This window comes from Vulcanisaeta distributa JCM 11216, from assembly GCF_001315985.1.
Taxonomy (GTDB): Archaea; Thermoproteota; Thermoprotei; order Thermoproteales; family Thermocladiaceae; genus Vulcanisaeta; species Vulcanisaeta distributa_E.
This window is the reverse complement of sequence record NZ_BBBI01000018.1, coordinates 1-45,604: the sequence shown is the minus strand read 5'-3', so window position 1 is coordinate 45,604 and position 45,604 is coordinate 1. Positions and strand designations below refer to the sequence as shown.

The window sequence follows — 45,604 nt, the reverse complement described above, 5'->3', positions numbered from 1 at the left end:
CGGCGGAAGTAGTGGTGGGACTGCCAGTGGTTTTCATGGCGTTAATTCCGTGAATAATGAGGTTGTTAAGACCGTGGTAATTAAGATATTCTTACCCTGCTACTGTGGATCCTCATAGCCATAATAATCATACTCCTAATCTTTACATTAATAAGTTCAAGGAGTTCTCTAATGAGAGTTAGATTGCTCAGTGAGGGGGGGAGGGAAAGGAGAGTTGAGAGGAGGCCAAAGGTTAGGACCGAGGTGCCGAGACCAAAGCCGGTGGAGAAGCCGCAGCAGGCGTTGCCGAGGATGGAACTACCCATTAATGGCCTCCCGGTACCCCCCCTAGGGGGGGTTGGGGGGGTGGTGGTAAGTTCATCGACCTCGGTATTGATAAGGATTTACCACTCACCTGGAGGGTTAATGATCCGTTGCCGTTCACGGTAAGTAATGGCGCATACCCTGAGCTGCACCCTGAGGGTGAGGTCGTAGGCAACGCATTGGTATTTCATAGCCCTGGCTGTCACGTGATTAGGGTTAGGGTTGGTAATGATATTGCTGAGTCTCATAAGATACTTATTGTTGAGGATTATGGGCAGGATATCATGAGTGCGTTTAGGGCTAACATGGCAATGCATGGACTTGAGGGCATTGAGAATAAGACACCTAGGGAGGTCTGCATGGAGTTGGCGAGTAGGGGGGGCCTAATGAGTGAGGCGAATTGTGAGTCCTGGGTGAGTCTCAGGGTGTTTGAGGCCGTTAGGTATGGTCATGTGGATATCGATAGGAAATCCTATGAGGACTTCATACGTGGATTAACAAAATTGAGGGATGCATTGGTCATGGGGGGGTGCCCAGCATGAGTCTACGCAGGTTGGGTAGGCACTACGGGGGGGTCAGGATCGGCATTGTAATTGCAGTACTCTTAATAGTCCTTGCCCTGGGTCCATCGATGACTAGCTATGCGCCATCACTATCATTATTTATTAAGTGGTTGATTAACGTAGTATTGTTACCACTCATTATCTACCTAGCCATTAGGTTAACTGGAGAGACTTTAATGACTAGGGCTGGCACGGCATTTAAAGCACTTGGCAGCGCATTAGTTGGTGTAGTGTCGCCAATCGTGCTTGCTTACCTATTCCTGAATGGTACGTTGGGTATAATCTCATACGTAATACACTTCAACAAGCTCCCAAGTATTTTTGCCGCATCATTCGTGATCATCGTTGGCGCCGTGATCATAAACTATGGTAGGGGGGGCTTTGGGGGGGAGCCCATTAAATCATCACTAAGGTACATAGGCTTTGCAGTACTTCTGTATGGAATTGCCTGGCTAATGGCCATAGCCTACGCACCGCTTGGTACACCATTTCTCTACGCATCAATTGGTTCAGCGTTGATGGGCGTGGCGATTCTCATCAGCCTGCACCCATCACTAAAACCCTTAGCTAGTGACTTATCGAGAGTTGCAAGGCCAATTGTGGCACTGCTCTTTGTTGTGGGTCTCATGGCGATGTTTGCACAAATACCGCAGTTAAGACCATACAGTGGTTACCTAACCATGATGTCGATGATCCTATTGGCCATTGTAGTGGTCATCATTGGTTACAGGCTCTATACCGCATTTTCAGGTATTGCGAGAGGATTGCTGAGAGGATCTATGAGCAACACGTTAGGGAATCGCCATTACTCGCTTCCAGTGAGGATGATGTATTCGTAAATGCAATCAATGACTTCATGAAGCGAGGCAGAAAGGAAGAATTGATAGCCTATGCTGCCTACGCCCTCGCCAACTGCGACATGGACTTCATGGAAATTAATAAAGCGCTAAGAGGACTTATGGATTACGAACCACCCCCCCAGTACGTAGGTATTTGGCCCTGGGAAAGGCGTAGTGTTGAGGAGACAGCCACGAAGGACGCTGAGGTAAGGAAACAATTGATTGCAGAACTTATGAAATTAATAACTTCGTGCAAGGCCACGTAAGGACTACACACTCAGGGTCTCGTGAACCTAACCCTCCTCCTCATCGTTACTGGGCCACTCTCATTAAATCTCTCCTCAAGCCATGGGTCGCCATTATCGTGATAACCAAACGATTCCCAATAACCAGGCTCGTTACTATCCATGATTATTAACTCACTAAGGTATTTGGCGCTTTTCCAGCCGTAGCGTGACGGCACGACAAGCCTCAATGGAAAGCCATGTTCCCTAGGCAATATTTTCCCATTCATTGCGTAGGCAATTATCGTTGTTTCCTCAAATAAGGCGTTCAATGGTAAGTTCGTGGTGTAACCATCGATACCGACGGCCATTACGTAGTCACCCCCCCTGGGCCTGGCAATATCCATTAAATACCTCGTTGGTATACCCCTCCACTCCACATTTAGCACGCTCCAACCAGTGACGCAGTGAAAATCAGTGACTAGGTCCACACAGGGTACTTTCGTGACTAATTCTATATACGGTATTTCAAACCCATTCTCAACGAGCCCCCCCGTCACCTTCAATCTATAGCTAATTACGTCAACATTCTCGGGAGGGTCGTAAACATCGTATATCACGAAACGAGGGATAACTCTTTGGTTTGGTGGTAATTCTCGTCTATAAACTAATTTACTGCATGTCCTACTCAATGCGGTCTTAAGGACATCATTAATCGCATTACTCACAGATTAATTGAAATGATTGCCATTAATAAGTCCTAGGTTTAGCTTTCACTGAGAATAACATTTCACTAATTTAATGGAAATACTTAAGTAGTTTAAAATAAGGCTAAGAAATATGGTGTTTTCTAAGAATCCGGTAGATGTTATTAGGGATAGAAAATTTTCGCAGGGTGAGGTTGCAGATTCGCTTAGGCTCGCTATTATGGCTGAACTCGATGCCATAAACCTATACCTGCAATTGTCCAGGCTTATTGATGATGAGAGGGTTAAGAGGGTATTTGAGGACATAGCTAAGGAGGAAAAGACGCACCTTGGTGAGTTTCTCACGTTACTTAAATCCTATGATCCTGAGCAGGTTGAGCAGTTAAAGGCCGGTTCAGCAGAAGTCGGTGAGCTAACGGGCATTAAAGCACCAGTAAATGACCCTAACAATGGTCAGAAGGTGTTAGGCTCGACTAATAATGCCAGTGATCCTCCGCCTGACGTAGTTTCATCATCAAACTTAAGTCCAGAGGAGCTTAGATACGTACAGGGTAGGATTAGGGAGGTTGCCAATGGTGTAAGGAGGTTTAGGAAGTACTTAACCGTTTATGAGGTTGGTCCTGGGCTCGATGCCGTGCCACTCGATGAGGTGATTATCAGTACTCCAATAACTGCGACCAGGTCCGTGATACCACTTAAGGAGTTAAGTGTGAAATTCTCAATTTCGCAAAGGCAGGTAGAGTACGCCAGAGCCAGGGGGGGTGAGGGGGGGGTTTACTCGGTAACCGCTGATCAGGCGGCTATTAGGCTTGGTTATGAGGAGGACTCAACAATACTTAGTGATATTTTGGGTAATCCTAAGGTTAAGTCAATGGGCGTCTCGTCATGGGATATGCCGGGTTCAGCTGTTAATGAAGTATCAAGCGCGGTTAATGCACTGTATAGTAATTATATACCTGAGCCGTACGTATTATTCGTAAGCCCTGGCAGGTATACAAAGCTCTTAATGGTTGTTGAGAAGACGGGTGTCATGGAATTAACGAGGGTTAAATCGCTAGTTAAGGATGTAGTAGTTATTCCCCAGTTAAGGGATGACACAGCATTGCTGCTGTCTACCCATCAGTCGGTCATCGACGTGGCCATGGGCATTGACACAGCATTGAATTACCTAGGCCCTGAGGATGGGGCTCACGGCTTCGTGCTGTGGGAAACACTGGCTATTAGAATTAAGGATCCCAGAGGCGTGATAGTTCTTAGGCAGGGCACTTAAGTTAAAGGTGTAGGGTTAGTAAATGGATAGTTAGAATTAAATACTTGCTACGGTTTCGTCTCCCGTGGGTTTCGTAAACCTATTAATAAATATATTTAACTATATTGGGATAATCGCCTTCGCCGCATCAGGTGCATTCAAGGCATATGAGAAGGATATGGACGTCCTCGGTGGGATCGTACTTGGTTCCTCAGTGGCCCTTGCAGGTGGCATAATTAGGGATGTACTAATTGGTATATTTCCACCGACGAACATCGTTTACATACCCTACCCGGCAACCGCGATAATAGCGTCATTAATAGCATACGTGTTTTACCCGTGTATTTCTAAGTACAAGAATGCCCTCATGTATGCAGATGCCATTGGCCTTGGTACCTTCTCAGCTGTGGGTGCTGAGATAGCTGTTGAGCACGGCCTTAATGTCCTTGGTGTGATACTTATGGCTGCCGTGACGGCCGCAGGCGGCGGCGTTATTAGGGATGTGCTGGCCGGTGAGGTTCCCACGATATTTCGACGGGACATCTACGCAACAGTAGCGATGCTTGGTGGCGTAATATACCTGGTGTTTAAGTCGCTGCTGGGTAGCGAGACTGCGGTTTTAGCCACCGCCGTCATTATAATAATTACTAGGTTCGTAATAATAATGAAAGGCCTTGATAAGGCATATGTAACAATACGCTTATCGACAGGTAATCCATCGGAGAGCATGAGAAGTACTGAGCAGAGGGGGGGGTCAATCCTCGTTCACGTTGATGCTTAATTCACGGGCCGTATTTATTAACTTATTAATACGGCTCCAGGACTTATCCCTAATTATCACCAAATTACCCATAAACTCGACATTTACACCTAACTTACTTATTGACGATTTTAATAATTCATAGGAATCCATGTCCATGACCATGACGTAATTACCCTCCGGATCTTTTCGACGACTTACGTTGAGCCCCCCCCTCACCCTCACCACTGGCGCTCACCCCTACCCCCCCTAAGGTCTTCTCCACGCTCTCTAGTGAGTACCCCCCCATGATCCTCGTTAGGCGTTCAAGTAACTTTTTCTTGAAGGTATCGCTTGTGGCCATTAACCTAAGCAGTGGCATGTAGTATAGAGATACCTCGGAGCTACTGACGTGGAGCTCTGTCCTAAGCCTATTGATTAGGGCATCCCTCATCTGCCTCATTTCCTTAGTCTTAGCCAGCAACCTAATTCTCTCCGGGAATGTTAACCTAACGAACCTAGCGAGGGGAGGCTTATTACGCACCAGCGCTACACCAACAGTCATGAGCTCAAGCATGTATGGCATTAATTCCCACTCCTGTGTCTTTGCAATCCTGCCTTTAACCACGTCAGATAGTGATAGGTTATCGAGGGCCTCACTAACGGCTTCGATGGACTTCGCATACACGGAGGGTATGTTATCCAGCACCCAGGGGGGGTAATAGCTTTCCCAATCAAAGCTTGGTAGGAACGTGACCGACCTGGCATCCTCAAATCTCCTTGCATGGAATACCTTGTCGAGTATCTTGAACATGTCGAATTGATGGGCTCTCTCAGTCACGGTAACATCATCCCTAGTCAGAACCCTCTTACCCTCAGCGGCCGCCTGTAAATCATTTATTGCAGCCCTAACATCACCACCCGACGCAACCGCAATGAGCTTGAGCGCATCCTCCTCACACTTAATACCCTCGGCGTTACATATCCTTCTTAGTATTGTCAATATATCCTCCTCACCAAGGGGGGGCTTTAGTTGAATAACCTCAGCCTCGTCCCTTAACTCCCTGAACTTGGGGGGGTCCCATGGGTTATTCGCAGTCATTATAATGGGCCACGTGGACTCCCTAATCAACTCCACAATAGCTGCTAATCCACCCCTATCTTCCCTAACGTTTAGTCCATCAACCTCATCGAAGAGTATAATCCTACCTTTAAAGCCGAAGAGCGAACCCATCTTCATTGAACTACCAATTACTTGCCTAATCCTCTCGCCAGTCCTAACATCACTTGCATTCAACTCAAGAACCTCGTAACCCCCCCTCTCATTAGCCAGGGCATAGGCAAGCGTTGTCTTACCGATTCCCGGTGGGCCGACGAGCATTACAGCCTTCCTGCTCGGCTTACCCTTCTCCCAGCTATTTATCCAATCAAGTAACGCCTTCTTAGCCTCCTCCTGATTAACGACTTCAGAGAGCCTCCTTGGGCGGTACTTCTCAACCCACGGTATTTTCTTGGACAATTTAATATCACCTCTTTTTAGCAGGTGCTTTGGCTTCCTTACTAGTTCCTAGTCCATACTTCTTGCCGATTAGCATGAGCCTTGCCAGGAACGCCGAGAGCTGTATTTCCTCATCAGAGCCCTCGGTAAGCCTATAATCAATGTCAGCGGCAACCTCGGCGATCTCAACCTTAGCCTCATCAGGGACATTAATAGCACCGCTCATTATTTGCCTTTGTATTACCCTCAGTATTTCAGTTCCTGATACACCGTGTTCGTACATTAAAGTCCTCAGTTTGTCCCTTGCATTAATAAAGTCGCCACTGAAAGCCGTATTAATTAGGTCAACAATGTCCTTAGGCTCTATGTAACCAACAGTCTTGTAAATGACCTCGGGCGTTATTTCCTTAGCCGTAGCCGCTGCGGCTTGTAGTGTGTTTATTGCCTTTCTCATGTCTCCCTGGCTTATGTCCCATACGGCCTCGAGGGCCTCATCAGTAACCTTAACACCCTCCCTCGAAGCAATCTCCCTAAGCCTACCAAGAACGGCATCCCTGGGAAGCGGTGAGAACCTAAACATGGCGCAGCGGGACTGTATTGGGTCGATAATCCTAGACACGTAATTGGCAATGAGTATGAACCTGGTCACGTTAGCGTACATCTCCATCATCCTCCTAAGGGCTTGCTGGGCATCCGATGTCATGTTATCAGCCTCATCAAGAATAATTAACTTATACGGTGCCTTACCCATCGGCGCCGTTCTTGCGAACTCCTTAACTCTCTCCCTGATTGTTGTTATACCCCTCTCGTCACTCGCATTAAGCTCTAGGGTATTCTCACGCCAGGCATCACCATAAAGCTCACGGGCAATGGCAAGAGCCATCGTAGTCTTACCAGTACCAGGAGGACCGTAAAAAAGCATATGGGGGGGCATATTACCCATCTTCAGGAACTGCTTAATCCTCTCCTTAACCTCCTCCTGATCAATAATATCATCAATCCTCGAAGGACGATACTTCTCCACCCAAATTAATTCTGCTATGGACATTACGGTATTAATGAAATAAATTGGTTAAATAAGTATTCCTCCTGGGCAGGTGGGATGATTATTGAGTATTATTGATGGGGGGGAATGCATGTGCTGATTAGTAAAATTAGGCGTTAATTAAAAGGTGAAGAACTATTGAACTCATCACCTGCACTGGCGGCGACCCTCTCCATCTCGTCCTTCTTCCTAATCGCATATGACTTCTGGTCATTCTGCGCGGCCGCGATGATTTCATCGGCCAAGCACTCCTCAATGGGCTTTGGATTATTGAAGGAGCACTGCCTGGCACCCTCGGTTATCCACCTAATGGCAAGGTCAAGCCTCCTCAGTGGCGAGACATCGACTGATACTGGGTATGCGATACCTCCGTAAACAACCCTCGTAATCTCCTCCCTAGGTGCTGCATTCACTATGGCATCCACAAAGACCTGTATTGGGTTCTGCCCAGTCTTCAGGTGTATCATCTCGAAGGCCCTCTTAACAACGTTATAGACCTTATGCTTCTTACCAGCATTTCTACCAGGATGCATTAATTGGTTCATTAACCTCTCGATGGCCGGTATCTTGGCCTTACCAAACTTCCTCTTCTGGTACCTACCGCCAGTGTGTGGTAAGTACATGGGCTTTATGCATAAGTACCTCCTGAGACCTGGGTCTCTGATTACAACATTATCAAAGGGCCACTTACCGAATAACTTGATTGGTTCACCATCAAGGGTCTTTAAATCCCTTGGGCACTCCTCAATTATCGTTACACCACCAACTTGGTAAGTAACGGTTTCCTTGGGCAGTGTAATTCCTTGATCACTACTCATTACGCGGGATAGGAAACGAGGGCCTTTTTAAAGATTTACCACACAACTATATGACTGAGATAACTACAATGGTTCAACCTTTGACTACGCCAATCGGCACGTGCCTCGAAACCCTCTTAGCCATGCCTGTTATCTCAGCGACCTCGGCCACCTTATCAACATTCTTATAAGCCTCGGGTGCCTCTTCAGATATTATCTCACTCTCCGCGGACCTAACAATGATACCCCCCCTACTCTCCAGGCGCCCCCCCTGACCTTATTCGGAGGCAACATCCTAACAGCGGCAGACCTACTCAGTGTCCTACCTGCCCCCCCATGCGGCGCAGTGCCAAAGGTCACTTGGAACGAGGTCGGCAATCCAATCAATACGTAAGATGCAGTGCCCATACTACCAGGTATTAGGACAGGCTGCCCAATATCCCTATACTTAGGCGGTATCTCCGACCTACCTGCTGGGAACGACCTAGTGGCTCCCTTCCTATGCACGAGAACCCTCCTGACATGGCCCTCATCATCAACCACGTGATCCTCGATCTTGGCGATGTTATGGGCAACGTCGTAGACAATCTCGAGACCCAGCTTGTCAGTCCTTACCAAAGACCCTCCTGAAGGCCTCCCTAACCCAATGCGTTATTATCTGCCTATTCGTCCACGCATAGTTAGCCGCGGCTTCATGGCTGCCAAGTAATCCTGGGCCTCCCTAGTGGTGAGGGGCATTGCAGCTAACTCCCTATCCGGCAGGAATAGGTTCCACTGCTTCATCTTATTCTCGGCAATCCTTATGTAGTCAGTGGCGACCTGGTGACCAAGACCCCCCCTACTGCCGGTGTGTATTAGGACCATTACCTGGCCCTCCTGCTCAATACCAAGCCTCTTGGCTAAGTTAGCATCGAATATCTTATTAACAACCTGAACCTCTATGAAGTGATTACCACTGCCGGTCGTACCAAGCTCATCCTTACCCCCTCTCCTTAGCCCTCTGACTAACCTTACTCGAGTCCGCACCCTCATAATGCCCAAACTCCTCAATGAAATTCTTATCATCACCCCCCCAACCATAGCCCTTAGACAACGCCCAATCAACACCCTCATCAAGCACCTTATCCAAGTCACCAAAGGACAACTTAAGAAGCCCAGTCTCACCAACACCAGCGGGGGACTAACTTGAATATGGTGTCGACGAGCTCCCTTAATTTAGGCCTAACGTCCTTTTCTGTTAAATTTGTTCTAAGAAGTCTCACGCCACAATTAATATCATAACCAATTCCTCCGGGGCTTACTACGCCTTGTTCCATGTCCATTGCAGCTACGCCGCCCACCGGGAATCCATAGCCCTGATGAGCATCCGGCAGTGCAATGCTATACTTGTAAATACCGGGTAGCACGCAACGTTGGCCGCCTGCTCCAGCGTCATGTCAGTCTTCATCTTCTCAAGCAGTGTCTCATCAGCAAATATCCTAGCTGGCACCTTCATGCACGGTTTATACCCCCTCGGTATCTCCCACACATAATCACTTACTTCTTCAACGGTGGTACCATGATTAAGTCATAATCATTAATTGGGTTAATAAAACTTCACTCTACATCCAGTTAGGTTAATAGCACATATTTAATGCATAGCCCTTAATAATATGAATCTTCATTACAAATTATAGCTAAAGTTAAAAAATATTTGATAATTTCCAATTAAAAGCCAAAAATTATCTTAGGGACATAATATTAAGAGTGTTAAGTCTCTGCTTAGGAATATTCACCGAGGCAATGAGAAGTGATGACAGGTTCTCCTTACACACAAGGTCCATAGCAAGGTTAGGTCGACCCAAATAATGATGGAGTTCACACAGTCAATAATGATGTCGTTGAGGAGGTTAGAGAGTACGCGAGGTCACTTGGTTAAAGCTCTTTGAGTTGCCATCACCTTACATATGCTATGCCTCATGGCTTAACTCATTCGTAATAATGCCCGATGGGACATTGAGTAAGTGTGCGGTTAGGCTCTACGAGGATATTAATAGAATCGGTAAACTAAACGATGATGGGACCTTAACGATTGATGGTAAACTACTATTATGGGCTAGGGCATCATAAATAATGACTTAAAAACGGCGGCATGCCCAGCATCCAGTAAGGAGAGCTATGACTAAACCATTAAACGACCTATTCAGTAAGTACCGAAGTATCCTAAACATTAGGGATGTCTCTTTACTTATTTACTCCAACGTGATTAATAACATTGTGTATAATGTTTCACAGTTTGTGTTGACAATCTTAGGTTTTTATACCATGAGTGTCTTTGGCGTTGCACTGGTCTACGTGCTTTACGCATTATCGTCAATGGCGCGATTATTTAGTGGCGTAATAATTGACGTATTTGGCCGTGAGAGGAGAGCGTTAGTGATTAATAATGCCTTAATAGCTATGCTTTTCCTAATTGCCTTTCTCATATTGACTATAATGGGGATTAATACCCTGAGTCTTGTGTTAGTACTTATAGTTATTGTTATTGGCATGAGCTTGTATACAATGATGGGGACCATAAGGAGCGCGTTGATTAAGGATTTATTAGGTAATGATAATGAGAAGATAACACTGTATACGTCATTAAACAATACATTGAGGTCAATGATTTCGGTATTTTCAACGGTGGTTTCAGGCTACCTGCTGTTCCTAAGCATTCACATTACTAAATACTTGATCCTATCCTCAGCCATTCTCTCCATAATTGCCTTAGCCCCCCCATTAATTCTCATGGAATACCACGGTAGAGTCACGGCTGGGACCAATGCCCAAGTCATTAGGCGGGGCTTTGTTAGGTTTGGGGAGTTGTTTAAGGGGAATATTGGCTTTAGGGCCATAATCTTAACGGTAACGGTCACCTACCTATTAATAATATCTCTTGACGTACTGAGCTACAGCATATTATCCCTATACTACAACGTGGCCCTACTTGCAGGTATTGATAGTTTGTTCGGTTACGCTGGTGCGACGATAGGTTCCATGCTCACGCCTAGGTTTAGGGTCAGTAGGTTAAGGGTTATTTACGTAATCCTAACTATGGCGTTAATAATCGGTTTAGGCTTCGGTATAATACCCATGTTCATTAGGAGTCTAGTTATTGCAGTACCATTGCTATTCATGGTAAACCTCATCTATAACATATTCATTAATGCATTCTTCACGGCGGTGGGGAGCACACTTATTTCCGTGGTTCCACGTGGTGAGTTTGGGATCGTTTACTCATCCGCGTGGGTATTATTCACGGCATCACAGATAGTGAGTGCCGTTATTTGGGCCTTCATGGGCTCGGTCATTGGTGCGCCAAAGGCCATGATAATCACCATGGCAACAGGCATAATGGCATCCCTCGTATTTAATACGGTTTACGGCAAGGTAAGTCTCAAGGAAGAGAAAGATGGAGTGAAATAAGAACGAGCATAAAACAACGAATGAGCAAAGACTTTGAGGAAACTCAATTAATGCGTGATGACCCTCTAGAGTAGGGCCCATGCCGATATTTAATTAATTCCTTATATTTTATTTATCACCTCATCAACATTTATCTCGGTTGTTTGATTCAGCTTTAGCCATAACTCCTTAATCACTGGCATCTCATCTGAAAGTCTCATTACTGCCCTTGTTATTTGTTGATACGTCCACTTACCATCCTCAACGACTCCTTAGCCTCCGGTAAACCTTCTTTAAGGGCCAAGGCCTTAACCACGTAACTAAATGCCCTCCTTAAATTATTAAGGGGGGATAAGCGTTGCCCTCCGCGACCTTTAACTCAGCCTCAGCACTAAGTATCAAAGCATTGGCATCATCTAAATCACTAATTTTACCTTGCTAGAGTAAGCATGAAACCCATGATGGATAACCAGTCAGATCTTTCATGAACTAGGATGGGTACTAAGCTCAGGTTCATTGAAATGCTCCGTAGTTCGCAAATATTGTTATTCCCAGTTATGTTAGCCAAGACCTTGATTGGGAAATGGCCAGGTACTCAGTGGCGTTTTGCGGATATACAACATATTCCAGCCAGCTGTTAACTCAGCTGCATAGAAGAAGGGTGGTATTGGTGATACGTAATGAATGGTCTCATTAACAAAGGATAAGTCTACAGCTTTGCCTTCCGTAATGAAGAAGGTCCTACCTACGTCTCCGATTCCGGCATTCACGGCGGACATACCACTAACTGAGTAAATCGTCACCACATATGGAAATCCAGTGGATATGAAATTCACGTTTAGTGGTACTGAACAGTCAGCAAGTACTGGGTTAAACCCTGAAATAAACATTAATAGGGAGACCGTAATTAGTATAAATTAAACCAACCTGTTTATGGTGATCCATCATTATTCCTATCTTAGATTATATATCATATTAATTTAATTTTAAGAATTTCCATCATATCTTTGCAATGCTAATAAACCTTCATAAGAGACTGATCATGAAAAAGAATTGGAAAAATGAATAATGTCTTCTTCTGTTAGATTTGTTCTAAGAAGTCCGCGCCGCAATTAAGCATAATTTAAGCAGTACTCAACTCACTTTTTATGAACACCCGAAGTAATAAAAAATCTGAATACTAATATCTAATCAATAATTATGAACTTCAGGGTGAAAACGTTAGTAACAGCTGTAATTGTTGCAACAATTGCTTCGTTACTCATCATTTCACATATGTATATAACTAACAATGCAGCTGGTAATTTAGTAAATGTAAATAAAACCACTAATGTAACTAATAATACGAGTAATACACATAATTTTTCCCGCCCTCCAACCCCCCCGATTCCTAGCTATATTAATTTTGGTAGCCTTGCTTGCTATAATGATGATGTTATCCTACCTAATAATTCAATAGTTGTTCTTCATTATCATGTTCATGGTAACGTTAGTATTAATGATATCGGTATTTACATATCATTCCCAGCTAGCATTATTAATGAGACCTTAAGTGACTCCTCAAAACTGCCAAATTTAAATGATGCAATGATAATCGGCGTTTATGTGAATGGTAGGTTAATCACGCTTCAAGCGACATCATCACCAATCAATAGCTTGAGTTTCGCAGTTAACCAACCCTACATCTATGATAATAAACCATGAACCTATGGCAATACCTCAAAGCCGTGAATAACACGGGCAAGTTCGCCGTCAACACGGTTATCGATATCGGCCTCCCAACGATCAACTTAACAAATGGAGACACAATAACCGTAGTCATCTACTCAGCAGTACCTTATGCACTACCATCGTGTAAGGTGGCTAATGAGGATGCTGAGGTTAAGTTAATGGTAATGAATAATTGGATTGGTCGCTTTGGAGCATCAAACAATGTATTAACAGCTAAGCAATTCTACGTAGAAGGCAGGTACATAACTGAGGAACCATCTATTTATATGATTAACAACGTAACAAGCCCCCCCATAAAGGAACTACCGCAGGTATTAAATCAAGGATTACTAACTAGCGTGAGGCTAATCGTTACCGGATACGCGCCATCATTCTACATGATATTAAACTTACCACCAACAATACCACAAGCAAATAATGCAAGCAATGGGTGATTGCGAATGGCAGACGGGTTAAAAATTACTGTTACATCGGCAATTGCGTTGGTCGTAGTAATACTAATGATTATAGTATTGGTACTTCCTAAGCCGGTAATGGCACAGAGTAATTTCTGCTCACCACCAATTGGTGGTTGTAATTATGAGGTTACAACAAACGGCGTGACGCCTGGCTTTGTTAGTGTGACTGCGGTTATAAATAACACGATGACTGTACAGACCTACACTGGTGAACCCTATATAACGTTGCAGTACAATCCTGGTTATTACATGGCATGCGAGAGCCCATCTGATGGGAGTACCAGGAATTGGGTCCAGGGAGCTGTTGAGTATTACGTGATGAGCGGCTACCCAGGAGGACCTGGAAGCATAGGAATTTTATACTTCACGGTTTGGGCATTCCCATGCGGATCTATTGAGTAGGAATGGAGAAATTACACATATGTGTTAAATGTCCCATGGCCCCCCCTTGCCTCAGGTTATGAGTGGGGGAATTGGATATGAGGTTGGTAGTAATGGCTTAATCAATAAAGTTTGCGAGTCAATGTATGTACCGAGTGGTGGTCAAACCTATTCTTACTGTACAAGTATTCCGTCTCAGTACTCGAATTATTGGTACAACTTCAACGTGGTCTGGGCCGGGGGGCTGGCGGAGGTTCCGTATACTTCAACCCAGGCGGTTCCGGTCAATTCCTCTATATCTCCAACGTGGTTCTATACCAAGGCCCATTGGCTGACAACACAGGCGAAAACTCAAATGTGAGCTATACCCAGATGTATATTTTACCACCAATCTTATGGATCTTATATCAACTATACCAAAACTTTCAAACATAGTCGCAATGATATCGGTAATTAAGTCTTAAAAATATTTTTATCTAACATTTTCATTAGTAAGGCCTTTATGTATAGTGATATCATCTAAAAAATTTGATAACGTAACGGTTTAATTTTCGTGGTTAATGAACCTGCTTCTACAAGTAATAAATTAATTTAAGTGCGGTAATGTTGTGATTGCATATGCCGATTGATTATAGGGCTGTTGGGCTTAAGGTTGGCCTGGAGATACATGTTCAATTGAACACTGGCAGGAAGCTGTTCTGTAATTGCCCGCCAATCGTTAGGAATGATGAGCCCCCCCACTTCAGGGTCGTTAGGAGGTTGAGGCCTAGTATGAGTGAGCTTGGTGAGGTTGATCCGGCGGCCATTTGGGAGTTTAGGAAGCATAGGACCTTCGTTTATGAGGGTTATTACGACACCACGTGTCTCGTGGAGCTTGATGAGGAGCCACCGCATGATCCGGACCCTGAGTCTCTCGAGGTTGCGTTGGCAGTTGCTATGATGTTTAATGCCAAGATATTTGATGAGGTTTACGTGATGAGGAAGACCGTGATTGATGGGTCCAATACCTCGGGTTTCCAGAGGACTATGTTGATTGCTCATGATGGTTTGGCCAAGTTCTTTGATTATAAGGTTCCGATACAGACGATAGCCCTTGAGGAGGATGCGGCTAGGAAGATTGAGGAGAGGGGTGACATGGTTGTTTATAGGCTCGATAGGCTTGGTATACCGCTGATTGAGATATCCACGGGAGTACTCACCTATAATCCTCAGGAGGTTATGGAGGTGGCTTACTACATTGGTCATAGCATTAAGATGACTGGTAAGGCCAAGAGGGGGCTTGGCACGGTTAGGCAGGACGTGAACGTGTCTATCGAGGGTGGCGCTAAGACGGAGATTAAGGGTGTACCAGACTTGAGCCTAATACCTAAGGTTATTGAGTATGAGGTTCAACGTCAATTAAACCTACTGGTTATTCGTGATGAATTGATCAAGAGAGGTGTCAAGGAGGAGTGGTTCGTTAAGGACTTTGTCGACGTTACCGACATATTCTCATCAACGAAATCCAACTTGATTAGGAAAGTCCTTGATGGTGGTGGTAAGGTCATAGCCATAAAGACGCCAGGACTAAGGGGGGGTATACTAGGTAAGGAGGTTCAACCAAATAGGAGGTTTGGCACAGAACTAGCTGATAGGGTCAGGGTTTGGACAAGCCTATCTGGACTTATTCATAGCGATGAATTGCCAGGCTATGGAATAACGGCTGAGGAAGTCTCTAAGGTATCTTCAAGGCTCGGTGTTGATTCCTTCATACTTCTAGCTGGCACTAATGATAAGGACTTAAATGACGCCGTCGATGTCATTATCGATAGGATTAAGGAAGCACTTCATGGAGTTCCCGAAGAGACGAGGGCGGCCAACCCCCCCGATGGGACCACGAAGTTCATGAGACCCAGACCTGGCGCCGCGAGGATGTACCCAGAGACCGATTTAAGACCTATTAGGGTTACGCCTGAGATGATAGAGAAGGCCAAGTTATTAATACCTGAACCCATTGAGTCGAGGGTTAGTAGGTACGTTAGCTATGGCATGAGTAGGGAATTGGCAATGCAAGTCATTAGATCGCCGTATTACGACCTAATTGATTATTTAATTGAGGAGTTTCAGGGGAAGGTTTCGGCAACTTTAATAGCCAATACCCTAGTCAATACGCTTAAGTCTCTTCAAAGGGATGGTGTCGATATATCATTCATAACGGAGGAGCATCTCAAGTCCTTGTTTAATGTGTTGGCTATTAATACGATAACTAAGGAGGCAGTACCCGACATAATTAAGGCTTGGTCTAAGGAACCAAATAAGGATATCAACACCATAATTAAGGAACTTGGCTTATCAAGGATGAGTTACGAGGAGGTCAAGAAGGTCGTTTTTGAGAGGGCTAAGGAATTGAATATTAAAGACAAGGACAAGTTATTGAAGGTATTAATGAAGGATTTAAGGGGGTAAAGCTGATCCGAATGACATACTACGTGCTATTGATGAGTATTTGAAAGGTTAATCCCTCTAAATGGCCCAGGGAATTTGCGATCTTTTTATCGAGTTTCTTAAGGCGTTTATCTGCTCTATTGTTAACTTCACGGATCTATTAACCATGTTGTGAGTTACCACAAGCCTTACTTCATTGGCGTTGTTTATTTTCCTGTCAAGACCATCCTCACGAAACTTTAAATAATGTATACTCCTTGGCTGTACATTAGGACCATAATCCTCGGGATATATTGGTACAGCATTAATTCTTTGTCCATCGATTTCCAGAAAGACCTATTTCTCAATACCCCTATACAGTGGTAGTAAGTTTCGTAATTCATTATCGTTATAGATATACACAAATAGGGTCATGCTTACCTCATTATCGCCAGGTATCATGGGTAAATACGTCCTCACAGCCTCATTTAGTATCTTCTCATCATCAACACCCTCAAGAAATACTGTCTCCTCTATCTGGAACCATACCGTGGCTGCATCTTCGAATAATACCGTGACCCTATCATCTACCTTAACATACCTTGGCAACTTATAATTGCTAATTAAATTGAGTATACCTTCTCTCGAAGACCCACATATTCGCTTGGCAAATAGACTCTGTTGATTATTTTGATTAAATCGCTTGTTGACATTTTAATCAACGCCTCACAACTTACCTAAAGTTTAATACCCTTAGTCCTGTAGTACTTCTCTAAGGCCTCGTTGAATCTATTTGCGTGAAACCTCTCAACCTTAGCCACAGCCTCGAGCCACTCAGCGATTTCATTGAATCCCTCCTCCTAGCTACCTTGCAAAGCCTGGGTACATCTGTGTCCACTCATATGTTTCACCATATATTGAAGCCCTCAACGCATCTTCTATGGTGTTTATCTCGATCTCAGCCACAGGATCAACGCCTAAGAACATTAGGTGGCCGAAGGCATGCCCTGTCTCGGCGTTGGCGGTCTTCTCGAAGACCTCGGCTATGTCATTAAGCCCCCCCAGTTGCCTAGCCATCCTTGCATAGTATAGGTACCTTCTATTTGCCATGGACTCTCCCTGAAAAGCCACCTTTAGGTTTTCATAGGTTTTCGTACCCTTTGGAACTCTCTTTGTGCCCTATATGAACGATTGTTGTTCGCTAATTAATAAATATTTCGGGTTAGAACTTATTTTCAGAAGCAGTCAATTTCAACCTAATTATGAAAGTCTTGGCAATTACCACGAATAATTATATTCAAATCCTTGACCACTATACCCAGCTTACCTACTTCCCGTTCTATCATGGATGTATCGGCATTCACATCTATTATTTGGCCTGTATCCTCGCAGATAACATTGATATGAGGGTCCTTACGTATTTCATACCAAGTCTTACCATCAGCTTCAAAGGACCTTAAAATACCTAGCTTGACGAGGGTATTTAACGTATTGTACACAATGGATATGCTTATGTTGGGCTCCATCTTCCTCAGTTCATCAAGTACCTTATCCATTGTGAAGTGACCGCCACCCATTAATAGTTGTAAAATCGCTACCCTTTGTGGTGTAACCTTAAGTCCCTTATTCCTTAACAGCTTGATCACCTCATCAGTACTACTCATTTCGAGTTAGAACCTTCTTCTGAAATAAAATCCCTATGCCTAACATGAGTTGTTTAAGACGCACACTATATAATCTATATGTTAATAAGCAATATTAATTACCAAGGCGTTAATTGGTTTGATAGGTATGGGTGAGGACAGGGAGGCGTACATAGTTTATTTCAAGAGGACTGCCTTCTCAAGGGTTAAGAGGGAGGATCCAAAGTTCGACGTGTTCTACGACATAAGCGGCCCGACCCTATTCTCAAAATTACTCGTTAAGGCTGTACAGGACCTTGGCATAAAGCCTGAGCAGATTGACCACGTGATCGTTGGCAACGCATTGCAGGGTGGTGATAACTGGAGTATGGGTGGTAGAATACCGGTGTTCCTTGCCAAGTTCCCGGTTACAATACCCGCCATGGCTGTTGACATGCAGTGCGCCTCATCATTCGACGCAATAGGCATAGGCACGATGGAGATATGGACAGGGCAGTCGGACATAGTCTTCGCAGGTGGTTATGAACACATGTCGAGGGTACCTATGTACAATAACCCATACATAGTTCCACACCTTGACCTGGCCACGAATCCTGAGTATGCAATGTACGACATGGCCACCGGTTACGTTATGGGACTAACCGCCGAGAAGTTGGCGGCCCTTAAGAAGATAGGCAGGGAGGAGATGGATAGGTGGTCCTATAGAAGCCACATACTTGCTTCAAAGGCCTATGAGGAGGGATACTTCAAGGATGAGATACTACCAATAGAGGTTGTTAAGGATGGGCAGAAGATTGTGTTGATAGAGACCTTAGTGTTAGGCCAAACACGTCGTTGGAAGCCCTGGCTAAGTTGCCACCAGCCTTTAAGCCGGGTGGCATAATAACGGCTGGCAACTCAGCACCACTTAACTCTGGCGCGTCATTAGTCGTCTTAATGTCGGGTAAGATGGTTAAGGAATTAGGTCTAAAGCCGCTGGCTAGAGTAGTGTCCCTCGGCTGGGCTGCCGTCGACCCATCAATAATGGGTGAGGGCCCGGTACCAGCATCGAGGAAGGCGTTGGCCAAGGCTAAACTTAAGGTTGAGGATATAGATCTCTGGGAGATAAATGAGGCCTTCGCCGTGGTTACGTTAAACGCAATCAAGGAATTAGGTATTGATGAAAATAGGGTGAACCCTAGGGGGGGAGGAGCCATAGCTATTGGGCACCCACTTGGTGCGACAGGTGCCAGGCTAACCGGTACATTGGCTAGACAGTTGCAATTGACTGGTAAGGAGTATGGGCTTGCGACTGCTTGTGTCGGTGGCGGGCAGGGCTATGCAATAATTCTCCAGAGGGCATGAATTAAATTTATAAATAAAGTTTCAGATTTAATCTTTCAAAACAACTCTTTTAAATTTTAATCCCCTAAGTTTAAAAATATTTTACCTGATATTGTATGGCTTAGAATAATAAATACATGAAAGTATTTATTAATGCTATATTATTCTAAGTCATAACCTACTAAAATATAGATATATTTCTATAAATATAATTTTTAACGGATTTTCACAGGCCTTAACAGCTTCTTCTATAACTGCTGGCACTGGTATATAATGGTAGGGTATTACCAGTAATGAATAATTATTTCGTAAGTATTGCTCTGAATGGATTGATACAAAGGGGGGGTGAGGATTAATGCTTGAGGAGTTTGGAAATTAAGCCTTCTTCCCTTTTCGTCTTATCCTTATTTTGGATGAATTGATTAAGTTCCTCCGGTTTAATATTTACGCCATTTCTTAATAATATGTTTACGAGAATATTCATATCGACATTTCCCGTGTTTAGATAATTCTTAATTAGGGTATCGTCATTATTTACCAAGTCATATTGGCTAAGTAGGATTAGGATGATCTCAAGACTGAGACCTTTCCTTGTTGCTTCACTTAGTATATTATCGACTGATTTTGATGTGAAGTAGGTAAGGAGTCTGGTAAGGACTGAGGTGCAGAACTCCCTGAGCGGTTCGGCGCATTTGGAGCTCCATTTCTTTACCAGCTTCTGTTCTTCCTTACCCAGTGCGGTAACCTTTACATTAATAGGTCTTGCCTTAAGCCTTACCTTACTTACTTCATTAACCTTAACCCTCTTATCTATCTTTTTCAAATCCTTCAGATCCTGGCTATCTACGTTCATTTGATCCACCGCAGCTTATGATAGTCACCCATGTCTTAAAGGCATTTGCATATTCACTGCCCACGCGCTCCTCGAGCAATTTCACCCAATCATCAACTGTAACCTGCCTAAATACGTCGTCAGTACCAAACATTTCCTGCGCCAATATCGCTCTCTCAATCTTCGTTAACTTCTTAACCTCCTCAAGCAAGGTCCTCAGCATATTTTGGCTGGTGACTATTGACGATGGCTGCGGGGTCTGTTGAGCCTGCGCCGCGGCTTGTTCACGGGCACCCATCTGCCCTTCAGCTTTCTCCTTCTTTACGTTACTTAAGAAAAGATCCACAGGATTACTCATTGACTTAATAATAAGTAGTTATTTAAAAGGGTTTGTTAATAGGTTCCTGTAAGTATAGTCTTTATTTGCTTGGTTAATGTATCTACGTACTTATCAAAGGGTATTCTAAAGTCTGCAAGGGAACCCTTTGGCGTGTATACGATGAGGGGGCTTCATTGTTGATGTCAGGTAGTGAACTATGGGCTCATGGGCAGTACGAAGAACTCGCCGTTGTGGATGAAACCCCCCCTTATCTTGGACTCCATTAAATCTAATCCAGGTATTGCCTTATTTAGGATCACATTAATGATTTTCTTAAAGCCCTTTGCTATCATTGGCTGTATGTAGTATTCATCAATTTCCTGGGCCACAGAGTCACTGTATGTGGCGTAGTCCAGGACTACGTTAATTATTGATGATTGAATGAGGGAATTTATCGTTATTGCCTGGTCCATGTGAGCTGGTAGGTCGATAACGACTACTTGGGATATTGTTTTCATTACGGAGTGATTTATGAGGTTATTAAACCTGGCTTGTGCAGTCTCTGGGTCAATGCTTAGTTGCCATGTTCTAAGCGTGCCGGGCGGTATTACATAGACGCTTGGTATTATTGGTGACCTCGAAATTAATTGGTCCACGTTATCTACAGTACCATTTACGTAATCCACCGCGCCATACTTATCTGGGTTTATACCCAGTATTCTGCTTGACGTTGCCGTGGAGTCCAACCCAAGATCTATAAGTACTACATTGCTCTTTAGGGCCTGTGATAGGGCTATCGCCGTATTACTCGCTAATGTGCTCTTTCCAGTCCCACCCTTTAATCCGCTGAAGAATGACACTACGACAAACCTAGGTTTAAGCATCAATAGTCACTCCAATTCATGCTTAAAAGGATTTGTAAATTCATCATCGAGCTTAAGTAGCTCCTCCGGGATCTCCTGGTTGTTTAACGTAACCGATTCGGTGTTGCTTGGTTGCGACGTGGCATTGCTTCAATGTCCTTAATGAATTTTTCCGGGTCCTTATAGAAGGCATATAGTAAATTAGCTAGTTGTTCGTAATTAAGCTCCGAACTTACCGCCCTCGTCAGGAAAGCCCTTCTATACTGTAATTGCTTAGTTACGTAGTCCTCACCATATGTCTTGCTTAGGATTTGTAGGTATTCATTGAAGTTGTACATGGCCTTCACGAACCTATGCGTGACTAACTCATACACATTGGTTGCCTCATTATACCTGGATTGCTTGGTCATGCCTAACTCGACAACAACCGCAATGCTCAAGAGGTCCTTGGCCTCAAGACCAAGTTTTCAAGCCTAACCTCCGCAGCCTTGATATTATCTGCGTGAAATGTGGTTAAGGCACCGTGACCAAGAGTTATGGCCTCAGCCAATGCTCTGAACTCCTCCCTAGATCTGGCCTCATTTAATACTATTATATCTACGCCACTCCTAAGGGCCTGCTTAATTAACTCAGCCTTATCAATACTCCTTATACCATGCGCGTAGGAAACCCTCTCGAACATGGGCTTTACGACCTTATGGTACGGTAGAAAGAGCTCGGCGACATCCATTATTATCGCCATGGGTCTATTCACGAGCATATAGGCAATGGCATTTTGAAGCTTGTCTTACCGGCGCCCATCGGTCCAATGATGAGAATTGGGACCTTATGCTCAGCGAGGAACCAAAGCCTGGCTGCGTCCTCCATATTAATCATGCCCCCCCTACCCACCATTTCAGGGAGTGTCCATGGCCTCCTGCAGAACCCTAATGCTTATGGAACCCATACTTACAGGCTCGGCCTCAATGGATATCCTAACACCAAACTCGGAATCAACCACGGACGCCACTGGATTGTAGGCCGTGATTGGCGTTCCTGCTCTACGGCTTGCCCTTCTCATTATATAATTCACAAAGCCATTAAAGTCAAATCTAACAATCCTGATAACCTTCCTACCCCTCCTAATCTCATAGGGTTCCCAACCAATTATGACCCTAACAAGACCAAGTTCTGAGTGATCTATGTATATACCACCAATACCAAATTTACTTCCTTCCTTATTTATATATATGTCAGTCACGTTATCCATCATTAGGACCGGTGTAAGAGGACCATAGTGATTATTCCAACGCAGAAATAGGTTGGTGGCTAGGGTAACGTTATCCTGACTAGCCTTAACCCCCAATTTCCTTAAGTCCCTTGGCAATGGCCTTCCTAATCTCCATCCCAGAACTAATTAACTCAACTATCTTCTCAATTGGCAATGCTATTGCCCAGTCTGGAACGTTATCAACGACGTAGGCTATATAATCGTGAACACCGTATTGAGGATCAACAACCCTATACACATCAATATCGGTCTTAACGCCGTCGATCTCAATAATGTAGTGCTTAATTAATTCCTCACCAATAACCATAGGTTTAGATACGTGCATGTCAATCACCAAACCAGCGGTATTAATGGCGCGAGGAATACTGGGATCAAAGTTATTCCAAGGCCTATTGAGTGCATGGCTTTGCCCGTGAGCACAGCCGTAGATACCGCCAATACTATTAAGGCAGTTGATAAATTACTTATGTTAAATGTTATGGGCATCGGCACATTTGCAAGGGCAGCGCCTGCGTTTAGTGATGAGAGAATGTACGTTGTGAATAGCATGAACACGTAGCCAATCGTTATGAAGGGGCCGTAAATAAACCCAGTCGTTATTGAACGCCTAACATAATCAATGAATGCACTAACCACCATAACGATTCTCTCCACAAACTCGCGAACACCCACTGAATACGCATAATCCCAAAGAGGCATTAACTCCCTTTCAATAATTGTTATAGGCCTTAAAGGCTCTGGACTTGGTGAATTAAGTAGCTCGCCAAAAGATCTCAGAACTCTCGAACCTAAGCCTGCATAGTCCCTAATGAATCTAAGAAGCTGTGGTAAATAAAGTATTGCAAAGCCAATCCCAAATCCGAATAATGTCACCATAACCAATCTATCCATGCCTAAATGCAGGAAATAACCTACTACGTAGCTAATTACGCCTGCTATTATTCCTGCAACGCTGGGCCCTTTATAATCATACCTTATGACCTCAACCTGGAAGTAGTGTATTACGGGCACCAGGGCAATCCCGAGAACACCCACAATAGATGGAACACCCAGTATTATTAGGAATGATAGGACGCCAATCATTATACTTAATACTGTTACTGCTATTAGGGCCTGGGATTGAAACTCAACCTGCTGATTAAGGAGCGACGTATACTTATTCATCAGGGCTAGGAAGGTTACCCCCCCAGGGTCTGAGCCAGCTGAAAAATATGTGCTAGCCAAAGCCACTAATTCACGTCTGTAATTCCTGGGTAGCATCCATGGATTACCAAGCGAATTAAGTATTGTGGCTATCTTAGCCCATGTCCTACTTAGTTTCGCAGATTCATTAACCGCGAATTCAATACCCTCAATGGGCACCCTAATAATGAATACTAAATCCGAAACACTTTCTCTAAGGTTCATCGTAATGATGACGCAATTACTTTAAAAGGTATTGATGAACAAGAAATAACGATTTTTAAGATTTTTAATGCAATGTACCATTACGTTACCTGTATTGGTTGAGTGCCTGTGCTTGTGGACACATCAACATATGTAACGCTTGCGCAGTTGGAGCCTGTGTAAATAAGCGATAATGTATCGCCAGGCTTAAGACTCCATGGTGGTGTAGTAGATATTGAATTGCCATTAAGTGTTACTGAGCTCAGTGAGCAGCCAGATGTCACGGCACTGTCTCCTGCATATAGCGTAACACCGTTTATGGTTATTGTACCGACCCCCCCAGTAGCTTTCAGGTTAACAACTAATTGATCACCAGCAGTGGTTGCCTGACCACTAAGGAAGTTAGTCATGCCCAAGGACCTCATTGCACCACCATACACTAGGTAAAGTATTACTATTGCCATCACTATGCCTACCACGGTTACCACTATCCATAGCAGATTAAACTCGCCCCTAGTTGACCTACCCATATTGGTCAGAATTAAGTATTGAATTTATTTTTAAGGGGGGGAAATTAAACGTAAAAATTCGTGAGCCCACAGGACCAACTTACCCTGTTCATAATTACCTAATGTAGATCTTTATGAACTTTAAATTATCGATGCAATTCCCACTTTGAGCTTTAATTAATGTATCCACAATCCTCAATTCATGCTAAGGTTCATTAATAACCTCTGAACGCCAAACCCACCAACCAAAGGTCTCTCTATAAGTTGCCATCTCTGGACTTAGTTTACCATAATACATATAATTATGTATTGAGGCAACGTATGCACCAAATGGTACTGCAACATCAAGGGCGGCTTGGGAATTATTCATGTAAAGTATATCAAGCTACATGGCACTATGTACGACATATACGAGGAGAAATTAGCAGGTAAATTGGTAAGGGCTAAATAACCGTAGTAGGTGGTGTTTAACGCCAAGGTTATATTAAACGATAATGCACTGAGTATTACGTAATTACCACTTATGTTTAAGACCTGAACCACGGGGGGGATAGGCCCGTGGCCGGTGACATCCCCAATTATAATCACTGTGAAGCCTGGGTATGGGTAATTCATTGTTTCATTACTAACTGCGACGTAACTCATGCCATAAATTGGGAAGAAACTTGTTGATCCATTTATCGGTAGGTACATGGGTAAGTAAACAGGACGCATTAATTCTAATCCATATGGTAATGAGAAGTTATAGCACCCTGTACCGCATGTTGTTAAATCCATCTTCTGCAATAACCAATCGGGTATTATCCACGTTGTTATAAACCAAGCCGTATCATTATGCATCACTAAAATCTTACCCCCCCAACACCACCCAGTCCCCCCCATTAGGTAACCCGTGTAATTCCACCAGGTTTCACCGGAAACTACGTTATTCATGGGTATGAATATGGTCTTGTTTATGTAAATGGGGGTTACTTGATTTACGTACTTAGGAGTACAAACTGTACTGCCAGTGTTGTTTATAGTCTTATAAATCTCCCTAATCTCAACAAGACCCAAGGCCTTAGCAATTGGTTGTAGAGGCCCAAGGTGAGGACTAATAATAATCATTATCAATAATGCGATTAATGCTATGATTAAGACCTTGGTCGTAGTTTCGGTGTAATACCACCAATTACCTAGCCTATTCATTGGAAATACCTAGGGATATCCTAATAAGGCGGTTTTACCACATAGTGTTTCTATTTGTCCATGATTTAACGGTTAGGGAGGTTGGGGGGGTGGGAAGCATATTTGTGAGGGTGGTAAGTTACCAAATAATATCGGTATTGAGAAGCATATCTCATTTACCTGGGTACAATTAATGTCGAATCTTATGACGCTGCCTGTGTTGAATGTATTGCTTACATAGTACGGTTTGATACTACATGAGTAATTAATTGGGTCTCCAGCTAACGATGCTTTCATATTTATTTGAATTGGCGTATATGGTGGATTTATGTGAAATACAGATGAACTAGAACCACCGACTATGTAGTACTGAAATAGTGGACCTGTGATCATAAACCAACCCCCTAAATCCGTGAAACTTAGGTAATTCCACGTAATTACCCAGGTGGCATTATAGGGATCATCCACGATAACCGTGATCGCATCCCCCCCAGCACCAGTATAATCATCCACCCAACCATTAACCTTAGTATCGTGCACACACTTGGATCCGTAGCTGAGCATGCAAGTACTGCGTTGGTAGTTGACTTGCTTGATAGAACCACCACTGATTTTGATTCAGTGCACCACTATTTACATTAATAATTTCGCCATTGGCTAGTAAGACCTCCTTAATAATGATTGGTTCGTGGCCTGTGTTCACAACACCCAGGTAATAACCGTTATTATAGGGTACAACGTCGGCCACAGGCCATAGGTAATTCTCGAGAACCTGCTTGTGCACATAGACATAGTAGCCATAGAGCCCACCACCGAGTACCAGCGCTATAATTATCATTGATAGTACGAATCCCATAGTTCCCGTTAACACCTCATCAAATGTCATCATTAGATATTTAATGAGATATTTAAAAGCTAGTCAGGGATTAGTTGTTTGGTTCATTGGTGTTGATGGACATGAAATATACGTCACGCCATTACTAACAGAATATAAGCAATAACCATCGGTTTGCGGAGTTTCTATGACATTACTCGCATTTATTGGGTTTGGTGGCTTATACGCGCCCATAGACCCTGCCCAATGCATTTTATCTACGCTGGATTTTACAAGAGGCATGCTTATTGTGACTAATCCAATAATGGCTATTATTGTTAACGCCATTATTATTGCAACTAATAATGCTGATATTCCCTTTGATACCATCATGTACTTGTTATAATCATAATTTATAAGGGTTTTTATGTGAAACTGAAACAAAAAATTATAGGCTACATAGTGAAAAAGTTTATATAATCACAATAACACTTTTAATGCATAATGAGGTTCGTGAACGATAGGGGCGAGGTAATCAACGAAGACGGCATAGTAACAGACATAATTTATGAAGGCACAGAGTACTACCCAGCTTTACCGAAATACTATGATGGTATCACCATAAAGAACAATGCAAGTGGAACTTTTAGGCGTATTGCAGCGATAAAGAGGGCGTTTATGCCCGTGGAGGGCATCAGGGACCTTGAAGACTTGGTCAGGAATTGGGTTGTCGAGTTTAAGATAATTCTCGATAAGGCAGGCATACCATATAATGAAGGGCAAGTGGTGGCATTTGCCACATCATTAAAGGGTAAATGGCCTCTGAAGAGACCGACACCGTATGAGGTACTTGAGTGTGTCCTAGACCCAGGGTGCATTAAGTATAACCCAGGTCTCAGGAAGCTTATTGAGAACGCATTTAATGAGACCTTTGGTTCATTAATTAATGTACAAATAAACAGGGTTCTTAGGGAATGGGGCCTGGAGAATATCGTTAATGTTAATGATGTTCTTAATAAGTACGTTGACATTAGCAGGGTAACTAAATTCAGAAAAAGGCACTTCTATAGAAGAACGCTCATAGAGCTCGCCATAACCGCAGTACTACTTGAGACCCTAGATAGAGATACTGTCAAAGATATACTCAGGGAATTAGGTAAGGAGGAACTCATTAAAATTATCGATACACTATATGGCCTTCCATAATCATAGTTTCTCATGAATTATTTCTAATACAGCGATGACATCAATGCACTGATGTCATCGTAGCTTACGGACATTATTGCAATTCTACATGGTGATAATATTTAGAATATTTATCAATAATTACGTAGTTAAAATCTCAAATTATTAAAAAATAATTCATGGACATCACTAAAATTAACCTTATAAAAGCATTAATAGACAAAATAAAGAGATTAATGGAAGTCAAGGACATAGTCATTAAGCTGGGTATAGTGAGGGAGAGGTACGAAATGAGGCTCAGGGATTTAATTAAGAATTTCGTTGTGCCTAATTGGCACCCATGTCCATGTCCACATGGTGAGGTAGAAAGAACGATCATCGAAGGACACATTGAGGAGCTAGCCAAAGTTGGTGGTAAACTCCTTCAGCCCATGCTTGTGTTGCATCTTGACGATGCCAATTACTTAATTGCCGATGTGTGCATATACAATGCATTATCCACGTTGTCAGGAAGCATGGGTCACATACTCGATAGGGTCTGGGCCGAGGTTTGGGATCTTGGTAAATTTGACGGTGAAGAAAGGTACGTGGCAATGGCCATAGCCGCCACAATATGCATAGTCTACAAGAACAGGGTACTGAAGGAGGTTAAGTTACAGTTTGCCAAGGAATTAATTAAAAACTATGTACTTAAGGTTGCTGAGGAGGATTGGAGAAAGGCTGAGGCCGTGTAGAGGGATTAAGAAGGTATGAAGGAGTTATGGGTATAGCTAAGGAACTAGCAAGTGTCTTGGGCATGAGTGAGAGAAATGCGCATAGGTACATTATTACCGTATTGAGTGATGACTTCATAAATGAATTAAAGAATATGGTCAAGAACAAGGTATTGCAGGGCGAATTTACTAATTATGGAGTTAGTGAGGTAGGTATGGTAAATAATACGATACCAAAGATGAAAAAACAGCTGGAAATTTCAAAGAGAATATACATGACACAAATAGCCAAGCGTATTAATGCGCCGTTAAATGATATTGAGGATCTAAGTAAACTGACACAACGTACATTAGCAAATCTAGCTAAAAAGACTTAAGGAACTAACTCCCGAAGCCGGTAGAAGCCTTGTTAATAAGGTCCTTAAAGCCATTAGAGATAATAATATTGAGGAAGCCGTGACATTGATTGAGGAAGTACACAGTGAGTACATTGATAATTCTAAGGTGGTAATGACAATAGATGAAACCAATACTGACTACGTGAAGGAGACTAAAACTAGGATTTATAGGTTAAGGGTTGGCGATATTGAGTGCTCAGAGGAACTATGCCCGATATACAGAAGGATAATTAAGGCATTAAAGAATAATGACCTGGATCTACTATATGACGCGTTAGAAATGCTTGCAAGACGTATTGGTAAAGATCATTTAATGTGGGAAATAGAAAAGAAATTAAGCAACACTGAATTTAGAAACTTAATAAGTGTAATAATTAACAACGAGACAATGAATAAAAAGCTATGGGATTTAATGGAAATGGTAACAAAGAACGATCAAAATAATGCCTGCAAATTAATAAGTGAAATACTCGAAACACAAAAACAGAACAAGCATAAGTAGACCTAACTCTATACTGTACCGAACTAAACCATTCTTTCAATAATACTTAAAAATTAAATGTGATATTTCAATTACTCTTTATGCGCATTATCATCATAAAATAACATCGAAAAATAGAGGATCCAAAATGAATAGTATTTTAATAATATTGACATATAATCATTAAAAATATGATATATCTTAACAATAATAATATTATTATCTAAGTATTAATTTAACAAATTACTTAAAATAAGAGCATGAAAATGAAAAGCTTAAAACCTAAAGTGGCGTGTCTCAAATCGCGGCCGTAGTCTAGCCTGGTCTAGGATGGCGGCCTTCCGAGCCGCAGAACCCGGGTTCGAATCCCGGCGGCCGCACCACATAGGCTTTACATTAATAATAGGATTATAAGCCCCCCCGGGCTATGCTTACCTACAATATGGTTAGTCTATACCTTGTTCAGCATGGTAAGGCTTTTGACGAGAAGGTTGATCCAGAGAGGAGATTAACTCCAGAGGGTGTTTTCGAGACGGAGAGGATTGCCAGGTACCTCAATGGTGTTGGCATTACCGTCGCTGAGATTGTTCATAGTGGTAAGGCTAGGGCTAGGCAGACGGCGGAGATCCTTGCTAAGTACTTGGGTGTTAGCAATGTTAGGGAGGTTGATGGTTTAAACCCAAATGATGACCCTAGGATTTGGTTTGAAAGGTTGTCAGGGCTTGACCACGATTTAATGATCGTGGGCCACCTACCACACCTCAGCCGCCTGGTCTCATTGCTGGTTACGGGTAGTCCTGACGTTAAGGTTGTTGAGTTCAGATACTCTGGGGGTATTGAGACTTAATAGGGTTGAGGGTAATTGGGTTATTAATTTGCTCATTACACCGGATTTAGTGTGCTAGGGTCTTCTCCGTAATTCCCTGGGTGTTTTCAGTTTTAAAATGATTTCCCTAGCCTCCCTGCCATTTCTCGCCCTTGCGATTATTGGCACTTCCTCAATACGCATTAAGTAGCCACAATAGGGGCACTCATGGGTTTTAACCGTGTCACGAACAACCGAGTAATTTCCGCATTTTGGGCACGCAATGATTAGGTACACGGGTATTGATTCAATAGGGATATTTTATTACTTTCAGGTTTAATAGCATACTCTAGAGTTGGGTGAAGATAATATATATTCCTTACAGGCGTGTTCATACTGACTTATTTTGTCTCTTTGCATTATTAATAAAGTAATTTAAAATCTGGAATGTGTCATTAAGTACTGAGATAACAAGTAAGGTGATTGAGATAAAGGTTCTAAAGAGGAATGGAAGTACCGAGGACTACTCAAAAGATAAGCTAGCTAGTTCTCTTAAACTCGCCGGTGTACCAGATCCTGACTTAGTCATTGGTGCTCTCGATATTAAAGGCACTATATCAACCAATGAATTATCAGATAGGATTCAATTGATAATGCTGAACATGGTCACTGATGACCTAAGATGGCATGACGCGGCTAGGAATTACTTACTATGGAGCGTGTATAAGCAGGTTTGGGGGGGTAAGGACATCGTTAAGGCGATTAATAAGGGCAGAATTAAATTCGAGGATGCGTATAGGGAGGGCTTCAAGACATGGTTCAGGATTGGGCTTGAGCTTAGGATTTGGGATTCGGAGATGAGTGCTTGGTATGCCCAGCACATTGATGAGTTGGCTGAGTACCTCGACCCCCCCAGCAGGGACTTATTGCTAACCTACAATGGCGTTAGGACGCTAATGAGTAGATACCTACTGAAGAGACTTGATGGCACATTCTTCGAGACGCCCCCCCAGTACCTGTGATGAGGACTGCGATGGGCGTTGCCTACGCAGAGCTTAAGTACGGTGGTGACCCAATAACGTGGGCCAGGAGGTTCTACGACATGATGAGCCAGCTAAAATTCATGCCCAACTCACCAACGCTCTATAACGCCATGACGAGGCTTGGACAACTTTCTGCATGCTTCGTTGTGCCCATTGATGACTGCCTATCCAGGGAGAGCGATACGAATAGGGAGGATCCCGAGTGCAACTTTGGCATAATGGATGCCCTGAGACTCGCCGCATTGATATTCCAATCGGGCGGTGGTGTTGGTTATAACTTCGGGAAGTTAAGGCCCGAGGGCGATATTGTCAGGAGCACGACAGGGATAGCCTCCGGGCCTCTTAGTTTCATGAGGCTCTTTGATACGTTGGTGGACACGATTAAGCAGGGCGGCAAGAGGCGTGGTGCGCAGATGGGCATGCTCTTCTGGTGGCACCCAGACATTGAGAAGTTCATAACCTCGAAGAGCGGCGAGCTTAAGGACCTTCAGCTCCAGAACTTCAACATAAGTGTCACCATAGACGACTACTTCATGCAGAGGGCACTCAAGGGCGAGGACATTTACCTAATAAACCCGAGGGAGTGCCCATGCCTATACAAGACCTGGGGGGGTGAGGAGTTCGTTAAGTGCTATGAGGGATGTGTCGAGGCTATAAAAGCCGGCAAAATAAGGATTTGGAGAAGGATAAATGCCAAGGAGCTTTGGGACAAGATCGTCAAGTCTGCATGGGACAGTGGAGATCCGGGATTATGGAATAGGGACCTGGCTAACTTCATAAATAATGAGAAGTTGCCTGGTGAGGTCATAAATGCAACTAACCCATGTAGCGAAGAGTCTCTTTATGATTTTGAAAGTTGTAATTTAGGTAGCATTAATTTAGTGAAATATGTTTATGATGGTAAAATTGACTGGGACTCTCTGGCGAGGGATGTTCAGTTGGCGGTTAGGTTCCTTGATGATGTTATTGACGTCAATAAACTACCGCATGAAAGACTTAGGAAGAGGGTGCTTGAGACCAGGAGGATTGGCCTTGGTGCTAACGGCCTTGCCGATACCCTAATAGCCCTTGGCCTCAGATACGACTCACCACAGGCATTAGCCGTCTCTAATGAATTGGCTAGTTTCATAGCCAGGATGGCCGTTAGGGCTAGTATTGAGTTGGCTAAGGAGAAGGGTGTTTACCCGGCATATAAGCATAGTGATTGGGCTGAGGGCGTACTACCGTGGACAAAGCACAGGGAGAGACTTGAGAAGTTCTCCAGCACCATTGATAGGGGGGGCTGTTGATGAGTACATGAAGATCCTTGACGTTGGCTATAACGATCCGAAGGTTAAGGCTATCATTGATGGCTCAGCAACGGTACTTAAGGGATATAGGGCATTAGATGGTGATTTGTCGATAGATGTTAGTATGATGGGTATTAGGAATGGATCCATAATGAGTATAGCGCCTGAGGGTTCCAGGAGCTTAATCGCCGGTGTGAACTCAAGCATCGAGCCCCTCTTCGCAATTGCCTACATTAGGAATTTATCAATTGGGAGGCTCATTGAGTATAACTACACTGCACTCAAGCTGTTAATGCAAACGAAGACGCTGGATGAATCAACGAGGAAGTTTGTCGAGGAGTACGGAATACTTCCGAGGGATCACCCACTGGCTGACCTGCTTAGGACGGCTCATGAGATTCACTGGAAGTGGCACGTATACATGCAGGTGACTTGGGCCAGGTGGAATGACTCAGGCGTTAGTAAGACGATTAATATGCCGAGCAATACTCCCATAGAGGATGTTGAGCAGGCCTATAGGTTGGCCTGGTTACTCAATGCCTTTGGAATAACTGTGTATAGGGACAAGAGTAAGTCTGTGCAGGTAATATACACCGGCGTTAAGGGCGCGGAGCTAAGCCAACTGTCGAGGTTAAGGAGGTTAAGGTTGAGGCGAAGCCTAAGGTCGAGGCAAAGACTAGTTACACTTCCTTATCTGCGCTTAAGGATAAGCTGGTTAGGATTAAGGGCAATGGCGGTGAGAGTATTGAGGAGGAGATGCAGGAGGAGCTTGGGGGGGAGACCGATGACCCATACTGCAAGACTGGTTCATGTGGTTAAGTTTAACTAATAACGTTCTCCTTAAGTATGCCCTTACTTATTGCCTCATTAAATAACTCATTAAGCACATCCATGTAATCCCTCTCACCAACCTCAACATCATCCATGTGCTTCTCGACAATCCTAGTCCTCTCCTCACTAACCAAGTCACTAAACTCCTTATTCTCCTCAGTTAGGAACCTATAAACCTGGCGGCCAAGGTTCGTGGGCACTACGTACCTAATTCTCCTACCGACAACTAGGGCATAGCGCCTCTTCAGTATTACATCAACGATCTTAGCGTAGGTGCTTGGTCTACCAATACCTCTCTCCCTCATCATAGCAATTATATCACCCTCCCTAAGTGGCGGTGTCCTGCTCACCTTCTTAATATAATCAATACTCGTTATATCATACTCACCTGGCGTAAGTTCTTGATACTCCCTACCCTCGATGTAACCCCAAACCTTTGTGAAGCCAGGCTCTAATATCTTGGATACCCTCTCCACCTCCTCCTCATGAACACTTACGCCATTGAGGTAAAGACTTATCTTAAACCTCTCCTTCAAAACCCTGGCGCTCTTCATCTGGCTTGCCATAAATCTCCTAAAGATTAAGTCATAAACCCTAAGGTGATTAGCCGTAACCCTAATTGCCAACTGAAGCAAACCTGTATTAAGTAAGTTCCTTAGGTCATCACTATCAATGGGCCTAGTCGGTCTTATGCACTCATGAGCGCCAACCTCCTTCCCACCCCCCCAGGCCCTACCCACAAAATAATCACTTCCAAACCTATCACTTATGTACTCCTTAGCAATGCCAATGCCCACATTGGATACCCTAGTACTGTCGGTCCTGTGGTATGTTATAAGCCCTGACTCGAATAATTCCTGGGCAATGGCCATTGTCTGCTCAACACTTAAACCAAGTATGTTCGCTGAGTCCCTAAGTAGGGCGTCCGTTGTGTACGGTGGTGCTGGATTCAATTCCTCCTCAGCTTCACCTGCCTTAGTTACCTTAACCTTAATCTCAACATCTGTCGACTTATTCCTATGCATTGCCTTGAGGGCCTTTATAAGTTCCTCCTTATCTGGCGGTATGCTTAACCTAACCTTTACACCATTGCTCAGCGTCATGGTTACCGCGTATATCTTATCCTTCCTACTTTCATCATACCTCTCTATTATCCAACCAAGGACTGGAGTCTGGACCCTACCCGCCGATAATGTCCTCCTATTAAACTTCCCCCCCTGAACAATCTGACTAAGCCCAAACCCAATCCACCTATCCTCAATCCTCCTCACCAATTGGGCACCAACCATGCTAAGACTTATGGCTCTTGGATTTGTGATTGCGTCAATAATAGCCTTCTTAGTGACCTCATGAAACTCAATCCTAACAATGTTACTAACGTAGGGCCTCAGCATCATGTAGACATCCCAAGCAATCTTTTCACCCTCAGCATCCGGGTCGGTACCAATCATTACCTGATCGACCTCGGTGGCTATATCCCTTATCGCATTAACTATGTCCATAGCATCAACAAGCTTAACACCATGAATCTTACAAACATCAGCATCCTCGGTATACGCCTCGCCACCGACAGGGCACCTCTTTATTGTTCCGTAGATTGGCACGAAATTATTACCGATCCTGAGCACTCCATAGTAATCAAGGATCTTCCCTGCCCTTAAGGCCGGTGTTAGTTCCTTAACATCGGCTGGGCTGGCCGGTATTAAATCCCACATGTGGCCCTTAGTGGCCGTTATTAATAGGTACAGGTTGCCCAGGGTGGCTTCGTAGATTATTAAAGGACCAACCTCCCTCCTAGTGGGCACTCCAAAGAAACTAGCAATGGTCCTTGCCTTGGTCGGTGATTCAACAATGACAAAGACGGTTCTTAATGGATCCCTCTCGATGAATTGATTGGGTATCTTCCCAAGCATTATATTCCTTATCAGCTCCCTCTCATCTCTGATCTTTTTCATTAAATCATCAATATTAACTTCATTGATGTCTTGTATCTTAATATCCTCAAGTCTATATCTAAGATTCCTGACTAGGCCATTAAACACCTTATCATTATCCACAATCAACACTGACAAACCCAAAGACACACCGCCGACGTAGAGCCTTGAGGTCCTACCACTACCCTGGATATACGTCGTCACGTCAGGAATAATTATATAAAGTTCATTACCCCCCCTATATTCAAGGCCGACCTCATTTGATTGTTCTATCATTCTTCTAGTGCTTGGGTCACCTAACAGTTTATTTACTAGGTCTATTGCTTCCTTAATTACATCGGCCGCGTATTTATCGAACCCACTTAATTCCTTACCTTCCTCAATAGCCTTTAATAAGTTATTGATTTGTTCCTGGTTTAGTACAGTTAAGTTCCTGAGCCTTGCGATGACCCTATCAATATCATTCCTTAAGTATTGAGGGACGACATTCCTAATTGAGAATAGAAATACTAGGTACTTTATTGGCGTGAATTCCTCAAGCCTTAACCTAAACCTCATGCGTGGAATACCCGCAAAAACTACGTATGTGACCCTTTGAGGTAAGTCAATACCTCTGACCAGGGATGACCTGGATGTGGCAAGCCCTATTAATACGTCGATTTTACCCTCAACAAAGTCATTAAGTAAGGACTTACTTGGCTTTAGGTAGGTTGCCGCCCTTATCCCATTATTATTTAACATCTCACTTAACTTATCAATAATGTCCTTCAGGTCTGGTGGTACGTAAATTATTCCCCCCCACCGCCTAGTCTTTTCACTACATCGACGGTCGTGCTTATTAAAGAGTCCTTGGGCTTTACGTAAACATCAACCACATTTCTTAACCCCTCAGCCCTACCGCCGGTTTCAAAACCAAGAAACTCCCTGAATAGGAATAACCTGGCTGTCCTCCTCATCCTCGTTAATGCCCCTGAGGCTATTAGTATGCCGATATTATTGTTCTTGATGTAATTGGTTAGTTCAGCATTCAATTTCTTAATATCCTCCTAAGCCTACTAATCTCTTCCTCACTCGCTCTAAACCTAATAGCCTTTCTGAGCTTCTTCATTAGGTCAACCACGGTCAAAGCCTTATGGAGCGCCTCCTCATTAATACCAAGCAGTAGCAACAGCCTATCAATGTTTTTGCTGGATGCCTTAAGGACGCTATCCACATCATCAACGAATATAAGCGAGAACCTATACCTACTGAGCAGGTCCATGTGCCTCGGTAGAAAGGCATTGGTTACTATTAATATGTCAAAGTCACCATTCTCAATTGTCTTCATGGCCTCAGCCAACTCCTGCTTCGACAGTATTGATGACGCCATTACAATCCTAACACTGGCGCCTATCTTAGCCGAGTAATCACTTAGTCTTCTATGAATGTCGTAAGCCAACGTCGACGTTGGAACAACAATCAATACCCTCCCCCCCCTCTTTCTAGTGACTATGTATAGCGATGCAACCATGCCGAAGGTCGTTTTTCCACTCCCAGTTGGTGCAACTATTGCGAAGCTTTTGCCCTTAATTATCCTCCTGGCCCACAGTCTCTGAGCACCCCCCCACATGTTAGTTCCAATTATCCTCCTGAACATGTTGGCGAATTCGTTATATTCATTGATCAGGTTAGCCAACGACCTTAATCTATTTATCGTACCAAGCCTTTCCAATGTATTTAATACCTCAACGGCACTCGCTACTTTCCTTGGTACATCAGGTAAACACTTATGGCATGGCAAACCAGCACCCAACCTATCTGATGTAATATCCCCCCCTCCACAGTTAGGGCACGCCCTTCGATATATAACCAACGGTTGCTTCTCCATTTAATCCTCACCACATTATTAAACCCCCCCTTAATAAACATTCGTTACCAACCGAGATCTTAATTGATAGGGTTAAATATTGATATTACAATGATATTGCTTGAGTAGTATGTCAGTTAATACGGGCAGTATTCAGGACTATGTGCGGTACGTATACATAATGTCGCTAGTGTCTGCCCTGGCCATGGCAGTTGCCGTGGATTACGTACTTACTGAACTGTGGATTTACGGCACAGCTGACTTGACAATACTCGTGATAACGCCCGTGTTCATGTTCATGCTTTCCATGCTAGTCATATCGTCAATAACGATGATCAAGCAATTAAGGGGGGGAAACTTTAGCAAGATGACCTCTAGGGCTAAGGCATTAATGATAACCTACATCACGTTCTTCATAATAGCCCTCATATACTTCACATACGTATCAATAATTCACTATGCAGGCCTAGGACTTACGATATCAGACCCGCAATTAATCGGTGATCATTACCTCGGTTTTGGACTTGCGCTCTACGACGCTGGATTGTTAACCACGTCATGGCAATTAATCGAGGATTTGCTTAACGGTAAATTATCATCGCTGTATAAGTTCTTCATTATGATGTTTAAGTCTCAGTCTAGTGATGATGACGATGATACAATCATAATTAAGTAATTACTTAGCATAAATTGAATTGGTTCTGTACTGCATCGGGATGGAATGGCATGGTTTAAAAATAGGCATTGAAAAGGGGAACTTAGTGAATATGCGTATTGCCGGTTTAGTGGCTGATTTACTTATGAGAACCTGTAATGCAAGTTCAGTGGAGAGACAGTCATTTACTGATGGGTCAAGGTACATGATCAGGTTCAGCAATAATAGTAATATGGAGGTTCATTTGGTGGATAGAGATGGAAGGTTTTTTGCCGAATTCTGGATCAATACGTATGCGACACCTATAATGATAATAGAGTATGTGTACTCGAATGCAAAACCATCAAGTATTTGCGAGGAAATATGCGAGTTAATACGTATAATTAATGATTCATTAACGAAACAGGGCGAGAGAGACACTAAAACTCAATAACTAACCTACGTAATCAAGTATTCCACATATTGTCGGTGGTGACCAACGTCGTACTTGATGTTAGGTCATTAGTCAATATTTTTACTAAGTCGCTCTAGGTAAGTGAATTGAAAAGAGAACCAAAAAGCCAATAATCAACATGTTACGGAAAGGAAATCTCCATTTATAAATTAAAGAAAAGTAAATGGCTTGTGTTCGGGCAGTATTGGAAGCGTCATCAATGCCTAGTTGCCATGTTAAATTACTGTCTAGGTATACGGTGTTGTCACCTAATTATTGGCTGATAACTCATCAATTAATCTCTTACCATTAATTAATAACCAGTCATCGTCGTCACTCATCGCCTTATCCCTATGCTCGTATCTACGCAGTAGAGTATTGAGTAATACTTTGCTGTTGAATACTTCGATACGGAACTCCCTACTGAAGTACCTATTCACGTTCTCGATATCCCTTAGTAAGAACTCAGTTGCATTGGGGTGGTTTGCCTTTACGGCACTACCCCCCCAATCAATTATTACTAATTCATTGCCCGTATTAACGATATTAAACTCGCTTAGGTCTGCATGGATTATCTTACCCAAAATAAATGCTCTCTCCACATACTTAATTATTGTTAAGTAGGCAGCCGCAGGGTTTTCAGGTGGTTCATCCTTGATCAGCGGCGCCGGTATACCGCTTATTCCTCTATAGCTTATGAACTCCATGACCAGGATATTCCTATTAAAGGTTATTGGCTTGGGCACCCTGACACCCGCGTTGTAAGCATCACCTAAATTACTGAACTCCTTCCTGCACCAATACTCAACGAGCTTCCTCGTATTAGTAATCCTAACGCCTGTAAATCGTGGATCACCGAGCAGGTACTTGTACCTACCCCCCCTAATGAATTGTGCCGTTGATGTATAAAAGATTTTTAGCGCGATGTCTGTGCCGTCGGGTGCCTTAGCCCATATTACCTTGGCCTCCTTACCCTGCGCAACTGGGCCATAAACCTCATCAATAACACGCCTATTCATTAGTTCTCTCAAGGCATCTATTGTGTATTGATTAAATACATCATCGATGGTCTTTAATTGATCAATATCCTTTATCCTAAACCTTCTACTCTCCATTCTCTCCCGGATGATCCTATCAATATCGTGATTACCCACTGGATTAATGAAACAAATTGGTACTTTATATATTAATTTGGTCCGTAAAAGCCATTTTGCTTACTCCCATGAGAAATATTCTAATGAATTCAATATATAAAGATGAATAAAAATGCATGCAAAAGGTTAAAATCAATGGGTATTGTACGATTGAAGAAGAAAAAAGATTTAAAAGTATTTCTAATGAAAAGAATTTAGGAGATATGGCTTTGGTTCAACAAGACGAGGTCTGGTCAATGCGTAGGCTCGTAAATCTCCATAAGATGAAACGGCCGATTGGTAAGATTATCGTTAATATTGATCTTTGTAAGGATTGCAGGTTCTGCATTGAGTTCTGCCCCCCCAACGGTGTCCTTGAGGAGTCCAAGGACGTTAATTCCAAGGGCTATCACTACCCAGTTGTTAAGCCGGGTAAGGAACTTGACTGCGTCGCCTGTAGAATGTGCGAGAAGGTTTGCCCAGACTTCGCAATTACGGTTGTTTCTGAGGAGTACATAACATACGATAAGTACTACGGGGTGAGTAGACATGCCCACAGTGCTGAACTCTATAAGAAGGACTTGGATAAACTGTTAAGGCCTGGCATTCACTTCCTAGATGGTAATACGGCCGTTGCCGAGGGCGCAATAACGGCGGGTTGTAGGTTCTATGCCGGTTACCCAATAACCCCCCCGTCAAATGAGATTGCGGAGTACATGTCGTACAGGCTACCGCAGGTTGGTGGTAAGTTCATCCAGATGGAGGACGAGATAGGCAGTATAATGGCTGTGCTTGGGGGGGCATCAGCCGCTGGGGGGGTTAAGTCGATGACGGCAACATCAGGTCCAGGCTTCTCACTGATGCAGGAGGAGATTGGGCTTGGCTCAATGCTCGAGATTCCGGCGCTGATTGTTGATGTAATGAGGGCAGGCCCATCAACTGGAATACCGACATTATTAGGGCAGGGAGACATACTGCAGGCTAAGTATGGTTCACATGGTGATTATGAGATAGTGGCTTACTTACCTGCCAATCCTCAGGAGGCCTTTGACTTTACAATAAAGGCAATTAACATGGCTGAGAAGTATAGGGTTGTGGCCATTGTACTCTCTGATCAATTAGTTGGGCATATGTATGGTAAGGTTAGGGTTCCCGAGTTCGATGAGATAGAGATTGTGGAGAGGCCGAAGCCCACGGTGCCCCCCCCAGACCAATACTTGCCATACGACAGTAGGTACTTAGTACCGCCAATGGCTATAGCCGGCACCGGCTATAGGGCTAATAATGAGTCATTGACGCATACTGATAAGGGATACCCGACCACGGATAGGGATGCATCGTTTAAGCTTGTGATGAGGCTTGTCCGTAAGATTAGGGAGAATGAGAAGGAAATAGCCGAGTGGGAGGAGTATATGCTCGATGATGCGGAGTACGTAATTGTATCCTACGGTTCAACATCGGGCTCTGTGAGGAGGGCAATAAAGGTGCTGAGGGCACAGGGCTACAGGGTTGGTATGCTTAGGCCAAAGACCGCGTGGCCATTCCCAGGCTGGGTCGTGGAGAACTTGGCCTCTAGAGGCGTTCAGAAGTTCGTAACTGTTGAGGTCAACATGGGTAAGATGTACCACGTGGTTAGGGAATTCTCGAGAGGTGTTCCAGTGGAGCACATACCTTACGCCCCCCCTGGTTATATTCCAGATCCTGATTATGTAATTAATAACGTGAGAAAGGTGATTGAAGGATGAGTGTGGAGGCCGAGGTAACGACCACAGGAGTTAAGGTGGAACTGCCTAAGTCCTATGAGGATATTAAGGACTTAATAAGGATTGATAGGTTACCGCACATTTGGTGCCCGGGTTGTGGGTTAGGCATACTACTTAAATTATTGGCTAGGGCCATAAAGAATTCGGGAATACCCGTTGAGAAGCACGTGATAGTCACGGGCATAGGCTGCACAGGTAGGCTTGGCGGATACTTAAAACTAGATGCGTACCACGTAACCCACGGTAGGGCCATACCCTTCGCCGTTGGGTTAAAGATGGCTAACCCTGAACTTGAGGTGACAGTAGTTGGCGGCGATGGTGATATCCTCGCCATAGGTGGTAACCACTTCATACATGCGGCCAGGAGGAATGATGATATTAACGTAATAATAGTCAATAACTTCATCTATGGAATGACAGGCGGCCAGTACAGTCCAACAACGCCCAAGGGCGCTAAGACGACGACATCGCCATATGGTCATTACGAGAATCCATTCAACGTGCCATTATTGGCATACGCTGCGGGCGCCTCGTACGTGGCCAGATGGACGGTTCTTCACCAAAATGAACTTTACCAATCCCTCCTTGAGATGTTTAAGGTTAAGGGCTTCGCCGTTATTGAAGTGCTATCACCTTGTATTATCTATACCGATAGAAATGCCATGGGTGATGCCGTCGACTTAATGAAGATATTAAGAGAAAGACCCGTGATTGACCATAATGCGAATCTGGCGGATTTAGAGATTGATTTCAGTATGAAGAAGATTATCCTGGGAAATTTTGTGAAAAGAGAGAGACCCATATCGTATGGATAGTGATCATAAATCTTAAACTTTTTTCTCATATTTTCGTATAATTTAAAATAATTTTTGTCAAATTAGAATAAAGTTTATTAAGGTTTCATGATTATTTATCAATAGAAAAATATGCTACAACAGTTCGATCAGATACGTATCAGGCTCATGGGGGGGCTTGGCGGCCATGGCATAGTCTTTGCTGGTAGGCTTCTTGGTATGGCGGCCGCAATGGGTGGTCTTGACTCAATATTGACAATAACGTATAGCCCAGAGCAGAGGGGGGGTGGCTGGTCCAGGGCTGACCTCATAATAGCTAAGGAGATGGTTGATTACCCACTCATTGATGAGGCCGACATATTCCTCGCGACCACGCAACAGGCATTTAACCTGGAATTTAAGAGTCTCCGTAGAGGTGGTATATTCATTTATGAAAATACGATTTATAAGCCATCAATCACAAATGCAAGTGATTATGTAATAATTCCTGTACCTGCAACTGAAATAGCCGAGAACGTAACAGGCAGAAGATTAACAATGAATGTTGTTTTGGTCGGCGTTATAACGGCCGTCCTTGACCCATTACTAAAGGAGGACCATATAATCAACGCAATAAAGAATGTAACAAGAAGGGCTGGTAAACTCGATACATCGATTCAGGAAATGAACATAAAGGCATTCCAGGCAGGTCTTGATTATGGTAGGAAGTATCTGCAGGGGGGGTTAAGGTGATCACATGCCAACCAATAGAATTCTAATCCTGGGTGGCGGTATTGCCGGTATTGAGGCTGCCCTTGCCCTGGCTAACATGGTTATAGAGTTACGCTTGTTGAGAAGTCACCCGCCATTGGCGGTAAGATGGCGATGCTCGACAAGACATTCCCAACACTCGACTGCAGCATATGCATAGAAGGACCACTAATAAGCGATGTTGCGAGACATCCAAATATCGAATTGCTGGCACCCGCCGAATTACTTGACTTAATGGGATCACCGGGTGACTTTAAGGCTAGGATATTGGTTAAGCCTAGGTACGTGACCGACGACTGCACCAAATGCGGTCAATGTGAGGATGTATGCCCAGTGGTTGTTCCCAGTGAGTTTGAGGCAGGTATTGGTGCGAGGAAGGCGATATACCTACCATTCCCACAGGCCGAGCCAGGAATATACATGCTCGACATTGATCATTGCCTAAACAAACCGCCGAATTACTTCCCATGCGATAGATGCGCCAAGGCATGCGATAGGAACGCCATAATATACACAATGATGCCCAAGGTCATAGAACGCGACGTCGCTGCCGTAATTGTGTCTACAGGTTTTGAGTTAGAGAGGGGGGGCGACATACTTGGGGAGTATGGTTATGGTAGGTACATGGACGTGGTCACGTCAATGGAATTCGAGAGGCTCGTTAATGCATCAGGACCATCAAGTGGTGTTGTTGTTAAACCGAGCACAGGTGAGGAGCCGGAAAACGTATTGCTCGTGTCCTGTGTTGGCTCGAGAAATAATAAGTATAATGATTATTGTTCCGGTTTCTGCTGCACCTACCTGCTTAAGCAGGGTATATATGCCAAGGTACTTCATGGCATTAAAAACGTGACTATAATGTACATGAATGATGTCAGGACATACGGTAAGGGATTCGAGGGTTTCTTCGACAGGGGCTCTAAAAGAGGGTATAAACATTGTTTGGGGGGGCAGGCCTGAAATCCTTGGTGAGAGGAATGGTAAGATAATCGTTAGATTTGAGGACACGAGGAATAAGAAGGTCGTTGTAAATGAGTATGACATGGTCGTCCTAGCACCCTCTGCAAAGCCTGTGAATGACATGAGTAAGTTGAGTAAGATATTGAGTATTTCACTAGATAGGGTTGGTTTTGTAAGGACTGACCCTGCCAACCCAACATTAACAACGAGACCTGGTATCTTCGTTGCTGGCTCAGCGGGTGGACCCAGGGATATTTCAGAGTCAGTGGTTACTGGTTTGGCTGCAGCGATACAGGCTATTAGGTACGCAAGCCCTGGTGTGATTGAGGAGGAGAAGTATGAGGAGACCATAGAACCATACCCAATTAGGGTCGGGGGGGTCTTCGTATGCCACTGCGGCACTAACATAGCCGGTGTTGCTGATGTTCCTGCGTTGGTGGAGGCCGCTAAGCAAATGCCCGACGTAGTTCATGCAGAGGATCTCCAGTTCGCATGTGCTAAATCATCATTAGACAGGATAACTGAGGTAATTAAGGAGAAGAAACTGAATAGGGTCGTCGTTGCATCATGCTCCCCCCCAGTTACGCATTTGAGGTTTTTCCAGGATGCTGCGAGGAGGGCTGGTCTTAATCCTTACCTCGTGGAGATGACGAACATTAGGAACCTGGACACCTGGGTCCACAACGACAGGAAGGTAGCCACAGAGAAGGCCAAGGACATGATAAGAATGGCCGTAGCAAGGTTCATCACATGGTGCCGCTACAGACAATAAAGTTACCGGTGATTAAGAGAGCGTTGGTTGTTGGTTGCGGACCTGCTGGGCTGGCGGCGGCCACTGGGTTAGCTGGTGCCGGTATTGAGACAATACTTGTTGAAAAGGCCGATGAATGCGGCGGCATGCTTAGGCGTTTGAATAGGCTTGAGCCTGAGGGTATTGAGTCCAAGAAATTGCTCGATAGGATGGTTGAGGAGGCTAGGGAGGTTGGTGTTAAGTTCATGCTTGGAACGACTATTAAGGACGTGTCTGGCTTCACGGGTAACTTCCACGTAGTCCTAAGCAACGGCGTTGAACTCGACGTTGGCGCAATAATAGTGGCTACGGGAGCCAAGCCCTACGTACCGATGGAGTTTAACTATGGTAAGGATCCAAGGGTATTAACAACGCTTGACCTTGAGAGTGGGAAAACCGTCGATGGTAGGAATGTGGCGATAATAAACTGCGTCGGTTCTAGAACCAGTGGTAGGGGATGTTCAAGGTACTGCTGTGCCGTGGGCTTGAGTAAGGCCATTGAGTTGAGGAGTCAGGGTAAGAACGTGGTCCTAATTTACAGGGATATAATGGGCGTGGACCCTGAGGTCGAGGACTTATATAAGAAGGCCAGGGATGCCGGCGTGCTCTTCATTAGGATTCCCAGGAAGGCCGAGTTAACCGAGGCCATAAGAATGGATACCAATAAGTTAATAGTACATGACGTCGAGTTAGGAGATGAGGTTGAGGTGCCGTTTGACAACGTAATCCTCAACATAGGTCTGGTGCCCAGTGAGGATACAGACGAGGTTTCCAAGGTGCTGAGGCTTTCTAAGGATCAGGAGGGCTTCCTGATGGAGGCTCACCCGAAGCTTGGCCCCCCCGTGGACACGATGACCCCCCCAGGAATATTCATAGCCGGTGCAGCTAGGGGGGGTCCGAAGAATGTGGCCGAGGCCATCGCCGAGGGCTATGCAGCTGCCTCAAGGGCGTTAATGATGCTTGCCCAGGGCTATGTCACCAAGGAACCATTCATACCAAAGTTCGATTGGTCTAAATGCACTAAGTGCGGTCTCTGCATTAAGGCTTGTCCATACGGCGCCATTAGGGGTGTACCGGGTAAATGGATTGAGCATATACCAGCCGCCTGCCAGGGCTGCGGTGCGTGCGTGGCTGAATGCCCACAGGATGCCATAACACTTGATGCCTTGAGTGACGACGCATTATGGCTCAGATTGAGGCTGCCTTGGCTGAGGAGCCTGAGAGGAAGGTGATAATGTTCACATGTGCTTATTGTTCGTATTGGGCCGCCGACAACGCCGGCATATTTAAGATGCAGTACCCGCCCTACGCG

Annotated in this window: 56 protein-coding genes, 1 tRNA gene and 3 pseudogenes; 31 read left to right on the top strand and 29 right to left on the bottom strand. The window is 44.1% G+C overall.

Annotated elements, in window-relative coordinates:
- The first annotated feature begins 171 nt into the window (after nt 1-171).
- The 4 genes from JCM11216_RS11885 to JCM11216_RS11870 are packed head-to-tail and all read left to right on the top strand — an operon-like array spanning nt 172 to nt 1,971.
- The gene (locus JCM11216_RS11885) at nt 172-429 is read left to right on the top strand and encodes a hypothetical protein (RefSeq protein ID WP_054854329.1); all 258 of its coding nucleotides are present in this window, start codon (nt 172-174) and stop codon (nt 427-429) included.
- Complete coding sequence (locus JCM11216_RS11880; RefSeq protein WP_054854328.1) at nt 414-845, top strand: DUF4129 domain-containing protein; 432 nt, start codon at nt 414-416, stop codon at nt 843-845. Before JCM11216_RS11885 ends, JCM11216_RS11880 begins: the two co-directional genes overlap by 16 nt.
- On the top strand, nt 833-1,705 hold the full coding sequence (locus JCM11216_RS11875; protein ID WP_243676216.1) for a hypothetical protein: 873 nt from the start codon (nt 833-835) through the stop codon (nt 1,703-1,705). The genes JCM11216_RS11880 and JCM11216_RS11875 overlap by 13 nt, the downstream gene beginning before the upstream one ends.
- Nucleotides 1,706-1,722: 17 nt before the next feature.
- A complete protein-coding gene (locus JCM11216_RS11870) occupies nt 1,723-1,971 on the top strand; it encodes a hypothetical protein (protein ID WP_054854326.1) in 249 nt (82 codons plus the stop codon).
- An 11-nt stretch (nt 1,972-1,982) separates the two neighbouring features.
- On the opposite strand, the gene JCM11216_RS11865 is transcribed toward JCM11216_RS11870, so the two are convergent.
- Entirely contained in the window at nt 1,983-2,657 is a 675-nt protein-coding gene (locus JCM11216_RS11865) for a molybdopterin-dependent oxidoreductase (RefSeq protein WP_243676215.1), read from the bottom strand.
- A 112-nt stretch (nt 2,658-2,769) separates the two neighbouring features.
- On the opposite strand from JCM11216_RS11865, the gene JCM11216_RS11860 reads away from it, so the two are divergent.
- Nucleotides 2,770-3,906 (top strand): family 1 encapsulin nanocompartment shell protein, encoded by a 1,137-nt coding sequence (locus JCM11216_RS11860; protein ID WP_054854325.1) that lies wholly within the window; start codon nt 2,770-2,772, stop codon nt 3,904-3,906.
- 64 nt (nt 3,907-3,970) lie between these two features.
- Complete coding sequence (locus JCM11216_RS11855; RefSeq protein ID WP_243676214.1) at nt 3,971-4,666, top strand: trimeric intracellular cation channel family protein; 696 nt, start codon at nt 3,971-3,973, stop codon at nt 4,664-4,666.
- On the opposite strand, the gene JCM11216_RS19560 is transcribed toward JCM11216_RS11855, so the two are convergent.
- The 5 genes and pseudogenes from JCM11216_RS19560 to JCM11216_RS11835 all read right to left on the bottom strand — a co-directional run bounded on the left by JCM11216_RS19560 (nt 4,640) and on the right by JCM11216_RS11835 (nt 9,459).
- On the bottom strand, nt 4,640-4,873 hold the full coding sequence (locus tag JCM11216_RS19560) for a hypothetical protein (protein WP_243676213.1): 234 nt from the start codon (nt 4,871-4,873) through the stop codon (nt 4,640-4,642). The two genes, JCM11216_RS11855 and JCM11216_RS19560, sit on opposite strands and share 27 nt — an antisense overlap.
- Complete coding sequence (locus JCM11216_RS11850; RefSeq protein WP_054854324.1) at nt 4,818-6,143, bottom strand: replication factor C large subunit; 1,326 nt, start codon at nt 6,141-6,143, stop codon at nt 4,818-4,820. Before JCM11216_RS11850 ends, JCM11216_RS19560 begins: the two co-directional genes overlap by 56 nt.
- A 7-nt stretch (nt 6,144-6,150) precedes the next feature.
- Nucleotides 6,151-7,164 (bottom strand): replication factor C small subunit, encoded by a 1,014-nt coding sequence (locus JCM11216_RS11845; RefSeq protein WP_054854334.1) that lies wholly within the window; start codon nt 7,162-7,164, stop codon nt 6,151-6,153.
- 119 nt (nt 7,165-7,283) lie between these two features.
- A complete protein-coding gene (locus tag JCM11216_RS11840; RefSeq protein WP_054854323.1) occupies nt 7,284-7,985 on the bottom strand; it encodes a 30S ribosomal protein S7 in 702 nt (233 codons plus the stop codon).
- A 73-nt stretch (nt 7,986-8,058) separates the two neighbouring features.
- Nucleotides 8,059-9,459, bottom strand: a pseudogene (locus JCM11216_RS11835) (RtcB family protein).
- A 662-nt stretch (nt 9,460-10,121) separates the two neighbouring features.
- On the opposite strand from JCM11216_RS11835, the gene JCM11216_RS11825 reads away from it, so the two are divergent.
- Nucleotides 10,122-11,411: a hypothetical protein gene (locus JCM11216_RS11825; protein ID WP_054854321.1), complete on the top strand. Its 1,290-nt coding sequence runs from the start codon at nt 10,122-10,124 to the stop codon at nt 11,409-11,411.
- A 539-nt stretch (nt 11,412-11,950) separates the two neighbouring features.
- On the opposite strand, the gene JCM11216_RS11820 is transcribed toward JCM11216_RS11825, so the two are convergent.
- Nucleotides 11,951-12,280, bottom strand: coding sequence for a hypothetical protein (locus tag JCM11216_RS11820; RefSeq protein ID WP_054854320.1), 330 nt, complete (start codon nt 12,278-12,280; stop codon nt 11,951-11,953).
- 310 nt (nt 12,281-12,590) lie between these two features.
- On the opposite strand from JCM11216_RS11820, the gene JCM11216_RS11815 reads away from it, so the two are divergent.
- The 4 genes and pseudogenes from JCM11216_RS11815 to gatE all read left to right on the top strand — a co-directional run bounded on the left by JCM11216_RS11815 (nt 12,591) and on the right by gatE (nt 16,457).
- Nucleotides 12,591-13,094: a hypothetical protein gene (locus JCM11216_RS11815; protein WP_054854319.1), complete on the top strand. Its 504-nt coding sequence runs from the start codon at nt 12,591-12,593 to the stop codon at nt 13,092-13,094.
- Nucleotides 13,091-13,555 (top strand): hypothetical protein, encoded by a 465-nt coding sequence (locus JCM11216_RS11810; RefSeq protein ID WP_054854318.1) that lies wholly within the window; start codon nt 13,091-13,093, stop codon nt 13,553-13,555. The genes JCM11216_RS11815 and JCM11216_RS11810 overlap by 4 nt, the downstream gene beginning before the upstream one ends.
- A gap of 6 nt (nt 13,556-13,561) precedes the next feature.
- The gene (locus tag JCM11216_RS11805) at nt 13,562-13,981 is read left to right on the top strand and encodes a hypothetical protein (RefSeq protein WP_243676212.1); all 420 of its coding nucleotides are present in this window, start codon (nt 13,562-13,564) and stop codon (nt 13,979-13,981) included.
- Nucleotides 13,982-14,584: 603 nt separating this feature from the next.
- Nucleotides 14,585-16,457, top strand: a pseudogene (gene gatE / locus JCM11216_RS11795) (Glu-tRNA(Gln) amidotransferase subunit GatE).
- A 5-nt stretch (nt 16,458-16,462) separates the two neighbouring features.
- On the opposite strand, the pseudogene JCM11216_RS11790 reads toward gatE, so the two are convergent.
- The 3 genes and pseudogenes from JCM11216_RS11790 to JCM11216_RS11780 form a co-directional block, all read right to left on the bottom strand.
- Nucleotides 16,463-16,972 (bottom strand): annotated as a pseudogene (locus JCM11216_RS11790) (DUF3501 family protein).
- 255 nt (nt 16,973-17,227) lie between these two features.
- Nucleotides 17,228-17,473: a rubrerythrin family protein gene (locus JCM11216_RS19555; RefSeq protein ID WP_243676211.1), complete on the bottom strand. Its 246-nt coding sequence runs from the start codon at nt 17,471-17,473 to the stop codon at nt 17,228-17,230.
- A 146-nt stretch (nt 17,474-17,619) separates the two neighbouring features.
- The gene (locus tag JCM11216_RS11780) at nt 17,620-18,027 is read right to left on the bottom strand and encodes a Fur family transcriptional regulator (protein ID WP_054854315.1); all 408 of its coding nucleotides are present in this window, start codon (nt 18,025-18,027) and stop codon (nt 17,620-17,622) included.
- 127 nt (nt 18,028-18,154) lie between these two features.
- Between JCM11216_RS11780 and JCM11216_RS19550 the strand changes: the two genes are divergently transcribed.
- Together JCM11216_RS19550 and JCM11216_RS19545 are read left to right on the top strand one after the other, a co-directional pair.
- Nucleotides 18,155-18,889 (top strand): beta-ketoacyl synthase N-terminal-like domain-containing protein, encoded by a 735-nt coding sequence (locus JCM11216_RS19550; protein WP_243676210.1) that lies wholly within the window; start codon nt 18,155-18,157, stop codon nt 18,887-18,889.
- Nucleotides 18,841-19,350 carry a hypothetical protein gene (locus tag JCM11216_RS19545; protein ID WP_243676209.1) on the top strand — a complete coding sequence of 170 codons (510 nt, stop codon included), beginning with the start codon at nt 18,841-18,843 and terminating at the stop codon, nt 19,348-19,350. The genes JCM11216_RS19550 and JCM11216_RS19545 overlap by 49 nt, the downstream gene beginning before the upstream one ends.
- Nucleotides 19,351-19,681: 331 nt before the next feature.
- Here JCM11216_RS19545 and JCM11216_RS11770 read toward each other — a convergent pair whose 3' ends face one another.
- The 14 genes from JCM11216_RS11770 to JCM11216_RS11725 all read right to left on the bottom strand — a co-directional run bounded on the left by JCM11216_RS11770 (nt 19,682) and on the right by JCM11216_RS11725 (nt 26,882).
- Nucleotides 19,682-20,191 (bottom strand): hypothetical protein, encoded by a 510-nt coding sequence (locus JCM11216_RS11770; protein ID WP_054854314.1) that lies wholly within the window; start codon nt 20,189-20,191, stop codon nt 19,682-19,684.
- Nucleotides 20,169-20,519 (bottom strand): hypothetical protein, encoded by a 351-nt coding sequence (locus JCM11216_RS11765; RefSeq protein WP_054854313.1) that lies wholly within the window; start codon nt 20,517-20,519, stop codon nt 20,169-20,171. The genes JCM11216_RS11770 and JCM11216_RS11765 overlap by 23 nt, the downstream gene beginning before the upstream one ends.
- 176 nt (nt 20,520-20,695) lie before the next feature.
- Entirely contained in the window at nt 20,696-21,364 is a 669-nt protein-coding gene (locus JCM11216_RS11760) for a ParA family protein (RefSeq protein WP_243676208.1), read from the bottom strand.
- 83 nt (nt 21,365-21,447) lie between these two features.
- Nucleotides 21,448-21,783, bottom strand: coding sequence for a hypothetical protein (locus tag JCM11216_RS19540; protein ID WP_243676207.1), 336 nt, complete (start codon nt 21,781-21,783; stop codon nt 21,448-21,450).
- Complete coding sequence (locus tag JCM11216_RS19535) at nt 21,780-22,097, bottom strand: ATPase, T2SS/T4P/T4SS family (protein WP_243676206.1); 318 nt, start codon at nt 22,095-22,097, stop codon at nt 21,780-21,782. The genes JCM11216_RS19540 and JCM11216_RS19535 overlap by 4 nt, the downstream gene beginning before the upstream one ends.
- Nucleotides 22,098-22,238: 141 nt before the next feature.
- Nucleotides 22,239-22,709 carry a hypothetical protein gene (locus JCM11216_RS19530; protein ID WP_243676205.1) on the bottom strand — a complete coding sequence of 157 codons (471 nt, stop codon included), beginning with the start codon at nt 22,707-22,709 and terminating at the stop codon, nt 22,239-22,241.
- Nucleotides 22,678-22,947, bottom strand: coding sequence for a hypothetical protein (locus tag JCM11216_RS19525; protein ID WP_243676204.1), 270 nt, complete (start codon nt 22,945-22,947; stop codon nt 22,678-22,680). The genes JCM11216_RS19530 and JCM11216_RS19525 overlap by 32 nt, the downstream gene beginning before the upstream one ends.
- Complete coding sequence (locus JCM11216_RS11750; RefSeq protein ID WP_054854312.1) at nt 22,944-24,020, bottom strand: hypothetical protein; 1,077 nt, start codon at nt 24,018-24,020, stop codon at nt 22,944-22,946. Before JCM11216_RS11750 ends, JCM11216_RS19525 begins: the two co-directional genes overlap by 4 nt.
- Nucleotides 24,021-24,100: 80 nt before the next feature.
- Nucleotides 24,101-24,529, bottom strand: a complete 429-nt coding sequence (locus tag JCM11216_RS11745) for a hypothetical protein (protein WP_054854311.1) — start codon at nt 24,527-24,529, stop codon at nt 24,101-24,103.
- Between the two features lie 184 nt (nt 24,530-24,713).
- Complete coding sequence (locus JCM11216_RS19520; RefSeq protein WP_243666823.1) at nt 24,714-24,878, bottom strand: hypothetical protein; 165 nt, start codon at nt 24,876-24,878, stop codon at nt 24,714-24,716.
- The gene (locus JCM11216_RS11740) at nt 24,875-25,696 is read right to left on the bottom strand and encodes a hypothetical protein (RefSeq protein WP_054854310.1); all 822 of its coding nucleotides are present in this window, start codon (nt 25,694-25,696) and stop codon (nt 24,875-24,877) included. Before JCM11216_RS11740 ends, JCM11216_RS19520 begins: the two co-directional genes overlap by 4 nt.
- A 72-nt stretch (nt 25,697-25,768) precedes the next feature.
- On the bottom strand, nt 25,769-26,215 hold the full coding sequence (locus JCM11216_RS11735; RefSeq protein WP_243676203.1) for a hypothetical protein: 447 nt from the start codon (nt 26,213-26,215) through the stop codon (nt 25,769-25,771).
- On the bottom strand, nt 26,202-26,564 hold the full coding sequence (locus JCM11216_RS11730; protein WP_243676202.1) for a hypothetical protein: 363 nt from the start codon (nt 26,562-26,564) through the stop codon (nt 26,202-26,204). The genes JCM11216_RS11735 and JCM11216_RS11730 overlap by 14 nt, the downstream gene beginning before the upstream one ends.
- A 30-nt stretch (nt 26,565-26,594) precedes the next feature.
- Nucleotides 26,595-26,882: a hypothetical protein gene (locus tag JCM11216_RS11725; RefSeq protein WP_243676201.1), complete on the bottom strand. Its 288-nt coding sequence runs from the start codon at nt 26,880-26,882 to the stop codon at nt 26,595-26,597.
- Between the two features lie 111 nt (nt 26,883-26,993).
- Between JCM11216_RS11725 and JCM11216_RS11720 the strand changes: the two genes are divergently transcribed.
- The 6 genes from JCM11216_RS11720 to sixA all read left to right on the top strand — a co-directional run bounded on the left by JCM11216_RS11720 (nt 26,994) and on the right by sixA (nt 30,113).
- Nucleotides 26,994-27,695: a hypothetical protein gene (locus JCM11216_RS11720; RefSeq protein ID WP_054854307.1), complete on the top strand. Its 702-nt coding sequence runs from the start codon at nt 26,994-26,996 to the stop codon at nt 27,693-27,695.
- A 215-nt stretch (nt 27,696-27,910) separates the two neighbouring features.
- On the top strand, nt 27,911-28,408 hold the full coding sequence (locus JCM11216_RS11715; protein WP_243676200.1) for a hypothetical protein: 498 nt from the start codon (nt 27,911-27,913) through the stop codon (nt 28,406-28,408).
- A 26-nt stretch (nt 28,409-28,434) separates the two neighbouring features.
- Nucleotides 28,435-28,764, top strand: a complete 330-nt coding sequence (locus JCM11216_RS11710) for a hypothetical protein (RefSeq protein WP_054854305.1) — start codon at nt 28,435-28,437, stop codon at nt 28,762-28,764.
- An 85-nt stretch (nt 28,765-28,849) separates the two neighbouring features.
- On the top strand, nt 28,850-29,287 hold the full coding sequence (locus JCM11216_RS11705) for a hypothetical protein (protein WP_243676199.1): 438 nt from the start codon (nt 28,850-28,852) through the stop codon (nt 29,285-29,287).
- A 283-nt stretch (nt 29,288-29,570) separates the two neighbouring features.
- Nucleotides 29,571-29,649: transfer RNA gene (locus tag JCM11216_RS11700), tRNA-Gly, on the top strand.
- 59 nt (nt 29,650-29,708) lie between these two features.
- Nucleotides 29,709-30,113, top strand: a complete 405-nt coding sequence (gene sixA / locus JCM11216_RS11695; RefSeq protein WP_243676198.1) for a phosphohistidine phosphatase SixA — start codon at nt 29,709-29,711, stop codon at nt 30,111-30,113.
- 54 nt (nt 30,114-30,167) lie between these two features.
- Here the strand turns inward: sixA and JCM11216_RS11690 are convergent, their stop codons facing one another.
- Entirely contained in the window at nt 30,168-30,368 is a 201-nt protein-coding gene (locus JCM11216_RS11690) for a DUF1922 domain-containing protein (protein WP_054854303.1), read from the bottom strand.
- Between the two features lie 152 nt (nt 30,369-30,520).
- On the opposite strand from JCM11216_RS11690, the gene JCM11216_RS11685 reads away from it, so the two are divergent.
- The 3 genes from JCM11216_RS11685 to JCM11216_RS11675 are packed head-to-tail and all read left to right on the top strand — an operon-like array spanning nt 30,521 to nt 33,232.
- Complete coding sequence (locus JCM11216_RS11685) at nt 30,521-31,093, top strand: hypothetical protein (protein WP_054854302.1); 573 nt, start codon at nt 30,521-30,523, stop codon at nt 31,091-31,093.
- Complete coding sequence (locus JCM11216_RS11680) at nt 31,093-32,403, top strand: adenosylcobalamin-dependent ribonucleoside-diphosphate reductase (protein ID WP_243676217.1); 1,311 nt, start codon at nt 31,093-31,095, stop codon at nt 32,401-32,403. The genes JCM11216_RS11685 and JCM11216_RS11680 overlap by 1 nt, the downstream gene beginning before the upstream one ends.
- A complete protein-coding gene (locus JCM11216_RS11675; RefSeq protein WP_243676197.1) occupies nt 32,363-33,232 on the top strand; it encodes a hypothetical protein in 870 nt (289 codons plus the stop codon). The genes JCM11216_RS11680 and JCM11216_RS11675 overlap by 41 nt, the downstream gene beginning before the upstream one ends.
- On the opposite strand, the gene rgy is transcribed toward JCM11216_RS11675, so the two are convergent.
- Genes rgy through JCM11216_RS19510 form a run of 3 tightly spaced genes read right to left on the bottom strand, consistent with a single transcriptional unit; the run spans nt 33,225 to nt 37,035 of the window.
- A complete protein-coding gene (gene rgy, locus JCM11216_RS11670) occupies nt 33,225-35,909 on the bottom strand; it encodes a reverse gyrase (RefSeq protein WP_243676196.1) in 2,685 nt (894 codons plus the stop codon). The genes JCM11216_RS11675 and rgy overlap by 8 nt on opposite strands.
- Before the next feature lie 47 nt (nt 35,910-35,956).
- Complete coding sequence (locus JCM11216_RS19515) at nt 35,957-36,199, bottom strand: hypothetical protein (protein WP_243676195.1); 243 nt, start codon at nt 36,197-36,199, stop codon at nt 35,957-35,959.
- Nucleotides 36,196-37,035 carry a DEAD/DEAH box helicase gene (locus JCM11216_RS19510; protein WP_243676194.1) on the bottom strand — a complete coding sequence of 280 codons (840 nt, stop codon included), beginning with the start codon at nt 37,033-37,035 and terminating at the stop codon, nt 36,196-36,198. Before JCM11216_RS19510 ends, JCM11216_RS19515 begins: the two co-directional genes overlap by 4 nt.
- 109 nt (nt 37,036-37,144) lie before the next feature.
- Between JCM11216_RS19510 and JCM11216_RS11665 the strand changes: the two genes are divergently transcribed.
- Nucleotides 37,145-37,690: a hypothetical protein gene (locus JCM11216_RS11665; protein ID WP_054854299.1), complete on the top strand. Its 546-nt coding sequence runs from the start codon at nt 37,145-37,147 to the stop codon at nt 37,688-37,690.
- Between the two features lie 91 nt (nt 37,691-37,781).
- A complete protein-coding gene (locus tag JCM11216_RS11660) occupies nt 37,782-38,102 on the top strand; it encodes a hypothetical protein (RefSeq protein ID WP_054854332.1) in 321 nt (106 codons plus the stop codon).
- Nucleotides 38,103-38,371: 269 nt separating this feature from the next.
- On the opposite strand, the gene JCM11216_RS11655 is transcribed toward JCM11216_RS11660, so the two are convergent.
- Nucleotides 38,372-39,217, bottom strand: coding sequence for a serine protein kinase RIO (locus JCM11216_RS11655; RefSeq protein ID WP_054854331.1), 846 nt, complete (start codon nt 39,215-39,217; stop codon nt 38,372-38,374).
- A 248-nt stretch (nt 39,218-39,465) separates the two neighbouring features.
- On the opposite strand from JCM11216_RS11655, the gene JCM11216_RS11650 reads away from it, so the two are divergent.
- The 7 genes from JCM11216_RS11650 to JCM11216_RS11625 all read left to right on the top strand — a co-directional run bounded on the left by JCM11216_RS11650 (nt 39,466) and on the right by JCM11216_RS11625 (nt 45,524).
- The gene (locus JCM11216_RS11650) at nt 39,466-40,980 is read left to right on the top strand and encodes a 2-oxoacid:acceptor oxidoreductase subunit alpha (protein ID WP_243676193.1); all 1,515 of its coding nucleotides are present in this window, start codon (nt 39,466-39,468) and stop codon (nt 40,978-40,980) included.
- On the top strand, nt 40,977-41,813 hold the full coding sequence (locus JCM11216_RS11645) for a thiamine pyrophosphate-dependent enzyme (protein ID WP_054854298.1): 837 nt from the start codon (nt 40,977-40,979) through the stop codon (nt 41,811-41,813). The genes JCM11216_RS11650 and JCM11216_RS11645 overlap by 4 nt, the downstream gene beginning before the upstream one ends.
- A gap of 111 nt (nt 41,814-41,924) precedes the next feature.
- The gene (locus JCM11216_RS11640; protein WP_054854297.1) at nt 41,925-42,524 is read left to right on the top strand and encodes a 2-oxoacid:acceptor oxidoreductase family protein; all 600 of its coding nucleotides are present in this window, start codon (nt 41,925-41,927) and stop codon (nt 42,522-42,524) included.
- A gap of 4 nt (nt 42,525-42,528) precedes the next feature.
- Nucleotides 42,529-42,702, top strand: coding sequence for an FAD-dependent oxidoreductase (locus JCM11216_RS19505; protein ID WP_243676192.1), 174 nt, complete (start codon nt 42,529-42,531; stop codon nt 42,700-42,702).
- Nucleotides 42,651-43,502, top strand: coding sequence for a 4Fe-4S binding protein (locus JCM11216_RS11635; protein ID WP_054854296.1), 852 nt, complete (start codon nt 42,651-42,653; stop codon nt 43,500-43,502). Before JCM11216_RS19505 ends, JCM11216_RS11635 begins: the two co-directional genes overlap by 52 nt.
- Complete coding sequence (locus JCM11216_RS11630; RefSeq protein ID WP_243676191.1) at nt 43,411-44,274, top strand: hypothetical protein; 864 nt, start codon at nt 43,411-43,413, stop codon at nt 44,272-44,274. Before JCM11216_RS11635 ends, JCM11216_RS11630 begins: the two co-directional genes overlap by 92 nt.
- Nucleotides 44,253-45,524 carry an FAD-dependent oxidoreductase gene (locus tag JCM11216_RS11625; protein WP_054854294.1) on the top strand — a complete coding sequence of 424 codons (1,272 nt, stop codon included), beginning with the start codon at nt 44,253-44,255 and terminating at the stop codon, nt 45,522-45,524. Before JCM11216_RS11630 ends, JCM11216_RS11625 begins: the two co-directional genes overlap by 22 nt.
- Nucleotides 45,525-45,604 lie beyond the last annotated feature (80 nt).

What these genes read in the sequence shown, in the direction of transcription:
- JCM11216_RS11885 (WP_054854329.1), top strand. Translation starts at nt 172, where the DNA reads ATGAGAGTTAGATTGCTCAGTGAGGGGGGGAGGGAAAGGAGAGTTGAG.
- JCM11216_RS11870 (WP_054854326.1), top strand. Translation starts at nt 1,723, where the DNA reads ATGAAGCGAGGCAGAAAGGAAGAATTGATAGCCTATGCTGCCTACGCC.
- JCM11216_RS11860 (WP_054854325.1), top strand. Translation starts at nt 2,770, where the DNA reads ATGGTGTTTTCTAAGAATCCGGTAGATGTTATTAGGGATAGAAAATTT.
- JCM11216_RS11840 (WP_054854323.1), bottom strand. Translation starts at nt 7,985, where the DNA reads ATGAGTAGTGATCAAGGAATTACACTGCCCAAGGAAACCGTTACTTAC.
- JCM11216_RS11825 (WP_054854321.1), top strand. Translation starts at nt 10,122, where the DNA reads ATGACTAAACCATTAAACGACCTATTCAGTAAGTACCGAAGTATCCTA.
- JCM11216_RS11820 (WP_054854320.1), bottom strand. Translation starts at nt 12,280, where the DNA reads ATGTTTATTTCAGGGTTTAACCCAGTACTTGCTGACTGTTCAGTACCA.
- JCM11216_RS11815 (WP_054854319.1), top strand. Translation starts at nt 12,591, where the DNA reads ATGAACTTCAGGGTGAAAACGTTAGTAACAGCTGTAATTGTTGCAACA.
- JCM11216_RS11810 (WP_054854318.1), top strand. Translation starts at nt 13,091, where the DNA reads ATGAACCTATGGCAATACCTCAAAGCCGTGAATAACACGGGCAAGTTC.
- JCM11216_RS11805 (WP_243676212.1), top strand. Translation starts at nt 13,562, where the DNA reads ATGGCAGACGGGTTAAAAATTACTGTTACATCGGCAATTGCGTTGGTC.
- JCM11216_RS19555 (WP_243676211.1), bottom strand. Translation starts at nt 17,473, where the DNA reads ATGGCAAATAGAAGGTACCTATACTATGCAAGGATGGCTAGGCAACTG.
- JCM11216_RS11780 (WP_054854315.1), bottom strand. Translation starts at nt 18,027, where the DNA reads ATGAGTAGTACTGATGAGGTGATCAAGCTGTTAAGGAATAAGGGACTT.
- JCM11216_RS19550 (WP_243676210.1), top strand. Translation starts at nt 18,155, where the DNA reads ATGGGTGAGGACAGGGAGGCGTACATAGTTTATTTCAAGAGGACTGCC.
- JCM11216_RS11765 (WP_054854313.1), bottom strand. Translation starts at nt 20,519, where the DNA reads ATGAGTAATCCTGTGGATCTTTTCTTAAGTAACGTAAAGAAGGAGAAA.
- JCM11216_RS11760 (WP_243676208.1), bottom strand. Translation starts at nt 21,364, where the DNA reads ATGCTTAAACCTAGGTTTGTCGTAGTGTCATTCTTCAGCGGATTAAAG.
- JCM11216_RS11750 (WP_054854312.1), bottom strand. Translation starts at nt 24,020, where the DNA reads ATGAACCTTAGAGAAAGTGTTTCGGATTTAGTATTCATTATTAGGGTG.
- JCM11216_RS11745 (WP_054854311.1), bottom strand. Translation starts at nt 24,529, where the DNA reads ATGGGTAGGTCAACTAGGGGCGAGTTTAATCTGCTATGGATAGTGGTA.
- JCM11216_RS19520 (WP_243666823.1), bottom strand. Translation starts at nt 24,878, where the DNA reads ATGAATAATTCCCAAGCCGCCCTTGATGTTGCAGTACCATTTGGTGCA.
- JCM11216_RS11740 (WP_054854310.1), bottom strand. Translation starts at nt 25,696, where the DNA reads ATGAATAGGCTAGGTAATTGGTGGTATTACACCGAAACTACGACCAAG.
- JCM11216_RS11730 (WP_243676202.1), bottom strand. Translation starts at nt 26,564, where the DNA reads ATGATGACATTTGATGAGGTGTTAACGGGAACTATGGGATTCGTACTA.
- JCM11216_RS11725 (WP_243676201.1), bottom strand. Translation starts at nt 26,882, where the DNA reads ATGATGGTATCAAAGGGAATATCAGCATTATTAGTTGCAATAATAATG.
- JCM11216_RS11720 (WP_054854307.1), top strand. Translation starts at nt 26,994, where the DNA reads ATGAGGTTCGTGAACGATAGGGGCGAGGTAATCAACGAAGACGGCATA.
- JCM11216_RS11715 (WP_243676200.1), top strand. Translation starts at nt 27,911, where the DNA reads ATGGAAGTCAAGGACATAGTCATTAAGCTGGGTATAGTGAGGGAGAGG.
- JCM11216_RS11710 (WP_054854305.1), top strand. Translation starts at nt 28,435, where the DNA reads ATGGGTATAGCTAAGGAACTAGCAAGTGTCTTGGGCATGAGTGAGAGA.
- sixA (WP_243676198.1), top strand. Translation starts at nt 29,709, where the DNA reads ATGGTTAGTCTATACCTTGTTCAGCATGGTAAGGCTTTTGACGAGAAG.
- JCM11216_RS11680 (WP_243676217.1), top strand. Translation starts at nt 31,093, where the DNA reads ATGAGGACTGCGATGGGCGTTGCCTACGCAGAGCTTAAGTACGGTGGT.
- rgy (WP_243676196.1), bottom strand. Translation starts at nt 35,909, where the DNA reads ATGTTAAATAATAATGGGATAAGGGCGGCAACCTACCTAAAGCCAAGT.
- JCM11216_RS19510 (WP_243676194.1), bottom strand. Translation starts at nt 37,035, where the DNA reads ATGGAGAAGCAACCGTTGGTTATATATCGAAGGGCGTGCCCTAACTGT.
- JCM11216_RS11665 (WP_054854299.1), top strand. Translation starts at nt 37,145, where the DNA reads ATGTCAGTTAATACGGGCAGTATTCAGGACTATGTGCGGTACGTATAC.
- JCM11216_RS11660 (WP_054854332.1), top strand. Translation starts at nt 37,782, where the DNA reads ATGCGTATTGCCGGTTTAGTGGCTGATTTACTTATGAGAACCTGTAAT.
- JCM11216_RS11655 (WP_054854331.1), bottom strand. Translation starts at nt 39,217, where the DNA reads ATGGAGAGTAGAAGGTTTAGGATAAAGGATATTGATCAATTAAAGACC.
- JCM11216_RS11645 (WP_054854298.1), top strand. Translation starts at nt 40,977, where the DNA reads ATGAGTGTGGAGGCCGAGGTAACGACCACAGGAGTTAAGGTGGAACTG.
- JCM11216_RS11640 (WP_054854297.1), top strand. Translation starts at nt 41,925, where the DNA reads ATGCTACAACAGTTCGATCAGATACGTATCAGGCTCATGGGGGGGCTT.
- JCM11216_RS19505 (WP_243676192.1), top strand. Translation starts at nt 42,529, where the DNA reads ATGCCAACCAATAGAATTCTAATCCTGGGTGGCGGTATTGCCGGTATT.
- JCM11216_RS11635 (WP_054854296.1), top strand. Translation starts at nt 42,651, where the DNA reads ATGGCGATGCTCGACAAGACATTCCCAACACTCGACTGCAGCATATGC.
- JCM11216_RS11630 (WP_243676191.1), top strand. Translation starts at nt 43,411, where the DNA reads ATGATGTCAGGACATACGGTAAGGGATTCGAGGGTTTCTTCGACAGGG.
- JCM11216_RS11625 (WP_054854294.1), top strand. Translation starts at nt 44,253, where the DNA reads ATGGTGCCGCTACAGACAATAAAGTTACCGGTGATTAAGAGAGCGTTG.